Below are 52,290 nucleotides of genomic sequence, written 5' to 3' on the forward strand. Positions count from 1 at the left end.
CGGCCACATCGTCCAAGCCTGACCCGGTGGTGCGTTACGATCGGGCCGGAACTTATTCTGTCAAGCTCACTGTGAGCGACGGCACCGCTCAGTCGGAAACCGTACGTGAGGGGTATGTCATTGTCAGCATGCAGCAGCCGGTAGCTCAGATCGGCCTGCCCGAGGAGGGCTATCTGTCACCTTTCGTTGCCACTTTCGTTCCGACTGATGTTCCGCTGCAGTTCCGCAATCTGTCCACAGGTATGCCTACATCACTGAAATGGCAGTTTGTTGGAGGCTCGCCGGAAACGAGCACAGAGCAGAATCCCGTTGTCACATACACAAAGAAAGGCGTCTACAGCCTCTCGCTCACAGCCTCGAACGATGCCGGCACCGACACCGATGCCATGCTGTATGCCGTGCAGGCCGGTGGAGCGCAGTATGTGTGGAACATCACCCCTGAGGAAAACTCGTCGCTTGCACAGATCAAACTCGGATGGTACGGCAATTACGCCGGCTCGAATTGGCTCGGGCTTTTGGCCTTTGCCGAGCATTATGACAAGCCTTTGGCTCCGGCCACGATAGACAGTGTCGACATTTATTTCTACTCCGGCCACACAGTGTCGCCCGACGCCCCCATCACGTTAAGCATCTGCCGTCCAGACGCTTCGGGCGCTCCGGGATAAGTGCTCGGCTCTGCTACAATAACGGCCAGTGGCATCGCCATCGACAACTCGTCGTTTGTGCCCACGCGTTTTCACCTGTCGTCACCGGTGGAGATAGACAGTGACTTCTTCGTGGTGATAGAAGGCTTCCCCAATGTATCTCAGGATACTGAACCTTACGACTCGGACGATATTGCCATTGCCTGCGTACGCCGCGCTGAGGGAGGAAAGACCACCACATGGCAGCTTGTGGAGGATCAGGATGATTATGGCAATTCGCTCGGTACGAGCCAATGGTTTGAAAACACAGATGATGCCGTGTCGATGGCCGTATGCCCGGTGATTACCTACGACCCACCTGTAATCCCCGACGCCATTGTCCCCGTTGAGGTTTCTTCTGATGCCGGTGACGATGCCATATACACTCTGCAAGGCATACGTGTTACGGGAACGACGTTGCCTGCGGGCATATATATAAAAGGCGGTAAAAAGGTGGCCTTTTAAGGAGCCTCTCTTGGGGCTGTGTCAAAATCCGGTCCATTTTGCTTGTAGGGATATATTCTTGTATTTGTCCGCTAAGTATATGCTGAATATCAACATGTTACTAACGGACAAATACAAGAATATGTCCCTACCTTTTGCGATATCTATATTCTGACACAGCCCCAAGAGAGAAAAAAAACTCACAGCTTTTCCGGCAGCTCGTACAATCTTGTGCTGTGACTGCCTTTTATCAGTATGTATCTTCCTTCAATGTGCTTGCGGTTGATTTCTTCTTTCACCTCGTCCACATTTCTGAATTTGCGGAATCTGCATTCCGTCCTGCCGAACTCCTCTCCTACGAGCCACACCTCGTCAAAGCCGCAGTCGTCGAGCAAAGCCACTATCTTGCTATGCTCGTCTGCGCTCACGTCGCCGAGTTCGCCCATGTCGCCGAGTATGGCCATCTTGGGGCTTGTCTCCATCATCCGGAAGTTGTCGATGGCCGCAGCCATACTCGTCGGGTTGGCATTGTAGGCATCTACAATCAGACGGTTGTGTGCCGTCACGGTCATTTGCGAACGGTTGTTGCTTGGCATATAGTTCTCCAGTGCATGGCATATCCTGTCGGCGTCTACACCGAAGTGGCGTCCTACGGTGATTGCGGCCAGCATGTTGTCGGTGTTGTAGGCACCTATCAAGTGTGTCTGCACCTCGTGCCATTCTCCGGCGGTATGTCCGTCAGCGTGCTCTTCGCGCCATCTGAATCTCAGAAACGGAGCGCAGCCCGTCACTTCACCCCTTACATAGGTGTCGTCAAGCGTCGTGGCGCCGTGTGTTTCCTGACGGGGACTCTTGCCGTATCCCACTACATGGGGCAGACCTGTAGCCATGTTTTCCAGAATATCGTTGTCGGCGTTGACAAAGGTAATGCTGTCGGGCTTTGTGCGAAGAAAATCGTAAAGTTCACCCTTTGTGCGAATCACGCCCTCAAACGAGCCGAAGCCAAGCAGATGGGCACGTCCTACGTTGGTTATCAGTCCGCAGTCGGGTTCGACAATCTCTACCAACGTCTTTATGTCGCCAGGATGGCTTGCACCCATCTCTACCACGGCAATGTCATGTTCCGGTGTGATGCGGAGCAGTGTCTTTGGCACGCCGATGTCGTTGTTGAAGTTTCCCGCTGTGCAAAGCACATGGTATTTCTCGGCCAGTACGGCCGCGGTCAGTTCCTTTGTCGTTGTCTTGCCGTTGGTGCCCGTTATTCCTATCACGGGGTTGCAGAATTGCCGGCGGTGATGGCGTGCGAGCTGTTGCAGCGTCTGAAGGCAGTCGTCTACAAGTATGCACCGTTCGTCCGAGGCATATTCGGCCTCGTCGACCACGGCCCATGAACAACCTTTTTCAAGTGCCGCCGCTGCAAACCGGTTACCGTCGAACGATTCGCCTTTCAAGGCCACGAATATAGAACCTTGCGGGCAGTCGCGGCTGTCGGTAGTGACCACAGGATGTTTTTTGAAAATGCTATAAAGTTCCGATATTTCCATAATCATCAGCTTTATTATTAGAATCAGCTTTATTACCGTAATATGTATTATTCGGCTGCAAAAATACATTAAAATTCCCGAACGGTGTAATATAATGATAAATAAGTAAGTCAATCAACAGAATTAAACTACATAATCTTCCGGACATAGGATGGGGCGCCTTGAAAGAACGTGCTTTGGATGGATGCGCCCCAACGGGGCAACGAGCACATAGCCCGGGGCAGAGCGTAGCGGCACCCCGGGAATAATACGATTCATACATTCGCCCTGAAAGGGCAAAAGCGTTAATTATCAAATACTTACATTTTTTTACATTCCATATGTTTTTATGCTTTTGCCCTTTCAGGGCGCGGGGATTGTCGATGTTTGATTCCCGGGGTGCCGCTACGCTCTGCCCCGGGCTATGTGCTCGTTGCCCCGTTGGGGCGCATCCATCCAGAGTGCGTTCATCCTATATCCGGACGATAATGTAGTTTAATTTTGTTGACTAACTTATTTTGATAATCTTTACAGGCAAATTATAAAGTAATATAACTTATATTACTTATCAATATAACTTATATTACTTATCAATATAACTTATATTACTTATCAATATAACTTATATTACTTATCAATATGACTTATATTATATAATGGTGTTTGCCCAGTTGCCGTTACATCACTTAACATAGACGTTTGTGTCTTTTATATTTTTAGTTGAAGATTTAAATATGCAAAGATTTTTAGTTTTAACACAGGCAAGAGTTCGCCATTCCTCTGTGTTTTTCAGAAACATAAACTTATTTTATCCATTTGCAATTGTTGTTCGGGATTTTTTTCGTATTTTTGTCTCCGCATATGAATAAAAGATAGATATATTTATAAAAGCTATGAACAGAATCATTCTTCTTGTAATAATGTTGATAGGCGTTGTTGCCGGTGTAGCGGCTCAGGACGATGCCGATGCAAAGTATGCCTCCGAATTGTTGAAACCCGGAGTTGAGGCTCCGGACTTTACCATTTCAAACTCAGGTTCCTCTTACGACGGTACGTCGCTCAGTTCGCTGCGTGGTAAGTATGTGGTGGTTGATTTCTGGGCGTCGTGGTGTCCGGACTGCCGTAAGGACATCAGAAAGATAAGGTGGATGAACCGTCGTTTCGCTTCCGACAGTATCGTTTTTGTGGGTGTGTCGTTTGACAAGAGCGAGGAGGCGTGGCGCAAGTGTATCGCCGACAGTTCGATGACATGGATGCAGCATCGCGAGCAGAAGCCGTGGAAGGAGACCAAGATATCAAAGGACTACAACATAAAGTGGATTCCGTCGATTTATCTCATCGGTCCCGACGGCCGCGTTGTGCTCGGCACGGTGATGCCCGACAAGTTGCGCAAGGCTCTCGGAGACATTGCCCCTGAGGCCGCCGCACGGGGGAAGAGGGCGGTGAGCGGAGACATTCCGAAAGTCGCGGGGATATCCGGCATTGCCGACTTTGACAGGTTTCCGGGAGGATGTGATGCGCTGCAGAAATATTTAAAACGAAACATGCAATACCCGGATATGGCCACCAAACTACAGGCTGCCGGCCATGTGGTGATGCACTATACGGTAAATCCGGATGGAAGCATAACGGATATTACGGCCACCGACTGCAAATTGGAATATATCAATACGGCCATGCTCGACAAGTATACCGCAGAGCAGCAGGGCGAGATGCGCAAGGAATGTGTGCGACTGTTTGCAAAAGAGGGATATCGGCTTATCAAGAGTATGCCTAAGTGGAAGGCGGCAAGGAACGGCGGTCCGCTGAAAATAACATTGCCGCTGAATTTCACAGGGGTAGAATTGATTGAAAGATAGTTGTGCGTATTGGCTTGTAGTGAACTGAAAAGCAGAAATCAGAACTTGCAGGGGCATGTCCTTTATCCCGCCGCGGTGAAACAACCATGCAGCTGAATAAAAGACACGGCCCTGCAAGTGTTCCGGCACAGGCTTTCATGTAGTGTCGTCAATTACGGCGGCACCGTGCTATTCGAAATAATAAAGGAATGTGGCCACACCTTCAAGTGCCGGCTTGCGTGCGTCCTTTATCTCAATCTTGAACTTAATCTCAGCCTTGCACACGCCGCGCAGGTCGGCTATCGACTGAAGTGTTGTGACCAGCCGTACGCTCGAGCCGGTCACTACGGCCTGTCCGAACTTCATCTTGTCCATTCCGTAGTTCACCATCATCTTCAGGTTGTTCACTTCGATAATCTGGTTCCACATATGCGGCAGCAGCGACAGTGTGAGATAGCCGTGGGCGATGGTGCTCTTGTACGGGCTCTCCACCTTGGCACGCTCCGTGTCTACATGTATCCACTGATGGTCTAATGTGGCATCGGCAAAGAGGTTGATACGTTCCTGATTCACTTCCACCCAGTCGGACGTGCCGAGCACTTCACCGAGGTGTGATGCAAATTCCTCGTATGAGTTTACTATAAGTTTTTCCATGTTCTTTTATTTATTGGTTGTTTTATAGAGTATGTCATAAGTGTAGTCCGGTAAGGACATGCAAAAGTATCAATAAAATCTCGATAAAGAGTTGTAAACATCCTTGCTTTAACATAAGTTAATTTGCGTTTGGCCCCGTTTTACATATCAAGTCTTTCAGTTTTTATTGAGAGCGAAGTCTTTAAAAATGAGTTATCGCTCATTTTGTCAGTTAAGATTTGTTTGTGACAAAAAGTTTTAAATACGGCTTATTTACGATAATTATATGTAAATTTGCCAAAATATTCCGATACATAATATACTGCAATGACACAACCTGTCAATTATACAATAAACGTACATGGCACTTTGATAGACCTCGGCCGGCCTCAGGTGATGGGCATACTCAACGTTACGCCCGACTCGTTCTATGCCGGCAGCCGCAAACAGACTGAGCGTGAGATAGCCGAAAGAGCATGCCGCATAGTGGAAGAAGGAGGCTCGATTGTTGATGTGGGAGCATTCTCCACACGTCCCGGTGCGCCTGTGGTGAGCGAGGCGGAGGAGATGGAACGTTTGCGCCGCGGGCTTGCCACGGTGCGCCGCGTGTTGCCGGATGCCGTACTCAGTGTCGACACGTTCCGTCCGGATGTTGCCCGTATGGCTGTCGAGGAATATGGCGTGGGGATAATTAACGATGTGTCGGAGGGCAATGTGGGCGGAGCCTTTGGCGGAACGGATGCGTCAGTCTATGAAAATCGTGGTCTTGCGGCGTCGGGTGTGCCCGCTATGTTCGCAATGGTGGCCCGCCTTGGGGTTCCATATATACTGATGTCGTTGAAACCGACATTGCCCGAAATGCTCAAGGCCTTTGCCGCAGAGGTTCAGCAGCTGCGTGATCTTGGTGTGAAAGATATAATACTCGACCCCGGGTTCGGCTTTGGCAAGACTCTTGAACAGAACTATGCCGTCATAGCCGGTCTCGATCGCATGCTATGTCTGGGATTGCCGGTGCTTGTGGGCGTATCGCGAAAGTCTATGGTGTGGAAACTTCTCGGAGGCGGTGCCGATGATGCACTTACAGGCACCACAGTGCTGCACGCCTTGGCTTTGGAGCGCGGTGCCTCGATACTGCGGGTGCACGACGTGCGCCAGGCCGTGGAGGCAGTGGCGGTGGTGGGACAGATGATGAGTGAAGAGTTCTGAGTGATGAGTGAAGAGGTATGATATGCTTTCAACTCCCTTTAACTCCTTAAAAAATAAAATATGTTTTTCGATTTTGGAATAAAGGATGTCATTGACATCTTTCTTGTAGCACTGATGCTCTACTACGTATATCGGCTGATGAAAGAGTCGAGGTCGCTTAATGTGTTCATCGGAATAATGATGTTCGTAGTGTCGTGGCTTTTCGTGTCACAGATACTTGAGATGCGTCTGCTTGGTTCGATTATGGACAAGTTGGTGAGTGTGGGAGTGATAGGTCTGATTATCCTGTTTCAGGAGGACATACGAAAGTTTCTCTATACACTCGGTGCCCATCAGCGCATACGTATGGTGATGAGGCTGTTCTCGTCGGACAAGGATACGACAGCCCGCGAGGACAAGGAGTCGATAATGCCCATAGTGATGGCATGCCTGAGTCTGAGCAAGGGTAAGGTGGGAGCGCTGATTGTGATGGAGCGTTCCACACCGCTTGACGACATTGCCGATACGGGTGAAATAATCGATGCCGGCATCAACCAGCGGCTTATAGAGAATATATTCTTCAAAAATTCACCGTTGCACGACGGAGCGATGATAATATCAAAGAAGCGCATCAAGGCTGCAGGGTGCATACTGCCTGTGTCCCACAGCTACGACATACCTAAGGAGCTGGGGCTGCGACACCGTGCCGCCATGGGCATATCGCAGGAGTGCGATGCCATAGCTATCGTAGTGTCGGAGGAGACCGGCGGCATCTCGGTGGCCATTAAGGGTGCTTTTCAGTTGCGTCTGTCGGCGGAAAAGCTGGAAAGCATACTTACCAATGAGATGGGACAGTGATTTTTTGTCATGGCCGTCAGTTCTTTTCGGATTATTTTTCTTACTTTTGTAGTCAGTTAAGTGAAAAACTCCGCCGGGTACGACAGGCGCGGCATCTGTCGTACGCTTTTGACAGAGCTTGAATCAAAGAAAACACATATTTTGATATATAAAAATTTAAAAACAACTATGGATTTAGTACAACAAATCATTGAACGCGCAAAGAGCAACAAACAGCGCATTGTGCTTCCCGAAGCTACAGAGGAGCGCACATTGAGGGCAGCCGACAGGGTGTTGGCAGAGGGTATAGCCGACCTTATACTGATAGGCAATCCCGACGAGATACACCGTCTGGCGGCAGAATGGGGACTGGATAACATCGACAAGGCCACGATTATAGACCCCGAGAACAATCCGAAGAGTGAGGAATATGCCGAACTGCTCGCCGAATTGCGCAAGAAGAAAGGTATGACTATAGAGAAGGCCCGTGAGCTGGTGAAAAACCCGCTCTATCTGGGATGTATGATTATAAAGACGGAAGGTGCCGACGGACAGATAAGCGGCGCGCTCAGCACCACGGGTGACACGTTGCGCCCTGCGTTGCAGATTATCAAATGTGCTCCTGGTATCAGCTGCGTCAGCGGTGCCATGCTGCTCATTACCAAGCAGCCTCAGTATGGTGAGAATGGTGTGCTCGTAGTAGGTGACGTAGCTGTGACACCAATGCCCGATGCCGGTCAGCTGGCACAGATAGCCGTATGCACGGCACAGACGGCAAAGAGTGTGGCCGGACTTGAAGATCCGCGTGTGGCCATGTTGAGCTTCTCTACAAAGGGCAGTGCAAGCCACGAAGTGGTTGACAAGGTGGTCGAGGCTACACGTCTGGCCAAAGAACTGGCTCCCGAACTGAAAATTGACGGCGAGTTGCAGGCCGATGCCGCCCTCGTGCCGGCTGTTGGCGAGAAGAAGGCTCCCGGCAGCGACATCGCAGGCCATGCCAACGTGCTGGTATTCCCCAACCTTGAGGTGGGCAACATCGGATACAAGCTCGTGCAGCGTCTCGGTGATGCTGTGGCCATAGGCCCCATCCTTCAGGGTATTGCCCGTCCTGTCAATGACTTGAGCCGCGGCTGCTCTGTAGAGGATATCTATTATCTGGTGGCCATAACAGCCTGCCAGGCCATGGATGCGAAGAAGTAATTAACTTATAAGTTTTGGATTTATGAAAATATTAGTATTGAACTGCGGCTCATCGTCTATCAAGTACGCGTTGTACGACATGGACGACCGCTCTGTGATGACATCCGGCGGTGCCGAGCGTGTAGGACTCGACGGCGCTTTCGTGAAAGTGAAAATGGCCAATGGCGAGAAAAAGCAGATTATGCACGATATTCCCGAGCATACGGAGGGTGTGAAGTTTATCTTCAGTCTGCTCACCGACCCGGAGATAGGTGTAATCAAGGATCTTAAGGAGATTGATGCTGTAGGCCACCGTATGGTGCACGGAGGAGAGAAGTTCAACAAGAGCGTGGTGCTTGACGACGAGGTTCTCAAGGTGTTTGAGGAGTGCAGCGATCTGGCTCCACTGCACAATCCTGCCAACCTGAAGGGTGTGAAAGCTGTTTCGGAGCTTATGCCCGGTCTGCCGCAGGTGGGTGTGTTCGACACCGCTTTCCATCAGACCATGCCGAAGAAGGCCTATATGTATGCTATCCCGTACGAACTTTACGAGAAGTATGCCATTCGCCGTTACGGCTTCCACGGCACAAGCCACCGCTATGTGTCGAAACGTGTTTGTGACTATCTCGGTGTGAAGCCAGAAGACAAGAAAGTCATCACCTGCCACATCGGTAACGGCGGTTCGGTCGCTGCCGTAGACTGTGGAAAGTGTGTCGATACATCTATGGGTCTCACTCCGCTTGAGGGCGTTATGATGGGTACCCGTTCAGGCGATATCGACGGTGGTGCAGTATCGTTCATACAGAAGAAATTGGGACTCGATGCCGACGGCATTTCCAACCTGCTCAACAAGAAGAGCGGTGTTCTCGGCATTACAGGCATATCTTCCGACATGCGTGAGATTGACGCAGCATCGGACAATGGTGACGAGAAGGCGCGTCTGGCTCTTGAGATGTACAACTATCGCATCAAGAAGTACGTCGGTGCATATGCTGCTGCCATGGGTGGTGCGGACATCATAGTGTTTACTGCCGGTGTCGGTGAGAATCAGGCCAACATGCGCGAAAGTGTTTGTGAGAACATGGAGTGGATGGGTGTGAAGCTCGATGTAGAGAAGAATAACGCCATACATGGTGAAGAGGCTGTGATATCCGCCCCCGACTCTAAGGTGACGGTGGTTGTAATCCCTACCGATGAGGAACTGATGATTGCTTCCGATACGATGGAACTCTGCGGAAAATAAATTGACAATTGATAATTAAGAGTTGAGAATGGAGAATTATGATTAGCTTTGCTTGTTGGCATTAGTATCATAATTCTCCATTCTCAACTTATTCAATTCTCCATTATGAACTTGTCTTTCAATTCTCGGTTATCAACGCTCAACAAAAACAAAGCTAATCATAATTCTCCATTCTCAACTCTCAATTATCAATTAAAAGAGAGTCACATCCTGCTTTCTCCCTCCACATATTCTCCAAGGTGCATGAACTCACCGTCGAATACGGCATAGGTGAACTGTGTGATCCAGTCGCCGAGTATAATCATGCGTGCACGCTTGGTCAGCTGCAGGTCGAGTTCGATATGCCTGTGGCCGTAGATGAAGAAGTCGATGTCGGGATGTCGTGCAATGTATTCCTTGGTGTAGAGTACCAGATGCTCGCGGTGTTCCCCCATGTATGCGGGCTCCTCGGTGGCGGCATGCTTCATGCGGCTGTGCTTGGCCCATGTCAGTCCGAACCACATTGCCCAGCGGGGATGCAGCATTGAGAACATCCGCTGGCACAGCCGGTTGTGGAATACGGAGCGTATGAACTTGAACTTGCGGTCGGGGTCGCCCATGCCGTCTCCGTGAGCAAGGAAGAACGTGCGGCCGTAGATTTCGGTGGTAAGCGGCTGCTTATGCAAAACCACGCCGCACTCCCGTTCCAGATAGTCGTATGCCCAGATGTCGTGGTTGCCGGTGAAGAAGTGAACTTCCACACCCATGTCGGTCAGTTCCGACAACTTGCCGAGAAAACGAGTGTATCCCCGTGGCACAACGTATCGGTATTCGTACCAGAAGTCGAACATGTCGCCAAGCAGGTAGACTGCGGCGGCTTTGTGCTTGATGCTGTCGAGAAATCGCACAAGACGGCGCTCGTGCATTCTTGAATGGTCGATGGCGAGTGAGCCCAGATGGGCGTCGGAGAGGAAGTATATCGGTTTCATAAAGTATATTCTTAGGTTGGCGTTATAAGTGTTTCACTTCCTGTTCTGACTTTCGGACTAATCGAATCCCAGTTCCACACGGGCTTCTTCTGTCATCATGCTTTGGTCCCATTCTGGTTCGAACACAAGATTTACATTGGCGTTTTTCACTCCGTTTACACTGTCCACCTTTTGGCGCACATCTTCAAGTATAAAGTCGGCGGCCGGGCATGACGGTGCCGTGAAGGTCATGTCAACGTCAACGTCGCCGCTTTCCTTGACGTCGATTTTGTATATCAGTCCGAGGTCGTAGATGTTTACCGGAATTTCCGGGTCGTAAACGGTCTTCAGCACGTCTACGATGTTTTCCTCTATCAGTGTCTTTTCCTGTTGTGTCATTTGCATATTTTCTTCTTAAGTATAATGCAAAAATACGAAAAAAATCCGATTAACAGGCAGGACTGTGTGGATTTTTTACATTCTGCCTTCCTCGCGGTAGCTGTAATAGCGTCCGTCGGTGATGATGACATGGTCGGCCATGTGTATGCGCATGATGTCGGCCGCCGCCTTGAGTTTTTGTGTCAGACGGTCGTCATCGGTGCTTGGTCTTGGATTGTTGCTCGGATGGTTGTGACACAGGGCTATGATTGTGGCGTTGTTGAGCAATGCTTCTTTGATGATTATGCGTACGTCGACAGCAGTTTCGCTCAGTCCTCCGTGACTGATGCGCAAGCGTTTTATCAGTTTGAAGTTGCGGTTCATCAGCAACACCCACGCCTCTTCTACATCAAGGTCCTGCATTATAGGGTGCATGTGGTTGTATATTGCCGTGGCCGAACCGAGGTCTTCGCGCTCTTCGGCTTTTTCAAGTTGTCTGCGTTTGCCCAGTTCGCAGGCGGCAAGTATAGTGATGGCCTTGGCGGGTCCCATGCCGTTGTATGCCGTCAGTTCATGAATTGAGCGTTTGCCGAGCGTGTTCAGATTGTTGTTGCAGTCGCCGAGCACACGTTTCATCAGGTCGACGGCACTTTCGCGTGGCGAGCCGGAGCCTATGAGTATGGCCAGCAGTTCGGCGTTTGACAGTGCCTGTGCTCCGAGACGCTCGAGCTTTTCGCGTGGCCGGTCTTCTTCGGCCCAGTTGCTTATTCTAAGCATAATTGAGAATTGAAAGTTGAGAATGGATAATTATGATTACCTTTGTTTTTATGACGTATCATAGCGACTGTATCATGTAATAGAGCATTCTTTTTTGTGGTCATAATACAGCGTGATGATATATTGTCGTGATTATTGTTGTATTTGCTGTTTCATTATTGTATTGTAATATTGTTTTTCTTTGTTTTTATTATACTTGTCAGTATTTTTATTATTTCTTCGTTATCTGTCATCATGGAGTAAAACTGTTTTTCTGTTATATAATTGCCTGCCTTCAGACTTTTCAACCAAAACATTGTTTCATCAGCCTCTTTCAAAGCGATGTTCAATTTGTTGATGAAATCAGCTGCGCTTTGTGCATTCCTGCTTTCAGCTACATTCGCCCCGATGCTTGTTCCGCTACGCAATATTTGTTTTGACATAACAGTCTCATATTTTATCTTTATTAGATATTGGTACATTCGGATAATTCTCGCGGAATATTTCTCGCTTTTATCTTGTATGATGTTTTCTTTCCTCGGCATTGTCATTATATAAGTTTTTTAGGGGGAGTACATTTGATTACAAGTGCAATATTGGATTCTGAATTGATAATTATGATTACTCTATATGACAGTTTTGGATGAGTGTCCCCATAAAACAAGAGTAATCATAATTATCAATTCTGAATTCTCAACTCTCAATTATAAAAGTTTTTCTCGAACGCGCTGAATTCGTCGTGTCCCATCACGCAGCGTTTCCACCACGCACTGATGAATCCTGAGCCGTAGCCCACCAACTGGGTGAAGGCGGCGGCAATGGCGATGCATCCGATGCGTGCGTTGCGGTACTGTCGGACGGAGTCGGCAAAGATGACCGTGCAATATGTCAGGATGGGTAGCCACGGAGCGGCGCACAGCCAGTACCAGCGGTCTGTGTTGTCGTAGTGCATCAGTACTCGTCCCACGGCAGAAGTGAGCACCAGTGCTGCCACTCCCACTGTGAATACTGCCGGCAGCAGATGTACGGGCTTGAGTGATTCGGGATATTTCTTGTACAGGTTGATGCGTGCTATTCCGCTGTTGTAAACCTGACGGAAAAACTTGCGCAGATCGGTGCGGCGTTTGTGCCATACCCATGCTTCGGGAAAGAGCCGGCAGCTGCAGCCTGCCTTGAATATGCGTATGCTGAAGTCTATGTCCTCACCGAAGCGCATGCGCGAGAATCCGCCAAGGCGCATGTATACATCGCGGCGTATACCCATGTTGAACGAACGTGGATAGAACTTGTCGAGCTTTTTACGGCCGCCGCGTATGCCGCCTGTGGTGAAGAAACTCGTCATCGAGTAGGAGATAGCCTTCTGTGTGTCGGTGAACGAAGGGTGAGCGCAGTCGGGTCCGCCGAAAGCATCGGCCGGCTTGCGTGTAAGTTCGTCGTCAACGGACTGCATATATCCCGGTGGCAATACCACGTCTGAGTCGAGCACGATGAGGTATTCGCCATGCGCCCGTTCGGCACCGTAGTTGCGGCTTTGGCCTGGTCCTGAATTGGGTTTCGTATGATAGTGCACGTCGAGTGTGCCGTTGTATTTCTCCACTATTTCACGGCAGTCGCGTTCGGAGCCGTCCTCCACTATTATCACTTCAAAGTCGCGGCAGGTCTGTCGTGTCATGCTGTCAAGCAGTTCGTCCACCTCGTCGGGGCGGTTGAACACAGGAATGATGATCGAGTATTTCATTTAAATTAAGAGTTAAGAATTAAGAGGTCTTATCGAGGTCAGAACTTGGAGTATTCTCAAGGTCAGAACTTAGAGTGATGAGTGAAGAGGTATGATTACCCTTGTCTATCAAGATTGGAGCTCAGAGCTTGGAGTGATGGGGTATGATTGCTATTTCAGACGTGTAGTGTACGTTGCAATATGGCTTGGCAGACCCATACAGACTGCCCTAAACAAAGAAGAGATATGACAGCTCCCGTATACATATACAAGAGTAATCATACCTCTTCACTTTTCACTCTTCGCTCTTCGTTCAAAGTTCAGACCTTGAGAAAAAAGGTAATCATACCTCTTCACTCATCACTCTGAGCTCTGAACTTTAAAAAGTAGTTATTCTTTCACGCGCTGCAGATAGCTGCCGTCGCGTGTGTCCACCTGGATGAGGTCGCCTTCGTTGATGAACAGCGGCACTCGAACCTCAACGCCGGTCTCCAGTGTTGCGGGCTTTGTGGCGTTTGTTGCCGTGTCACCCTTGATACCCGGCTCGCTGTGTGTGATGCGAAGGTTGGTTTTCACCGGCATTTCGGCGTAGAGGATAGTCTCGGTGTCGGCATCGCTCACCACCTCGACAATATCGCTTTCTTTCATGAAGTCAACACCTGTAATGAGGTCCTTTGCGATAGGAATCTGGTCGTATGTCTCCTGATTCATGAATATATAGTCGTTGCCTTCCATGTAGAGGAACTGGTAGGGACGACGCTCCACGCGTACATCCTCCAAAGCCTCACCGATGTTGAAGCGCTTTTCGAGCACGCGGCCGCTAACCACGTCTTTAAGTGTGGTGCGCATGATGGTGTTGCCCTTGCCCGGCTTCACGTGCAGGAAGTCGATGCAGAAATACAGTTTGCCGTCCATGCGGATGCAAGTACCTTTCTTGATGTCTTGTGACTTAATCATAATGTAACGAATCTAATTATTGTTTTATTTATATGTTTTTTCAGTGTTTCAGGATATTTCCGTCAGCCCCGTTAAAAGCCGTTTCATGCCAGTGTATGCGAGGTACACCGGCGGACACCGGATTGCGGGCAGGTGCCTGATTTTGGCGCAATTACAAACATTTCGGCTGCAAAGGTACTGAAAAAAAGCAAAAAACATAAAACTTTGAACTAAAAATAATATAATCTTTGGCTATTTCGAAATAAATAAGTAATTTTGCACCCCAAAAGTGTATATAATATAACATAAAAAATAATAAAGCAATGAAAAGAACATTTCAGCCGCACAACAGAAGAAGAGTGAACAAGCACGGCTTCCGCGAGAGAATGGCAACAAAGAATGGTCGCCGCGTATTGGCTTCACGTCGTGCAAAAGGACGCAAGAAACTGACTGTTTCTGACGAGCATCACGGAAAATAATCCGTTGCAGCGTCAGAGTGTCGGGCGCCTGATGGAAAACAAGAGACTGTATCGTAACTTGGATGTTACGGCACAGTCTCTTTGTCGTTTGTGCAATATATGTATTTTGACACAACTTCACGGTATGGTTCTGATATGTCAGAGTTGAAATAAGTTTCACTCTGATTATTTGATTTGACAAAAGCGTTTTTTTGTCTTTATGTTTAAAGAATCTTAATGTCTTGATTATTCTGAAAAAAACGCATTTAATTTTTTCTGAAATAGAAAAGCTTTGAGGCCATCCCGACTCCCTTTACACATGTTTTTGGCATGGTTATCCTGCCGTAAGGGCCTCCCGACACTCCCGCGAGGGCCGTTTCACCTTGCAATAAGGCCGTTATTGCATTGCAACGGCGGCCCCGTTGCGAGGCCAAACAGCCCTCTCTGCTTTCTTTACAAAGCCCTGCCTACGTAACGTGCTGATTGTCAGTGCTTCCTGTTTGGACCAAAATTCGCGATTTTCGGGCCGTAGTGTGGAAATTGCAATACGGATGTCGCTTAACATATGTTAAAGTAAAGAAATTTCGGATCGATGCACCAAAATCGGATTCTCAGGACTTGAGGATATCCTAAGCACTTTAATCATACCAAAGTCCCAATATCTGTATATAAGAAATAAGGCAAATCAAAAGTGATGTAGCATCATTTTATGTATTTAGTAGGTTAAATTTTGTTATAATATCTATATACTTCATAAAACATGCGGGGGGGGGAAATTTATACTTAAATTTGTGCACAGGACAGTTTAACCACTGTTACAAATCTGAATAACAATGCCATACAAGCGACGGATGCAATATTTACCAATGAATATATACCTTATACAATATGAAGAATCCGAAAAAAGACCTTATGGTGGTGATGGGCATGTGCAGCCGCACCGGACGACCTTATGGAGTGACTGTTGAAAAACACGGCAGCTACTGCGACCTGCAATGGGCTTTCAAGATAAGCGCCTCGTCGGCCAAGCGTGAGGGCTACGACCGCAACTCGTTTCATGGCGCAGTAAACACCGACAGCAACTTTCCGGGATGCCCCCACTGCGGTTCGCAGGGATGGTACATCTGCGGTCACTGCAAGACAATGATATGCAACGACCAGGAAGAAGGCAAGGTGACATGCCCAAAATGTGGAAAGACAAGCAATCTGGTAATCACTGATGAGTTTGACCTGAAAGGCGGTGGAAACATGTAAGGAGCCAGCCCCACACGGCCTTCCCAAAGGGGAGGAGAAGTGACGTGAACAGAATATCCACCCAGCCTGAAGAAGGACAAGAACAGAATGTCGTACCGAAGTGAAGAGTACAACATTTCATATACACAAAAAAGAATAACAAACAGATTACGGTCGTCACCATTTCCTCTCCCCCTGTGGAGGCCGGGTGGGGCCTCACATCTATCAAACACATTAATATATATGTCTGAACTTAAAAACGGAACACGCGTGCAGCTTACAAACGGCAAGTCGTGCACGGTGAAAAAGGAGCTCGGCCGCGGCGGTCAGGGCATCGTATACCTTGTTGACTACGAAGGCAAGGACTATGCGCTGAAATGGTATATAGTGGACTATCCGGACGCATTCATGAACAATCTGGAGAAGAACTGCAAGGCCGGTGCACCGACGAAGAACTTCCTGTGGCCCATAGCCGTGGCCCGACGGCAGTACGACAGCTTCGGCTATGTGATGCAGCTGCGCCCGCAGGGCTATGAGGAGATGGCCATGTACATACTGGCCAAGGCACGCTTCGCCTCGCTCGACGCCATGTTCAACGCCTGCCTGCAGATATGCACCGGCTTCATGGAGCTGCACAAGCGTGGCCTGTGCTATCAGGATATGAACGACGGCAACTTCTTCATCAACCCCCGCACGGGCGACGTGCTCGTCTGCGACAACGACAACGTGGCTCCCAACGGTGTTGACGTGGGCATACTCGGCAAGTCGGGATATATGGCACCGGAGATAGTGGAGCGCGAGTCGGCACCCAACCGCCACACCGACTATTTCTCGCAGGCCGTGTGCCTGTTCATCCTGATCTATCTGAACAAGCCGTTCGAGGGCGCACGCTACCTTAGCTGTCCGTGCCTGTCGCCCGAAGCCGAGCGCAAACTTTTCGGCAAGGGCGCAGTGTTTATCTGCGACCCGACCGACAACAGCAACCGTCCGGTGAAGGGCATCCACAACAACGTCATCAACCGCTGGCCGCTCTTCCCAAAGTATCTGCAAAAGGCATTTGTGGCAGCGTTCTCGAAAGAGGCGATATGCACGCCGGGCAAGCGCCTGCTCGACAAGAAGTGGCAGGAGGTGATAATCCAGCTGCGCTCGCTGTACATAAAGTGTCCGCAGTGCGGGGAGCACACCTTCTACGATCCGACGACTGCCGACAACCGCTGTCTGGAGTGCGGCCGCACGGTGCCCGCCGTCACGTCGCTCTTCGTAGGCCACTACGCCATCCCGCTGGCCGAGGGACAGAAGATATACTGTTGTCAGGTGAAGAACGAGCCCGACTACGACAAGGTGGCCGCCACGGTGGTGAAGAACGCCGCCGGCAAGCTGGGTCTGAAGAACCAGAGCGACATGCCGTGGACGGTGATGCTGCCCACGGGCGAGGTGCGCGTGGTGAAGCCGGGCGAGGGCATGCCCGCCGCCAAGGGCCTGAAGATAAGGTTCGGACAGAACGAGACCGGCGAGATAAAGTAAGGCCGCACAACGATTACAATAATCATCAAACATAGAATTTATAACGTTTTCGTTAAGCCAAATGAACAATGTCAAACTTGTTTAAGCATTGCCATGGCGAGAAAACGGGTATTAATATAAACCTTTAAACAACATAACATTATGAGCTCATTTGATAAAGTAGAAGCTGCTCCACGCAGAGTGATGACCCTTATATTCCTTGTAGACACATCCGGAAGTATGGAGGGAGAGAAGATGGGACAGGTGAATGATACCATCGAGAACATCCTTCCTGAGATAGGAGAAATATCAAGCACCAATGCTGACGCAGAGATAAAGATTGCCGTACTGGAGTTTTCGAGCGGCATAGAATGGATGTATCCCGAGCCTATATCGGCCGAAGACTTCACATGGCAGAACCTCGAGGCCGGTGGGCTCACCAGTATGGGCGAGGCTTTCAAGGAACTGAACACCAAACTGTCACAAACCACAGGATTTATGAAAGAGGCTGCCGGCTCGTTTGCTCCCGCCATCATCATGCTCTCCGACGGCGAGCCAACCCAGGAATACAAGCATGCACTGGAGAAACTGAAGGCCAACAACTGGTTCAAGGCTGCTATCAAGGTGGCAATATCCATAGGCGATGATGGCAACAAGGACATTCTTGTCGACTTTACCGGCACCAAAGAGGCCGTGTATACGGTACACAACCGCGAACAGCTGAAGAAGATTATCCGCTTTGTCAGCGTGACGGCATCGCAGGTGGCCAGCTCACATTCGTCGGTGGGCAAGGAAGCTCCTACTACCAAGCAGGAGGAATTTGTAGACAAGATGAACGATGCCGACAACACGTCCGACACATTCGACGGTGTGGACATAGGTGACGAGACCACCAACGCCGGCACCGACGACTGGGGCACGTTCTAAAACAGACTGGTAATAGGAAATAACCATAAACCAATCCGTTATGAACGACAACCTGACAGTATTCAACGTTACCCGACTTGGTGCCAGTCACACCAAGTCGGGCAAACCGTGCCAGGACTATTCGCTGTCGTGGCAGAGTGACGACAACAGCGTGCAGGTGGCCATAGTGTGCGACGGCCACGGCGGCGACACCTACGTGCGTAGTGATGTGGGGTCGCGGCTGGCAGCCGAAATCACGCTGAAACATCTGAAAGCCATGAGCGACGACACGACAACCTACGCCGGCATATTCTTCGGCCGTAAGGGAGCCGTGACGGCACGACCCACAGGGCCGCGCAAGCTGCACGACCCGAAAAGCCCGAGCGAGAGCGAGATGCAACTGCTCAAACAAGACGCCCTGTTCAAGAAGCAGATAGCACAGCACGCCGAGCAGGACAAGGTGGTGATGCCGATGTTCAAAAGCATCTACGACGAGTGGGCGGCAGCCATCGAGGCCGACGCCAAAGAAAACCCGTTTACCGACTACGAGGCGGGCATGCTCGGCAAGAACCGCATAGCCAAGGCCTACGGTACCACGCTGATGGCCTTCATGCGCACACCTTATTATTGGTTTGCCTTCCACATCGGCGACGGCAAGATGCTGGCCTGCGACCGCACTCTGACATGGGTAGAGCCGGTGCCATGGGACTGCAACTGCTTCCTCAACGTTACCACGTCGCTCTGCAACAGCAACCCGCTGCCCTCGTTCCGCTATGCCTTCGACGGCACGGGAGCATTTCCAATGGCCGTAATCATGGGCAGCGACGGACTGGACGACTCGTGGGTGACCATGCCCAAGCTGCAGCACTTCTACGCCCAGACACTGGAGATATTCGCCAATCAGGGCCGCGACAAGACCGTGGACGAACTGGGCGACTACCTCACCAAGCTGAGCGCCACGGGCAGCCGCGACGACATGTCGATGGCGGGCATACTCAACATGGATTTGCTCGACAATGCCTTCACAATGTATGCCACAAGGCAGGAGGGCCTGAAACTGAAGGCAGAGTTTACCAACCGCCAGAGCGAGATGGAAAAGCTGAACCACGACCTCGACGAGATGAAGAAGAATCTGGCCGAGGCCGAGAGCAAGCTCGCCACCCTCGAAAAGCAGAAACAGGACGTTGAGACCATGCGCCGCGAACTGCAAGCACGTATGGTTCAGGTGGAAACCAAAGCCGCCGAATATGCCGAGATAGACAAAGAGGCACGCGCCCGCAACGCCGAACTGATAGCTCAATGGAACACCATGAAGGAAAAGGCCAAACGGGCCGAAGACGATTGGCGCGCACAGTGGATGGCTGAAAAAGGGGCCATGCTGTCAGGAACAGCCCAACCGGAAGAAACAGTACAGCCTGAAGAAACAATTCAACCGGAAGAAGCAAAGGCCGAAGATCCGGCTGTAGAAGAAGTGAAGGCTGAAGGGCAGAACACTGAAGAGCAGAACACTGAAGAGCCGAGTTCTGAAGAACCGGCAACCGAAAAGCCGGAGAAAAAAGACCGTACTGCTTGGTGGTCGGCATTGAATCCATGGGCTACTAACGGCAAAGATGAAGACGGAAAAGAGTGAGTTTCATGTCTGTCTGCATCAGATAGTAGACGAGTTTGGTATAGAAGTGATTGCCGAACAAAAGGCCGAGGCCCTGATGGCCGACATGATGGGACATCGGTTTACGATGGGCTCGGTGATGCGCAGTGCCCGCCAGTGCCACGTGACGCAGCGGCTGCTGGCACTGATGGATGACGATGTCGCCGACCGCACGCCGCAGATAGACAACCTCAAGCTGCTGTTGCAGGACAACTTCTTCCTGCGCCCGTCGGTGGCCGCCTACGTGGTGGACAGCTACTGCTACGCCCTGGGCTACACCGACGACATGGCGCCACTCGACGACTACGACCACGATGAGGCCACGGCAGCTGCCACGGGCGAACTTTCGTTTGAAACGGCCGACGACGGCGAGTTCTGCGGATACAAGAACGACGAGTCGCAGCGGTCGGGATTCGGCATACTGAGAAGTTCCAACGGCAACACCTACGCCGGCGAATGGAAGCACGGCATAAAGATGGGTTTCGGACTGGGATTCAACCAAAACCGCGAGCGCTATGCCGGCGAATGGAGTTTCAACCGCCATTCGGGCATCGGCGTGGAGGTGCAGAACGACGGCAAGCGCTATGCCGGCATGTGGAAGAACGGCCGGCGCAACGGCACGGGCATGATTCATCTGCCCAACGGCAACACCGTCTGCGGCACGTTCCGCAATGACAGTCTGACCGACGCCCATGGCACGATGTTCGTGCAGGACGGAAGCATGGTGGTGGGACGCATGACGTCCGACGGGCCTGACGGCCAATGCGAGCATTATTATCCTGACGGCTCACACTGCACGGAGACGTGGCACCACGGCATATTACAATAACCATTTTAATCATATAACACTATGGTATTCAAGAAATTATTCGGACCAAAGGAAGAACCGCAACGGCCCGAGAATGCCCCAAAGGAGCAGACTGTAGAACAGGAACAGACTGCTCGGGAAAGACAGCCCTCCCGGGAAGAACAGACCGTTCAAAGAGAAGAAACCACTCAGTGGAAACATACCGCACAAAGGGAACAAACCCAATATCCCCCGCAAGCGGAGCCGGAACAAGCCTACAACGCATACACCACAGCAAAGCAAGCACAAACAGAACCCGCACAAACAGAGCAGGCTCCGGCCGAAGAAGCGCCTGAAGCTACGCCGCAACCGTGGAACGGCGAACCCGTGGCCGTGACCATCGACAACTCGGAGGTGCTGCACGAGACTGAGCGCATAATCGACGCCCTGCGTAAGAGCATCGCCAACCAAAGGAACATACACGGCATACTGACTCAGCAGATGCAGGACATGCAGGAGCACAACCGTCAGCTGATGGAACAGAACAAGCAGCTGACCGACGTGATACGGAATCAGCATCAGACGATAGCCAAGTTCCAGAACGACGTGTTCTACCGCGCACAAAAGGACGTTATAATGGAAATAATACGCATTGCCGACGAGGTACAGACAATCACCGACGGATGCGCTACAGACAACCCAATGCACAGCGAGCTTGCCGGACTGGCCGACTTCATCGACAAGGGCTTGACGTTCTCGGCCGTGCGCAGTTTCAGGCATGCCGATGGCTGCTCCGACGGGTTCGACCCCAAATGCCAGGAGTTTGACTCCACACCTGTGCACACCGACAACCCTGCCAAGCACGGCCTCATCGTATCGGTGCGCCCGGGATATGTGTGGACAATGCCGTGGCTCGTGGCCAACACCGACGTGCAGCTTCAGAACTTCATGCGCGACAATCACGAGCCCAAGCGTTTCGAATTTGTCATCCGACCCGAGCTCGTGGCAAGGATGGAATATGTGGAAAGTGAAGAGTCTTTTTCTGTTCAGAGCGAAGAGTGATGAGTCTTGAGGTATGATATGCTTTATGCCGTTCCAGCCGAACTGTTCACTCTGAACTATACAGAAGGTAATCATACCTCTGCACTCATCACTCTGAACTCATAACTAAATGAAGCATTTGTTTTTAACTCCTGAGCGACCGCAGGGAGCGATGACTCCCGTTAACTCCTTTAACTTCTAAAAAAACTCCCAAAAGAAAAAAAGAAATGTCACAAGAAATATACGGTATCGACCTTGGCACTACCAACTCGTGCATTGCCACTATCAATCCTGCTGACGGACAGCCGGAGGTTATCATCAATCAAGCAACCCAACAGACCACACCATCGGTGGTATACTACGATGATTTAGACACGCCCATAGTAGGCAACGACGCCAAGAATATGATGAAGATGAACCCGTTGCGCTCTGTGGCGTTCATCAAGCGCGAGATGTCGAACAAGAACTACAAGCGCAGCATAGGCACTGAAGAAATATCTCCGGTGAAGATTTCGGCACTCATACTGAAAAAACTGGTGGACGACGCCAACATAGCCCGTGAATACGAGGGTAAGGCGCCTATACACAAGGCTGTGATAACCGTGCCGGCATATTTCGGCAACGATGAGCACGTTCTTACACGCCAGGCTGGCGAGGTAGCCGGACTTGAGGTGATTGGACTGCTCAACGAGCCCACCGCTGCGGCACTGAGCTACGGCAAGGACACCTTTGAGGGCAAGACCATCATGGTGTACGACCTTGGCGGAGGCACATTCGACGTGAGCATCATTCGCATGCACAACGGCAATCTCGAGACCCTTGCCACCGATGGCGACCACCATCTCGGCGGAGTGGACTGGGACGAGATGATAGTGAACTACACACTGGCCGTGTCGGGCTACGACGTGACCTATGCCGACATAAAGGACAAGAAAGAAGGCGGCGCCATGATACTTGCCGCCGAGCAATGCAAGCAGCAGCTGTCGGTGCAGACCAAAGCCCCTATGCGTTTCCGCTACGGCGGCAGCAAGCTGCAGACGGTGGAGATAAGTCAGGCCACATTCAAGGAGCTGACAGAAGAACTGCTCGACCGCACCATCGACTGCACCCACCACGCCATCGGACTGATGAAGGAGCAGATAACCATTGACGAGATAATCCTTGTGGGCGGCTCATCGCGCATGCCGATGGTAAAGGAACGGCTGATGAGAGAGTTTCCCAACATCAAGATACGCCTCGACCGCTTCGAGCCTGATCTGGCCGTGGCCAAAGGTGCAGCCCTATATGCCGCCAACACCAGCGTCATCGACGACAAGTCGGCACGCTCCTACGGTATACTTACCACCACGGGTATCACCAACGTACTGTTGCGCACCGACCCGATGGTGTTTGAAGGAATTTCCCATTTCATCACCTCAAGCGAGGGACAGAGCAGTGTGTGGATAAAAGTGTACGAGAACTCCAGCGCCGAACCTACCATACACCAGTCGAAAGGCGACCTTATACTCAAGCGCGAACTTTCGTGGGGCAAGCCTGTGCCCAAGGGCACCGAGGTGACGGCTTTTGTGCGCCGCGGCAAAGACGGCATAGTGCATATAGAGGTGAAGTGCGAAAGTTCATCGGTGACACTTGAGATACAGCCCGAGAGACAGTTGTCGGCCACAGAAGTAAAGAAACTGAAAGACGAATTCAAGGATATAGAACTCTGACAATGTCACCGATACGATGGCCGGGCAGCCTAACATGCTTGATGTGCGGCAAGCCGATCCGTGGGTCCTACCTGTCCGACTGGAATGGCAATGCCGTGTGTGCCGACCACACGGCCGACACCATACCGCGCTGCGTGAGCTGCCACAGGTTTTGCGACCCGCGGCAGTCCACGCCGTTATCGCACGGTGCATACCTGTGCCCCATCTGCTGCAGCGACGTGGTAAACAGACAGACGGCTGCCGCCATCGTATCGTACATTCGTCGCGCATACATTAAGGCCGGACTTGGCGAGATAAAGAACTGGCGACTGAAGGTGACCGACCTTGACACCATGTACAACCGCCACGGCAACATCAACGTGCGCGGTTATGCCAGCAACTTCTGCGGCAACTACGAGGTGTACGTGCTGCGCCACCTTTCGCGCGTGGCCTTTGCCAACGTGCTGGCCCACGAGCTGCTGCATATATGGCAGTTCAACCATCACCTGGACCCCATCCCGCCACTGTGCGAGGGCTTCTGCAACATGGGCAGCTATTACGTGCTCCAGCACATAGGCAACGACGAGGCACACGCCTTCATGGCCATGCACGAAAACAACACCGACCCCGTATATGGCAATGGATTCAGGATAGTAAAGGCCGCCTACGACCATGGAGGATGGGATGAGGCACGAACACTGCTCACAAACAAATAACATAACAACGGCAGACACGCCGCCTTCAAAAAAAACAATAATGGCAGACCCATTACTTAAAATCAAAGCGAACGACTGGATAAAGAGCGTTATCACCATTCGCGACAACATAAAGCGATTTGAGAAAAAGGAGGCCGAAGCCTTCATCTGTGCCGTACGCGCCGTACTCGAGATTGACACGGTCGGCAAGCAGATGGCCGAGGCCGACCTGAATGAGCTCGGCAACTATATTCATGAGGCCATGCAGGATGATTTCTGCACAGCCGTGCAGAAGTTTGTGACCTCGTCCCGCAAGTTCAACACAAGCGTAGGTACACTCAAAGAACTGCGCCTGCTCATAGGCAAAGACATCAGCCATCTCATTTTTGCTAAGACACCAGAACCGTCAACCCCCATACACTATAAAACAGCCACGGTAGACACGCCACCTTCAGAACAAACGACAAAAGCAGACACATTATTTAAACTTAAAGCTGACGGATGGATAAAGAACGTTATCATCGTTCGCGACAACATAAAAAATTTTGAAAAACATGAAGCCGAAGCCTTCGTCAATGCCGTGCGTGCCGTGTTTGAGATAGACACGGCTGGCAAACTGATAGTCGATACCGACCTGAGCAAGCTTGAAAATTATATAAATAATGCCAAACCTGGCCCATTCTACACTGCCGTACAGCAATTTATCGTATATACCCGCAAGTTTAACAAGAGCGTAGATACGCTCAAAGAACTGCGCCTTTACATTTCCAAAAACATCACCGAGTTCGCCTTTGCCAAGACCCCCGAACCTCCCAAACCCATACAGCGGAAAGTGACCATGCCCAACGGTGCTGTATGGGAAGGCACGTTCCTCGGCGACGAACCGGTACAGTCGGGCAAGATATTCTACAAGAGCGGCTTCAGATATGAAGGACAATGGAACAAGTATGGCCCCCACGGATACGGAAAAGACTACGATGATAAGGGTGTTGTACTTGGCGAAGGTCATTATTACAACGGCAGGCAAGCTGGTAGAGGCGTGTATTATGACGGTAACGGCAAAAAATTCTACGAAGGTGAATGGGACGAAGGTGACAACGGAATGCCCAAGGACGGATGCCGCGGATACATAATCAACGACGATGGCAGCAAGACAGAGGCGGAGTGGCAAAACGGCGATATAAAGGAAGGAAAAACAATACCGTCACCTAACAAACCCGCTTCTAAACCTACTCCCAAACCTGCATCACAGACGCAAAAACCGAAAACATCGTCTTATTCTTCATCCTCGTCTTCTACATCGACTTATCGGCCTCAACCGGCCAAGCCGAAGAAGAAAGACGGTTGCAAGACATCGTGTCTGATATGGATTTTCATTCTTCTGTTTGGAAGCGGGCCGATATATTTCGGCAGCCAATGGCTGTTGGAAAAGTTCGCCGAGCAACCCGTAGCCTACGAAGAGCTGTTGCAAGGCCCGTGGAACGGCACAGTGGGCGAAACACCTGCCACACTGCTCTTTACCGAGATGCGGGGTGACTCTGTCTTTGCACGCCTCACTGCAAAATACCGCAAGAAGGTGACACACAGGCTCGAAGGCTTTGTAAACCGTAAGGAAAACTACATATATTTCACTGATATGGATACGGACAAATATATGAACGGTGACTTCAGGATATCCATGACCGACAGTCATGATTCGCTCACCGGCCATTTCATTGCCACAACCAGCAGAAGAACAGTACCGGTAAGTTTCGGCAAGTCGGACAGCATATATGTGGAGGAAAAGACAAAAAGCACCACCACAACAAGCAAGCAGACGAAGAAGAAACGAAACACCGGGACTGCTGCCACTGAAAAGCAGCCAAGCGAAGAGGCATACGAAAGGGTAATGTCCAAAGCACAAGCCATGGCCGATGCTGATGCTGCAAAGGGGAAGCCCGACAAAGCCGTACAATCGGAATCGGCCGTACGGAACGAAACGCCGGCCCACACGGCCCCGGTCGAAGATAATGAGAAGGCCGACAACACTCCCGTAGTGTCGGCTGATATGATGCCGTCGTTCCCCGGCGGAGACGCTGCGCTTATGAGGTGGTTGGGCCAGAACATCAGATACCCGGCAGATGCAATGGAGAACGGAATACAGGGGCGTGTTTTCGTCAGGTTTACCGTTGACAAGAACGGTACCATCCACGACCCGAAAGTGATCAGAGGTGTAGACCCGTCACTCGACAGGGAAGCGCTCCGCGTAATCAAGGCCATGCCTCGTTGGATTCCCGGCAAGAATAACGGCAGAGCTGTTGCCGTATACCTGACTCTGCCCGTAACATTCAAGCTGCGCTGAAATACGCCAGCAAGTGTAAATATGGTGTCTCAGAACCCGACAATACGATTACTGGAGTTCTGTGACACCATATTTTTATTGATGACGATACACGTCACAGATATTCTACACATTTTCCGTGTCAGTGGATTTTTGTGATAACAGTCTTGTCTGCAACCAACTCTTGAATATGATTGCTCCACGGCTCCTTTTTCGTATTATTTACACAAAATACTTGCACAACAGGAAATAAAGCGCTATTTTTGCGGATATATACGAACGTATCATGCAGTGCGGTCCGTGTCCTTACATCATATCCGACATAATCGTCAGAATCCGGCATGTGCCGGTATTGTCACGGCAGACGGCATTGTCCTGCAGTAGCAACAATCAGAAACTGAACATAAACATATACCAATGACAGAGACATTCAAGAAAGCCAAGTCGGCCGGCCGGAAACTCGCACTGCTGACCGATGAAAAGCGTAACGGGATATTGCGTGATGTGGCCGATGCGATAATAGCCGGTAAGAGCTACATATTGCAGGCCAACGTTGCAGACCTGAAAAAGATGGAACCGTCGGATCCGCTTTACGACCGGCTGATGCTTACGGAAAGCCGGTTGGAGTCTATAGCCGCAGACATGCGCAATGTGAGCCGGCTGCCGTCGCCGTTGGGCCGCACCTTGACAGAGCGTACGCTTGACAACGGTTTGAGACTGAGGCGCGTGAGTGTGCCGTTCGGTGTGATCGGCATGATATATGAGGCACGGCCAAACGTAACATTCGACGTTTTCGCGCTTTGTTTCAAAAGCGGCAATGCATGTGTGTTGAAAGGCGGACGCGATGCCGACTGTTCCAACCGTGCCGCGGTCGATGTGATACATAAGGTGCTTGCCGGTCATGGAATAGACACGGCGGCGGTCACGCTTCTTCCTGCCACTCACGAAGCCACGGCATCCATGCTGTCGGCCGTAGGATATATCGACCTTTGCATACCGCGCGGCGGACGCAAGCTGATAGACTTTGTACGCGACACGGCCCGCGTGCCGGTAATAGAGACGGGCGCCGGTGTTGTGAACACCTACTTCGACGCGGCGGGAGATACGGAAAAAGGACAACGCATCATCTGCAATGCCAAGACAAGGCGCGTCAGCGTGTGCAATGCTCTCGACTGTCTGCTTGTACACCGTGCTCGCCTGACCGATCTTCCGGCCTTGTGCGCTCCGCTGGCCGAAAAGCAGGTGACCGTCTTCGCCGATGTTTCTGCAATGAATATGCTGCGCGGCTCTTATCCCGACAGACTGCTTGCCGACGCCACGGCCGACAGCTACGGCACGGAATACATGGACTACAAGATGGCCGTCAGAACGGTATCGTCGGCCGCCGAGGCAATAGACCATATCAACCGCTACGGCTCGGGACACAGCGAGTGTATCATAACGGAAGATGCAGATACGGCGCGACAGTTCCAGACAAGGGTAGACGCAGCCTGTGTATATGTCAACGCCCCCACGAGTTTCACCGACGGGGCACAGTTCGGGCTTGGGGCCGAAATAGGAATAAGTACTCAGAAACTGGGGCCGAGAGGACCGATGGGTCTTGAGGAGATTACCACGTACAAGTGGCTCATCGAGGGTGACGGACAGATAAGGGAATAAGAAGCCCCACCCGACCTCCCCAAGTGGAGGAGAAGTGAAGAAACGGGGATGGGTTCGAAGTGATGAAGCACAGTCACCACAAGTAGGGATTGGGATGGCGGCAGTGCAGAAGAAATACGATTATACAATTTAAAGGACAAGACAATATGAGAACATTCATCAACGTAGAAGACATCGGTGACCTCAACCTTGCGCTCGCCGAAGCACAGGAGATAAAAAACGACAGATTCAAATATCAGCATCTCGGCAAGAACAAGACACTGCTGATGATATTTTTCAACAACTCTCTGCGCACACGCCTGAGCACACAGAAAGCCGCGATGAACCTCGGCATGAACGTCATCGTGCTCGATGTGAACGCCGGTGCATGGAAACTGGAAACCGAACGCGGCGTGATAATGGACGGAGACAAGAGCGAGCATCTTCTCGAGGCTATACCTGTGATGGCCTCCTACTGCGACATTATCGGAGTACGCTCGTTTGCAGGACTTACCGACCGTGAGTACGATTATGCCGAGACGGTGCTCAATCAATTCATCCGTTACAGCGGCAAGCCGGTTTTCGCTATGGAGACGGCCACGGTACATCCGCTCCAGGCTTTCGCCGACCTTATTACCATAAATGAGGAATGGAGAATGAAGAATGAAGAATGTGGAATGATGGATGAAGAATCCACCGCGGCAGCAAATTCTTCATCCATCATTCCACATTCTTCATTTAAAAAACGTCCCAAGGTGGTACTGACATGGGCGCCCCACTGCCGCGCATTGCCGCAGGCTGTACCTAACTCGTTCGCACAATGGATGAACGCGGCCGACGTCGATTTCGTAATAACGCATCCCGAGGGCTATGAGCTCGACCCGAAGTTTGCGGGCGGGGCCCGGGTGGAGTACAATCAGATGAAAGCATTGGAGAATGCTGATTTCGTATATGCCAAAAACTGGAGTTGTCCGGGTGTGACATGCCCCGACGACTATGGCAAGATACTGTCTAAGGACATGAGCTGGACGATAGATTCTGCCCACATGGCCGTAACCGACAAAGGCAAGTTCATGCACTGTCTGCCCGTACGCCGTGGTCTCATCGTTACCGACGATGTTATCGAAGGTCCCGATTCGCTCGTAATCCCTGAGGCTGCCAACCGTGAGATTTCATGTTCGGTGGTGCTTAAAAGGATGCTTGAAAGCAACTTATAATTGAGAATTGAGAGTTGAGAATGGAGAATTATGATTAGCTTTATATCAAGAAACTGTTGAAAGTCTTGAAGGTAATCATAATTCTCCATTCTCAACTCTCAATTCTCAATTATAAAATTTCCAGTTTTTTCGTCACCGGTCCGTCGTATGTATTTATTGTTATATATACAGAGTCACCATCGATTTCTCCACACGGCACACTGACATAATACCGCGATGAATAATACTCGGGCACACCGCCCTGGTCGTGATACATCTGCAACATTACGGTACGTGTTCCGTCATCGTTTGTAACAATCCGTCGTTGCACCATACCGATAGTATGCAGTATGTTATCATCTCCGGTACTGCCGTTTTTCAGATAAAAGCCGATGTTGACATAGCGTCCGCCGGCACTCAGCCACATGCTTTCAAACTTCACCGGGTCGGTGCGTACCCCATCCTTGAAACTGTCTTCGGCCTTGGGACTGAGCACCGGCACCATCGACAGTGCGACGGGTTCGGCCACTGCCGCAGCGTCGTTTGTATTGTCCGTGATTTCCGTATCAGCGGATACATTGTAATACAGCACCGCGCGATACAGCGTGTCGGGCCGGTTGAGCCATCCGGCTGTAAGGCGGCTGCTCAGGTTGATTTTCCTGCCGTCGTCCGTGAGCACATAGTCCACGGCACAGTCATTGCCGGTGTGGGCCTCGACAAAGTCGGCGCGGGTGAGCGACAATGGTCCGGTACCGCTGTCATAGGCATCGTTCTTGCAGGCTGTCATCGTAGTGATAGCCGCCACAGCCATGACAGCCGCTTTGAGCAGCGTGCTTCTTTTCATTTCAGAGCCTCCAGATGGTTTATCGCCGGATTGGCATACATCGTCAGCATACGCTCGCGCAGGAAGTCCTCGTCCTTGTTGTCGAGTTCTATTTTTGCCATCTGTCCCGTCAGATACTGCTCGAACGCAGCCTTTTCCTCCACCGTATAGTGAGCCTTGAAACGGTCGTTGCCGGCCAGCATGTCGGCCGCCGCATAATTACAAGGATATAGCCGGTAGTTGGAATGTATCTCGCGGTCGATGTGCTTTGCCACAGTCTCGAACAGTTCGCCCTTCGGTATGTCCGGATCGAGCGAGAGCAGCCATCTGTCAATACATGGCGCGCAGTGATAATGTATGTGTCCTTTGTACCCCATGATACCGGTCTTCATGCTCAGCACATCATCGGCTTTGGTCTTTTTCCATCCCTCGACGTCACGTTTGAGCTGGAACTCGCGAGCTTTCAGCCAGTCGCACGGGTCATACTCATACGATATGGCCAACGGCACGATGTGCAATTGCAACAGGCGTTCTGTCACCGAACCCTCGCCGCCCATGGCCATCATCTTGATGATAGACTGCTGCGTGCGGTCGTCACTGTCCTTGGCCCGTCCTTCACGCTGCGCTATCCATATGTTGTCGTGCTTGGTGCTGATGACAAAGTGCATGTATTCCGACAGCCTCCGGCTGTTGGCAAGCATCTCACGTATACCGGCACTACGTTGCACGATGAATGCCTTTGTCACCTTGACGAGGTCCTTTATCCATGGCGCGGCCAGCAGGTTGTCACCGATGGCAATCTCGGTGGTGGTTCCGCATCCAGTATCGAAAAGCATGACATCGAGCAATGCCGAATCGAGCACAATGTCCCTGTGGTTGCTGACAAAGGTATAGCGTCCGTTCAGATCAACAGCGCCGGCATTCATGTCGCAACCCTTTGCGGCTTTGGCCACAAGATTCTTCAGGAACGGATAGCAAAGCGCATGCTGGAACTCTATGTTGGTCTTGCAGGCTCTTATCTTCTGTGCGACAGCCTCGAAAGGCACGCTGCTGAAAATATGTCCGATGACAGTACGGAACTGCGGGTCGGCAATGAGCCGTTCGTATGCCTCGGGCAATTCTTCCGGCTCGAAAGGCCGTATCGGGTCAAATTGTGATGGGATGTTCATATGTCTTTCTTTATTTCAGTCATTGAAACTGATTCTCTACAATATCCGTCAGCACGTCCTTCATTTCCAGTCCTGCGGCGCGCACCTGTTGCGGAATGAAGCTCGTGGGCGTCATTCCCGGCGTGGTGTTCACCTCGAGCATGTATATCTTGTCTGTATCCCGGCCGTCTCTGCCCTTGCCCTTGGCTATGATGTAGTCTATACGTATGATGCCGTTGCATCCCAATATGTCGTAGATGTGGCTCGTTATCTCACGCACACGCCGTGTGGTGTCGTCGCTTAGGCGCGCGGGCGTAATCTCTTTCACTTGTCCGTTGTATTTGGCGTCGTAATCGAAGAATTCGTTGCTTGTGACCACTTCTGTAGCCGGCAGCACTACCGTCTTCTCCTTCGTCTTGTACACACCGATTGAAATCTCCGTTCCCTCGATATACTGCTCCACCATCACCTCGGGACTTTCCATTATAGCCTTGCGGATGGCGGGGGCGAGCTGGTCCTTGTTTTTCACTTTCGACACGCCGAAACTACTGCCGTCGGCAGCAGGCTTTACGAAACAAGGCATGCCTATACGCCGCTCCACTTCGTCGTCGCTCACCATTTCCTCGTAGCCTTTGCGTATCAGCAGCGAGTCGGCCACGAGCACGCCATATCCTCTAAGATACTGGTTGAGTACGAACTTGTCGAACGTGATGGCCTCGACGAGTACGCCGCTTGTGGAATAGGGCAGGCCGATAAGGTCGAAATATCCCTGCAGCAGCCCGTTTTCGCCAGGTGTGCCGTGAATGGTGATGTAGGCATAATCGAACTGTACGGCAACTCCGTTCTCGACAAACGAGAAGTCGTTGCGGTCGATGGGTGCGGTGGTGCCGTCGGTCAGTTCGACGTGCCAGTCCTGTCCTTTTATATCGACGATGCGTATGTTGTAGCGTTCCTTGTCGAAGAACGAGTAAAGACCGCGTGCCGAGCGCAGCGAAACGTCGTGCTCGGACGAGTCTCCGCCGCATACGATGGCTATATTTTTTTTCTGATTTTCCATATTATTGTTTTTTGATGTCTTTTTATATGTATAGATGTCTTCTCACACGAACTTGTTTTCCCGTCTTTCCGGGTTCTCCCGAGGCATCCGGTGCCATTGAAGTCGGTGACGGTCCGGATGTTGGTGCCGGCTTTAGCCGCGTGCCTGCGGCAGGTCTTCCTTAGGCATGCGTGCCGACACGTACCTACGCCACTTTTCTATCAGTGCCCACAGGTCGGCGGGCAGGTCGGACGTGAAGTCCATCTGCTCTTTTGTCGTGGGGTGGACAAAGCCCAGCGTGCGTGCGTGCAGGGCCTGCCGCGGGCAGTATGCGAAGCAGTTCAGCACAAACTGACGGTAGCTGCCGGTGCGTTCTCCGCGCAGTATCTCCGTTCCGCCGTAGCGCTGGTCGGAGAACAGCGGATGTCCGATGTGGCGCATGTGGGCACGTATCTGATGGGTACGTCCGGTCTCGAGAATGCACTCGACGAGGGTTACATATCCGAAACGCTCGATTACGCGGTAGTGTGTCACGGCGCTTTTTCCTATATCCGAGTCCGGGGGAAACACCGTCATTCGCATGCGGTCCTTGGGATCGCGTGCTATATTGCCCTCGATGGTGCCGCTGTCTTCGGTAAAGTTGCCCCACACCAGAGCCACGTAGCTGCGGTGGGTGGTCTTGTTGAAAAACTGTACTCCAAGCCCCATCTTCGCCTCGGGGGTCTTTGCCACCACGAGCAGCCCGCTGGTGTCCTTGTCAATGCGGTGCACCAGTCCCACCTGCGGGTCGTTGGGGTCGTATGTGGGCAGGGTACGCAGATGCCATGCCACAGCGTTGACCAGTGTTCCGCTGAAGTTGCCGCATCCCGGATGCACCACCAGTCCTGCCGGTTTGTTGACCACCATCAGGTCGTCGTCTTCGTAGACGATGTTGAGCGGAATGTCTTCCGGCTCTATGCGTGTGTTGTAGTGCGGCCTGTCGAGCATCAGTGTGACCACGTCGCCCGGGCGTACCTTGCAGTTGCTCTTCACGGGAGAGTCGTTCACAAACACGAATCCGGCGTCGGCGGCTTTCTGTATGCGGTTGCGGCTTGAGTGCTGCAACTTTTCGCACATATATTTGTCTATGCGCACAGGGTCCTGTCCACGGTCCACCTCAAACCGGTAGTGCTCAAACAGCTGCCGGTCCTGAAGTTGCTGGCTGTCGTCGCTTTCGACAATTCCGAACTCGTCTGTCAGTTCTTCTTCCATTATATTATCCAAATCCATTCTGTTAGATTTCACAATCCTTGTCGTTCATATTCATTGCGTGTCTTCTCCGCCACGGCAGAGTAGTGACAAGTATCACCCTGCCAGTCTGGCCTGAGGGGAACGCCCTTTTTATTCTGTCTTCATGCCTGTGGGAGGCTCGGTCACTTCCTCAAATTCGTCGAATTCGCTTTCGCCCGTGTCGTATTCCGGATCGGTATATCTGATGTCTTCCGGGTCGTCCTCCATCATCCCGCTGCCCACCACGAGCGTCAGCGGGTCTTCGATGGATACGCGGTCGCCGGTGCCGATACGCCGTCCGCGACATACGATGCCGTATACCCAGTCCTTTTCTCCGGGCACTTGTTGTGGTTCGAGCAGACGGAATCCTATTGCCGTCAGTTTGGCTTCGGCCTCGCGTACGCTGCTGTTGTCGACAATGTCTGGGATGGCAAACGATGGCGACGACGGTGAATTGATTGTGACATATACCGTATGTCCCGACTTCACTTTCACGCCTGCGCCCGGAGTCTGTACGAGTATACATTCGGCCGGCAGCGCCTTGTTGTATCCCGAGTCGCTCACTACGATGTTCAGTCCGTTTTGGCTGAGCAGTGCACTTGCCTTGTCGTAGCTCATATTTTGCAGGTTGGGAACGGGTATTCCCTCGCCATGGCGGGTGTACGACTTGAGGCCGTAATTGACGCCCACGCACAGCAACAGCACCACGACAGCCATTGCGAGCAGGTTCCCCCACAGGTATGCACCGGCAAATTTGCCGAAAAATTCTTTTAGCTTCATTTTTAGTCGTTTATCAATCAGCCTCTGCTTTAACACCACAAAGATAGTGCAAAGTAGCCGAAACACCAAATGAATGGTCGTCTTTCTTTTAAAACTAAGTCAGTCAACAGAATTAAACTGCATTATCCTCCGGACATAGGATGTGTGCGTGTCACAATCAATTCGCCGTCCCTTGGATGGATGCGCCCCGACGGGGCAACGAGCACATAGCCCGGGGCAGAGCGAAGCGGCACCCCGGGAATCAAACATCGCCAATCCCCGCGCCCTGAAAGGGCAAAAGCATAAAAACATATGGGACGTAAAGATATAAGTGTTTGATAATTAACGCTTTTGCCCTTTCAGGGCGAATGTATGAATCGTATTATTCCCGGGGTGCCGCTTCGCTCTGCCCCGGGCTATGAGCTTGCTGCCCCATTCGGGGCGCACACGTAGAAACGTCTTTGTCAAGCCAAACAAGAAGCCCGCTCTGTGTGTACGTACCATCATGTCTGAAGAAAGAAGGTAGCGGGCTGAACGGTCGATGAAACATGATAATACGGACACACATAACGAACAATCTGATGATAATTAATTTGGAGTACCTACTCATTAAAAAAACTTTACTTTAACATGTGTTAAGCGACATCCGTCTCGCGATTTTCGCACTATGGCCCGAAAATCGCGATTTTTGCTTCAAATGGGGAGCGCTGATTATCAGTATGTTACGGCAATGGGGCTTTGTAAAGAAAGCAGAGAGGGCCGTTTCACCTTGCAATAACGGCCTTATTGCATTGCGACGGCGGCCTCGTTGCACTCCAATAAGGCCGTTATGGCGATGCCGGGAGGCCCTTACGGCAAGTTGACCCCTCGGAAAACACATAAAAAGAAGGCCCGAAGAGTATCCAGGCCTTTCTGGTTTGAGAAAAAGTAAATGCGTTTTTTTCAGAATAAATCTGACATGCGGGCGTCGTGGCCGTCATGATGTGCGGGTTGCTCCACAGTAGGGCACCAATGCCGGTCATTCCATATAGAGATAGTCGTAGTGCACTATCGGACGCACGTCGTGTCTGCCTGCGAGGCGGGCAGCCTCGTCCTTGGAGTAGTTGCTGCGGCCTATGCCGACGGGCCGGCCGTCGTGGTCGGTGATGGAGACGATGTCGCCTTCTTCGAATTCGCCTTCAACGGCCGTCACACCCACCATCAGCAGACTTACGGCACGGCCGGAGCGCAGGGCCTCGGCGGCGCGGGCGTTTATGCGAACGGTGCCTTTGGCGAAGCTCGCGCTGTGGGCTATCCACTTCTTCACATTGGACACTTCGCCCGTGCGCGGCACAAACTCGGTGTGCAGGGTGGTGCCGGGTGACGTCACGAGGTCGGCCAATATGTTGTCGCGCCGGCCGTTGGCAATGACAACACGTATGCCCTCGTCGGCCACACGGCGCGCTATGTTGCATTTGGCGGTCATTCCGCCGCGGCCGAATCCGCTCTTCTCCTGTTGTATATAGTCGCTGAGGTCGCGGCCCGGCTCCACGCGCGGTATCACGCTTGACGAGGGATTGTCGGGTGCGCCGTCGAATATGCCGTCGATGTTGCTCAGTATGATAAGCACGTCGGCGTCCATCATCGAAGCTATCAGGCCCGACAGTTCGTCATTGTCGGTGAACATCAGTTCGGTCACGCTGACGGTGTCGTTCTCGTTGACTATGGGGATGACTCCGTTGTCGAGCATGACGGTCATGCAGGCACGTTGGTTGAGATATTCGCGGCGTGTGGCAAAACTCTCTTTCATGGTGAGCACCTGGCCTACGTGGATGCCATATTCGCGGAAGAGGTTGTAGTAGAGGTTTATCAGTTTGGCCTGGCCGAGGGCGGAGAACAGCTGGCGCTGGGATACACTGTCGAGGCGCCGTCCGCCGGTCTTCATTTCACCTCGTCCGCTGGCTACGGCTCCGCTCGACACGAGTATCACCTCGTGACCTTTGCCGCGCAGCCATGCTATCTGGTCCACGATGGCCGACATGCGCGTGACGTCGAGTTTGCCGTTTTCTCTGGTCAGTACGTTGCTGCCCACTTTTATCACTATTCTCATCGGTCTGTCGTTGTTATTCCTTGTTCTTGTCTTTCTCTCTTATCTCCACCCTGCGTATCTTGCCGCTGATGGTCTTTGGCAGTTCGTCGACAAACTCGATGATCCGGGGATATTTGTAAGGGGCGGTCTCGCGCTTGACATGTGCCTGGAGTTCCTTTACGAGCTCGTCGCCGGCCTGGTGCTTCCATTCGGCGTGCAGCACTACGGTGGCCTTGACCACCATGCCGCGTATGTCGTCGGGCACGCCGGTGATGGCGCATTCCACCACGGCGGGATGGGTCATCAGCGCGCTCTCCACCTCGAACGGGCCGATGCGGTAGCCGCTGCTCTTGATTACGTCGTCTATGCGGCCCACAAACCAGTAGTAGCCGTCTTCGTCGCGCCATGCCACGTCGCCGGTGTGATACATTCCGTCGTGCCACACGCGGCGTGTCTGCTCCTCGTCGCGGTAGTACTCCTTGAACAGTCCGACAGGCTTTTTCAGTTCAGAATGCAGAGTATAGAGTGAAGAGGTATGATTACTCTCAGGATTTGGGCATTGTGCATCGTCATGACCTCCGTTCGTTACGGATCCCGACTTGTCTACAATATTCAAATCTTGAGAGTAATCATACCTCTGTACTCTGCACTCTTCACTCTGAACTGAAAAAGTATTCTGAACTTTTATCACTATTTCGCCTTTCTCGCCGTCTTCGCACGGTGTGCCGTCGGGTTTGACCAGACCGATGTTGTACTGAGGATTGGGCAGCCCCATAGATCCGGGCTTGGGCTTGTTCCACGGCATGGTGCCGAGCGTCATTGTGGTTTCGGTCTGCCCGAAGCCCTCCATCAGGCTGATGCCCGTCAGTCTGCGGAACTTATCGTATACGGCGGGATTGAGTGCTTCGCCGGCGGTGGTGCAGTAGCGCAGTGACGACAGGTCGTAGCGCGAGAAGTCTTCGTGTATCATGAAGCGGTAGACCGTGGGCGGGGCGCAGAACGATGTGATGCGGTATTTCTCTATCTGCCGCAGCAGTTTGTCGGCTGTAAACTTCTCGTGGTCGAACACGAACACCGTCGCTCCGGCAAACCACTGTCCGTAGAGCTTTCCCCAAACAGCCTTGCCCCATCCTGTGTCGGCCACGGTGAGGTGGATGCTGTCGGGTGTGAGGTTGTGCCAGAACACTCCGGTTGTCAGATGGCCCAAAGCATACAGGTAGTCGTGGGCCACCATCTTCGGTTCGCCGCTCGTGCCGCTGGTGAAGTACATCAGCATGGTGTCGTCGTTGTCGTTGACGTTTGCGGGGCGTGCGAATGCGGGTGCTTCCGGCCATTCGCGCTGCCAGTCGTGGAAGCCGTCGGCCTGTTGCGGGCCCACGCTCACGAGTATCTCTACGGTGGGGCTGTCGGCCATGGCGTCGCTCACCTGCTTCATCGCATATTCCTCGCCCACGCATACTATGGCCTTGATGCCGGCCCGAGTGTTGCGGTACACAATGTCGTGGCGGGTGAGCATATGGGTGGCGGGTATGGCTATGGCACCAATCTTGTGCAGGGCCAGCATGGAGAGCCAGAACTCGTAGCGGCGCTTGAGTATCAGCATCACCTTGTCGCCGCGGCCTATGCCCAGTTGGGTGAACCATGCGGCGGTTCGGTCGGTGAGTGTCTTCAGTTCGGCAAACGAGAAACGTCGGCACGCGCCTTCGTCGTTTGTCCATAGCAGTGCCGTCTTGTCGGGCTGTTCGTCGGCCCATACGTCCATGACGTCGTATGCGAAATTAAAGTGTTCGGGTATCTTGAAGTGCAGATTGCGTATGAAGTCGTCCTGCGACTCGAAGTGTGTCTGTGTGAGGAAGCGGGAGAGAATGGAAGCCCCCTGTTGCTCCCCAAGGGGGGACGCTGCGTGTGTGTAGTCGGTTGGTGTCATATTGTTAAAAGAAAGCCCGGCCTCCGAAGATGGATGCGGAGTGTTTCGTTATCAGAATACTTGTTTATGATATATAAATTAATGTGTACATGCCGGTCGGCTTTTTTCCGGTGGTTGTTTCTTCCGGTTTTCCCAATGTCCCCCTTTGGGGGACCATAGGGGGCTATTCCACTACAACGAGAAATTTCACCGGCCGGCCGTCGAGCGCGCGCATGCAGTGGGGCTGCGAGGCATCGAAGAAGATGCTGTCGCCCGGGCCCAGTTCCATAACCTTGTTGCCTATGGTTATTTCCATGCGGCCCTCGACGATGTAGTCAAACTCTTGTCCGTCGTGCGAGTTCTTGCTGAATCGGGCATCGTCGGGCAGCGGGTCGACCTGTGTCATGAACGGGTCGAACTTGCGGCCGCGGAATCCGCTTGCCAGACTCTGGTACTTGTAGCTCTTGCGGCGTTCCACGGCCATGCCCTGTCCGTTGCGCGTGAGGAAGTAGCTGCTCATGCGCGGCTCCTCGCCGAACATTAGTACGTCGAGGGCTATGCCGTAGCGCTTGGCTATCTTCGAAAGGCGGTATACCGACGGGTCGGCCTCGCCCGATTCTATCTTCATGTAGTGCTCGGGTGTGATGTCGCAGAGTTCGGCCACTTCTTCGGCCGGTATGTCGAGCACTTCGCGCAGGCCGCGCAGGCGCTCGCCTATTTGTCTTATCTGTTCGTCCATAGATGTCTTTTTGTTGTTTTATCCTGCAAAAGTACGAATAAATGACTTAAAAGCAGATGCAAATGATGATAAAAAGAGTAACTCCGTCGCACTTTCATTGTTTCACCCCTGCTTTCAGTCCGCGGATTACGGCACTGGTGAATCCGGCGTGTTCCATCTCGTTGAGACCGCGGATGGTGAGGCCGCCGGGAGTGGTCACCTTGTCTATCTCGGCTTCGGGATGGTTGCCGTTGGCCAGCAGCAGGTCGACGGCGCCTTTTACTGTCTGTAGCACTATGTTTTTGGCATCGGTGGCACGGAATCCCAGTTCCACTCCGCCCTCGGTGGCCGCCCGTATGTAGCGCATGGCATAGGCAATGCCGCAGGAGGCGAGGGTGGTGGCGGCTCCGAGCAGACGTTCTTCCGTTATCATGGCGTTGCCGGTATCGTCGAAGATGTTTTTCATTGTGGCTGTCTGTGCGTCGCTTGCTCCTACGGGCACGATGAATGTCATCGAACTGCGTTCGGCAATTGCTATGTTGGGCATGACGAGGAATGTCGGCGGCACGCTGCCGTCGTCTTTGCGCATCCATTCCGTTATTGTCGTCGAAGGCAGACCGGCCACCACCACTGCGAGTGTCTGTCGGCTGTAGTCCATAACGGGCTTTATCTCGCGCAGTACTGTCTCGGCTATCCATGGCTTCACGGCCACGCACACGATGTCGGCATTGGCTGCCGCCACGCGGTTGTCGGTGGTGAGACTCACGCCGGTGTCTGCAAAACAGTCGAGTGCACCCTGCGAGCGGTTGGATATGGTGATGTCCGAGGGTTTGAATATGCTGCCTTTGAGGAATCCTCTTGCCATTGCGCCGCCCATTGCGCCGGCGCCGATAATTGATATTGTCATGGTTCTTGTTCTTTTAGGATTATTGCGGCTGCGCCGCTTGATGGGGAGTTAAAGGAGTTAAAAGGAGTTATCGCTCCCTGCGGTCGCTCCGGAGTTAAAGACAATACTAACAATATCATTCTTTTCGAGTTTTCTCTTTTTGTTGATGTCACTCTATAAGTCCGTTATGAATGTGCTTTATATTGGTATTGTCTTTAACTCCGGAGCGACCGCAGGGAGCGATAACTCCTTTAACTCCTATGAAGAAATCAAAGTACATTGGTCAGCTTTTCTATAAACTCATCCGCCATATCTTCGGTGAAACACAGTGGCGGCAGCAGGCGCAACAGGTTGGTGCCTGTGCATCCGGTGAACACGTGCTGTTCGTAGACGAGGCGTTCGCGTATGGGCTTTTGCGGTATGTCGAGTTCGATTCCTATCATCAGTCCGCGGCCGCGCACGTCGGTGATGTGGGGCTGCGACTGCTGCAAGTCCTTGAGGCGTGTCATGAGATACTCACCCGTATGGCGGGCGTTCTCCACAAGGTCGCTGCTCTCCATGACGTCAAGCACGGCCAGTGCCGCGGCGCAGGCGAGATGGTTGCCGCCGAAGGTGGTGCCGAGTTGTCCGTATTTTGGAGTGAACTCGGGGGATATCAGTACGGCGCCCACCGGGAAACCGTTGGCAATGCCCTTTGCCACGGTGATGATGTCGGGGCGTATGCCGAGCCACTGGTGGGCGAAGAACTTGCCTGAACGGCCGTAGCCGCATTGTATCTCGTCGCAGATGAGCACTGTGCCGTTGCGGCGGCAGGCCGCTTGCAGCCCTTGGGCAAATTCCTCGGTGGCAAGTTTGATGCCGCCAACGCCCTGTATGCACTCGATTATGCAGGCGCAGACATCGCCCTTCTGCAATTCAGCCTCCCATGCGGCAAGATCGTTGAGCGGCAGATATGTCACGTGGCCGTTGGCATTGACGGGTGCGATGATGTTGGGGTTGGCTGTGGCCTCTACAGCCAGCGACGTGCGGCCATGGAAAGCCTTCTCTGCTGACAGGATGCGGGTGCGGCCGTTGGAGAACGACGCCAGCTTCAGGGCGTTCTCGTTGGCCTCGGCACCGCTGTTGATTAGAAACAGCTGGTAGTCATCGTAACCGCTTATGCGGCCCAGGCGCCCGGCCAGTTCTGCCTGCAACTTGTTTATCACGGAGTTGGAGTAGAAGCCGAGTCGGCCCATCTGTTCGCCGACCTTATTTATATAATGTGGGTGACAGTGGCCTATGCTTATCACGGCATGGCCGCCGTAAAGGTCGAGATACTCCTGTCCGCGGTCGTCCCACACGCGGCAGCCCTCACCTTTGACGATGTTTACGTCGAATAATGGATATACGTCGAATAGTTTCATGATTAAAACGCGCTTGCTTTTAAGTTCAAACCTGTCTTTTCGTCAATGCCGGACATGATGTTCATGTTCTGTACGGCCTGGCCCACGGCGCCTTTCAGCAGATTGTCGATGCATGATGTGACGAGCAGTTTGTTGCCGTATTTCTCGCAGTGCACCAGTGCCTTGTTCGTGTTTACCACCTGTTTCATGTCTATCTGCCTGTCGCTGTAGTGTGTGAATGCGGCATCGCGGTAGAACTCTTTGTATGCTGCCACGATATCTTCTGTCGGCGCTTCGGTCTTTACCACACAGGTGGCGAAGATGCCACGGGCGAAGTCGCCGCGATAAGGGATGAAGTCGATGGCGACGTCGAGAGTGCCCTGCACTTGTGTAAGGCTCTGGCGTATCTCAGGCACATGCTGGTGGGTAAATGCCTTGTATATGCTCATGTTGCCTGTGCGCCACGAGAAATGGGTGGTGGCCGAAGGTTTCTGTCCTGCACCGGTCGAACCCGTTATGGCGTTCACCGCCACATCTTCGGTCAGGATTCCCATCTTCGCTGCCGGCAGCAGGCCAAGTTGTATGCATGTGGCGAAGCATCCGGGATTGGCCACGTGTTGTGCTGTGGCAATGTGGTTGCGGTTGATTTCCGGCAGACCGTATATGTAGTCGTTGCCCGGAGCTGACAGACGGAAGTCCTGGGCGAGGTCGATAATCTTTACACTTTCCGGTATGCTGTGCTCTTTCAGAAAAGCCGCGCTCTTGCCGTGGCCGAAGCAGAAGAAGACAATGTCGACCTTGTCGAAAGGCATATCGTCGGTGAATACGAGGTCGGTATCGCCTATGAGGCCTTCATGCACGTCGGCAACGGGGTTGCCTGCATTACTCTCGCTGTTGGCAAAGACAATCTCAGCCTCGGGGTGGTTGACGAGCAACCGTATCAGTTCGCCGCCGGTGTATCCAGCGGCACCGAGTATTCCGACGTGTAGGCCCCTCTTAGTCCCCCCGAGGGGGGAATTGGTGTCTCCTTTGATTATTCCAGAGGAAGGATTTAGACTTCCGTTATATGATGGATTAATGTTGTTACACATATTCTTTTTTCTTTGATGCTATTGCTTCAAGTATTCTTTTATTTTGTTTATTACATATCCAGTGTTGCATATAGCTTCCTCATTGCTGAACCGTAACACTGTAAATCCTTGCTTGTTAAGCCATCGGGTTCTCTCTTCGTCACTTGTCTTCTGTTGAGGCAACTGATGATATCCGCCGTCAAGTTCTATTATAAGCCTGGATTTCAGACATACAAAATCTGCAATAAATTCGCCAATGATGTGTTGGCGTCTGAAATTGGCTCCCAATTTTCCGCTACACAGATATTCCCAAAGGGTGGATTCCGCCACAGTAGGATATTTCCTGTTGTGTCTGGCATATTCTTTCAGTATCCCATATACAATGGGATTGGCCGTACAATAATGGAATGTTTTGGTTGGCTTGTTGTCCATATACTGATAGAATATCCGGATTTCAATTTCTCTTTTCTTGATTTTTCCCGTTTTTGGGGTATCTCATGGTTTTCCCCATTATCCCCCCCCCCCTTTGGGGGATTATAGGGGGCACTTGTGGATTCCGTAATAAGCCCTCAGAGCTGTGCTTGACACCTTGATGAAGCCTTTTGCCTCGTCGGCGGTCCATCCTGTCTGTGTTTCGCCATACTCTCCGAGTTTCGATTTCGTCAGATCGTCGTCAGAGTCCACGCCTACCGTTTCGAAACCATACGGGCGGAGTTTCAATATTGCTGTGCCGTTCACGTTGCGTTGAGATGATGTAAGCATGGCCTCGATGTCCGGCATGACCGGTTCAAGATACTGGCTTTCGTGGAGGAACATGCCGTACCAGTTGGCCACCTGGTCTTTCCAGTACTGCTGCCACTTGCTCAGTGTCGATTTCTCCAGAAGGCGGTGGGCCTCGATGATGAGTTTCGGAGCGGCTGCCTCAAATCCGACGCGGCCCTTGATGCCTATGATGGTGTCGCCAACGTTGCAGTCGCGGCCGATGGCATATGATGCACCTATCTCTTCTATCTTCTTTATGGCTTTCACTTTGTCGTCAAACTTCTCGCCGTTTACAGCTGCTATCTCTCCTTTTTCGAAAGTTATCTTCAGCTCCGTTTCCTGTTCTTTTGCCGTTACATGCTTCAGATAAGCCTCTTCTGGCAGTCCCTGGCGAGGGTCGAGCAGTTCGCCGCCGCAGATGCTCGTACCCCATATTCCCACATTGTATGAATACTTCAGTCTGGTGAAGTCGGCCGAGAATCCGTTGGCGTTGAGATAGTCCACTTCTTCCTTGCGTGTAAGGTTGCGGTCGCGTGTCAGTGTGATAATCTCAACGCCCGGCGCCATCACGAGGAATGTCATGTCGAAGCGTATCTGGTCGTTGCCGGCACCGGTTGAGCCGTGGGCGATGGCGTCGGCGCCTATCTCGTTGGCATAGCGTGCGATGGCGATGGCCTGGAATATGCGCTCGGATGATACAGAGATGGGGTAGCAGTTGTTGCGCAGCACGTTGCCGTATATCATGTATTTCAGCGATTTTGCGTAGTACTCCTGTGTCACGTCGAGCGTGACATATTTCACTGCGCCCAGCTTGTAGGCGTTCTCCTCATTCTTTTTCAGCTGTTCGGCGCTGAATCCGCCGGTGTTTGCGCATGCCGCATAAACCTCATATCCCATCTCTTTGGTGAGATACATCACGTTGTAGCTCGTGTCGAGTCCGCCACTGAATGCTACCACTACTTTCTTTTTTGCCATATACTTATTATGTTTTTTTGTTTTTGTCGTTGCTATGCCGGGACTGTTTCCGTTCTTTTGTTTTTCAATGATTGCCGGCTGCATCTTGTTGAATCGGGTTGTCTATTTTTCTTATCCTTTCCAGCACCTCTGCGGGTATCTTTGCCGGCAGATGCTCCTCCGGATCGAAAAGCATTCCCGTGCATATACAGTATTTGCGGCCGGTGCGTTTGAGTACGTCCACGTTGATGCAGCCTTCGCATCCGCGCCAGAAGGCCTCGTCGTCGGTGAGGTCGGCAAAGGTGACAGGCTTATATCCAAGTTGCGTGTTCATCTGCATCACGGCGGCTCCGCTCGTCAGCGAGAATATCTTTGCTTTGGGCCAGCGTATCCGGGCCAGTGTGAAAGTCATGTCCTTGATTCGTTTGGCCAGTCCTATGCCGCGGAAGTCGGGATGCACTATCAGCCCTGACGTGGTGACGTACTGTCTGTTGCCCCATGTCTCTATGTAGCTGAAGCCTGCAAACTTGTCTCCTTGCAGTGCTATCACGGCCTTGGCCTCTCTCATCTTTGTCGTTACATATTCGTGTGAGCGCTTTGCTATACCTGTTCCACGCACGGCCGCAGCTGCGGCTATCGTGTCCAGGATGGTGTCAACGTATTTCTCGTGCTCCACGTTGGCCACCATTACTTCAACTTCTTTTTCCACCTTGTTTGTCGTATTTGAAAAAGCCACTCCCGACCTCACTCCCCTTAGGGGAGGAAAGATAGTGCGGCTGTTTTTATCGTTTATTCCTCAATAGGACTTTTAAAATAGGAACATATTTAAATTTAAATAGTAATTTCCTTGAAGAGGTACATTCCTGAAGAAGTAACGAAGCATTTGTCTTTAACTCTTCAAATCATTTACATCCTTATTTTATATTCGGCACAACATCGTTAAGTGCCTCTATCACTTCGTTGTCCGTTACGCCCTGGCGTATCACGATGAAGATGGTGTCGTCGCCGGCGATCGTGCCTATGATTTGCGGTATGTCGTTGTTGTCTATGTTATAGGCTATGCTGCTTGCGTAGCCGGGCCGCGTCTTTATCACTCCCATATTGCCTGAGAAATTTATCGACAGGAATCCCGGCACCTGCATCATTTCCCTTATCTGTTGGGGCGTGCTCACACGTTTATACATCGTGACATTGGGCAGCACATACACATAGTTGCCGTTCATCGTGGCGGCTTTGGCCACTTTCAGCTGTTTCAGGTCACGGCTAAGTGTGGCCTGTGTCAGTTTGAAACCTTCTTTCTGAAGTGCCTCAAGCAGTTCGTCCTGGCTGCCTAACTCCTGACTCGATATTATCATGCGGAGCGTCTCAAGTCTGTTCTTTTTTATTTTCATGACGTATAATTATACAAATAACGCTGCAAAGTTATACATATTTATACGAATATACAAATAAAAACGAATATTTTTGCAAAATAAGAGCGGCACCCCGCATAGTGTGGGATGCCGCTCCATATAAAAAGGATTGTCTTTATCTCAATGAGCTGACATGGTTATTTGATAACAACCTTCTTGCCACCGATGATGTACATGCCCTTGGCCAGACCCTCGAGAGATTCGCCGGCATTGCGCACCTTGACACCATTGATTGTGTAAACATTGTTGTTGATCACCTTGACCTCTGCCTTGACATCGCTGATGCCGTCCACAACGCCTGTTGCATCTACGTTGATGTAGTAGATGTGGCAACCGTTGGTGTTGGTGATAACAACATCAGACAATACATTGTCTGTCAGTTCACCGGGAACGGTGATTTCGAATACATCATAAGTTGTGGGAACAGCACGTCCTATTTCCGTTCCGTCGATGGTCAGTGTCACGCCGCGTGCGTCGGTTGTCTTGTGAGACTCTACACCCATTGTGATCTTAGAACCGGACTTGACGTTAGGTATGGTGAACGAATTGTTCTTGCCGCCAATCCAGAGGTAGGCAGGACCTTCGTATGTGCCGAGAGTTGTCTCCGGGTAGTTTATAGCTGCGGCCAGTGCGCCTGCGGCCATTGTGTTGAACAACAGACCCTTGGTCTCTGCTATAACAGTGCCGTTGGCAGTGAGTTCCTCAGCGCCTGAGATGGCTGTACCATACCAGTAGGCATTGCCCTCACGGTCGGGATCAGCTTCTGTAGGACCATTGACCTTCTCGTAGCTGCGCCACGGAGTCACTGTCGGGTATGTTAATGTACCGTCGCCATTGTCTGTCGGAACAACGGTAGCAGCGTCGGCAGCCATGTTGGCCTTTGTCTCTTCGCTCCATGCCGTGAAGTCCCACTTGCGGAGGTTGGCCACCTCGTTGGGGTTACCGGCCTTGACCTCGAGGCTGTAGAAGCGGAGGTCTGCGTTGTCACCCTTCAGTATGATAGAACCGGCCTCGCACATAACGAATGTACAGATGTGCTTGGATGTCACAGCCTCAAAGCCTTCGATGATGTTGGCTACAGAGGTGGCGGGAGCTTCCAGAGTGGCTGCGGTCTTGCTTGATGTGCAAACCTCAACACGTACAGTGTCACCTACTGCGAGGTCTGTCACTCTGAACGAAGAGCCCTTCTGAACCTGCATGAAGTGGTTGCTGCCGTTTATGCCCGAACCGAGCAACAGTTTGTTGGCCTCGGCTGTGAAGAGCAGACCCTTGGTCACTTCAAGCTCAACGTCGTTGACCTTGATAACCTCGTCGTTGAATGCAACGCCACTGTTCTGGAAGCGGTTCTTGCTTACTGACCAGTGCTCGGTGTCGGCAGCGAGCAGAGCCTCGTCGGCCTCGCCCATTGCGTCGAAGTGCCATTGGCGTCCGTCGGCAACGGCAGCCTCCTCGAATCCTTCGCCTGTCGGGATGAAGTAGTCCTCAGCGCCGATTACTTCTGTCCAGTTTGCGTCGTATACAGGCATGCTCATGATGATACCGCTGACGTTGTACTTGCCGGTTGCAATAGCGTCGCCGTTCTCGTCGTATGTCTTGCTGAACATATCTTGAAGTTTCATCTCCTTCTCGCCGTCTGTCAGCACGTAGATGTCGTAGCTGTAAGCGTCGTCGCCTTCACCTTCGGTGATTGTCTTGGTTGCCAGTTCAGTGTTCATCACCTTTATGAGCTTCTGGTTGTAGTTGGCGCTTGTAGCGTCTGCCAATGCTACTTCCTTGGCGACTACGTCCTTAACCTCGGCTGTGTACTCGGACTTGGCTGTATGGCTTGTTGTCTCGAGGTTCTGCACACCGTTCTCGTCCACATACTTCAGATAGATGTATCCGTTGAATGTCTTTCCGAATTCGTTGAAGATTGTGCCGTCGTTGTCATTTATCTGTATACCGGCAGTCTCGTCCTCGATGTATATCGATACGCCTCTGCGGGCCTGTTCGTATACTGTAACCTGGGTGTTGTTCAGGGCAAGTTTGATGTCGGTGCCGTTCTCAACGTTCTTCAGGTCAGCGATGTTTGCCACTTCCTTGAACTCTATCTGCTTCTCTACAGCCTTGAACTCTCCGTAGGGAACAAACTCCAGTCCGTAGTATCCGTACATCACGGTACCGTTGATGCTTTCAAACTTCTCAATGGTGGTCAGGTCGGGCAGTGTCCACATAACGTCGTTGATGGCAAGTTCCTTGTCACCGTCTACCAGGAAAGTACTCCAACCATCGGCGTCTGCCTTTATGTTGACGTTCTCCAGGCGATAGTACTTCGATGTAACATCTGCCGGCATGCCGTCGACGATAGCGGCTATGGTCGTTGTGGTGGGCTCGATGGTGGTCTCTTCTGTTGTTATCTCGGAAGAAGCGGTATTCTCGGTGCTCTCGAACTTGAATACTCCGCCCATGCGCTGATCCTTTGTCACCTTACCGATGATGAATCCTTTCAGGGCTACGCCATCCTTGCCGAGCAGTTTGCCGATATTCATGTCAACCATGATGGCGCCGGTCTCGTCCTCGATGAACGATTCGGCCAAGTTGTTGCCACCGAACAGTGTCACTTTCGCACCGTCGACGTTCAGCTTGATTTCCTTGTCTCTCAACTCGGCATCCTTGGCGGCTGCGATGTTGGCTGCCTCGGGAGTGCTCACCTCAGCGGCAACGATGCTGTCGGGGCTTACGGGATGGAATGTGTTGGTACCGTTTGCAGTGTTGATGATACCCACGATGCTCTTGGCAACGGCGGGATATACATAGTCGCCCATTACCTTGAACTTGTCGTAGAATGCAATCTCGTCCTCACCCTGAGTGATGGTCTGATAGTCGGCGTTGATGTTCACGTTCTCCAGCTTAACCAGCTTCGATACGTTCTCGACAGTATTTGCCTCGGCCACAGTCACTACTGTTGCGGTAATTTCTGTATCGGCCTCTGTAAATTCAGAAGCGGGAGTAACGTCGATGGCTGTCAGTTCGGCCAGACCGTTATAGTCTGTGTATGCACCGTTGATGAATCCGGTGATGGCCTTGCCGGCTGTCATTGTCAGTCCGGTCTTGTAGAGCAGCAGTGCACCTGTCTCGTCCTCGATGTAGATATTGTCGTCCTTGGCAAATGTAACCTTCGCACCGTTAACGGCTAATTTGGCGCGTGTACCGGCCTCAAGAGCCTTGAAAGCTGCGATGTTGGCAACATCGGTAACGGGCTCGGCGGGAGCGACATATTCACCTACGGTGATTGAGTTGATAAACGATTTTGCCATAGTGAACACTACTTTTGTAGCTTCGCCAGTCCAAACATCTTTTTCCAGCATACCGCAATCAGCATTTGATATGCTGAATGTTTTTGAGTCATGATTGAATACAATCTTGTTGAGAGTCTTTCCAGCAACGGCTTCTACTGTTACAGTACCACCGTATATGCGGAGCTGTGAACCTTTCTTGCCGTCCACTGTTGCACTCCAAAATCTGTTGGGTGTGTTTGTTGTAGACGGAGATATTATTACGGAGAAGTCATCAGCATTGAATGTCTTGTTTTCTGTGATGTCACCGTCTGTTACTGCTGTAGCGCCGCTACCGCTTGAAACAGGAAGATTCATTGCGATGAAATCCATCTTGCCTGCTGCTGCAACCGGGGCTGCCAGTTCGGCGTCACCGGTCTTGACAACATATATAAAGTCGAGACCTTTGTTGTCCGAACCACCTGCATTAAGTATGAGGTTGGTGGATGCATTGTTTAGTTCGAACTCTTCTATATCAATTTCCTGCCAGTTTACAGTGTTTGTGTGGAGATCGAATTTCTTGTCTCCTGCGCTGATATTAAGAGTCCAGTCTGGTTCTTTGCTTGCGTCAAAAAGTACTGCGTGTATCTTGTACTTGCCGTTAGGTAAGGTTGTCATTACCAAATCGGTATCAGCGGCATAACCTGAACCGGAGAAACTGCTACGGATTGTAGTGTTGTTGGCAGTACATTTTGTAGTGCCTTCAATCTGTTCGCCTTCAGCAAGGTAAACAACGTTTGTTATATCTGTGGCGGTATAATCCAAATTTATCGTCTGCTCGTTTTCGGTGAGTGTGAACCTATGGTTGTATTCCTTGTTTGTCGGGTCTTTTTTGTAAAGAGTTCCATTCACGTTTACATACAATTTGTATGGCGCTGTAACTTCGTCAGCCTCAAATGCATTGCCTTTGACGAGTGTTTCGATTATATCCCCATTTTCATTTACGGCGTTTACTGTATAAGCCATTGCGGTAGCCTCATGGAACTTAACTGTTACAACCGTAGAGCCATCTTCTGCAACGGTCAGATTCTCGCTGTCATCGCTGTCGTATACAAATTTCTTTGTTCCGTCTTCACTGATAATTGGAGCTTTGTCCGAGTCAATGAGTGTAGGTTTTGTGCCTACTGTTGCTTCTGATATGCGGTTTGCTTTGTTGAGAGCGTTTCCGTTCATGTCTACATATTTCACCGTATAATTAGCAAACTTCATGTCTGCCGGCGGAGCATAGATGGTAAGCGTTGTGATGGCACTCTTGCCGTTATTACCCATGAAACCGATTTGTCCGTCTTCGGTCATGGTGCAGTAGAATTTCTTCCCGTCCTCGCTCTTGACGTATGTGAACGGACCGTCAGGCTCTCCGCTTCCATTGGTGAGCGACATGACGTTAGAAGCATCTTGGCTACATTCGAAAACCACTACCTGGTTTTTCTGAAGATTGATTATAGCGGCACATCTTCCTGCTTTATATGAATATAAGCCGACACCGTCGCGCAGCCACCAGCCCTTGCCGGAACCGTTGCCGATAGCTTGTACAGCCAGAACTCCGGCCAATTCTTCAGGGGTTGTTACGTTGTAGAGGTCTTGATCTTTTTTATTACCGGTGTCATAGGATTTTGTTCCTGTGGCGTCACCCTGTGTCAGAGTTGTATTGTCCGTGAAGCCGTTCTTGAAATCAAAAGTCTTGATTACCGTGTAATTACTCAAGTCCGGATCGGCAGCAAATATGTTCTGCGGAAGCAGAAAAGCAAAAGCCACCAATAACAATTGGGTAAGTAATCTTTTCATTGTTGAATTGATTTGTTTTTCTGCGCATTCCGTTCCGTTTGCGCTTTTTTAAATTTAGATTTAATTTTCCGTTCGCCGTTGCGGAACGTTCAACCCTCCCAGTCTGAGTGGTAAGGGCAACGGCGACAAATCTCTTTCTTTGGTTAAAGGGATTCTTCTGATGATTTTCTTCTCGTTTTCTTTATTTAGTAGTTCTTTTTTTGATTGTTAATTTAAATATAGAGAAATTTTTGGCTAAGTTACACATTGTTTAATAATAATAAAGTAAAAACCTCGTGTTTTTATATATTTTTTGCAAAATAATATGGAAATATTGTAGAATGCCACTATTCTGCGAATGTACTCAGCCATATTTATGTATATTTTCAACGTATACATGGTGGTGTGCTTGTTTGATATTTCAGTGTTGTCACCGTTGTGTGTTGTTACTCGTCGGTTCGGCATTCTGTTTTCGTTAAGGGACTACTAAAAATATTTACTTTAACGTATGTTAAGCGACATCTGTATTGCTGTTTTCGGGCAAGGCTCCGAAAATCGCGATTTTTGTGTCAAATGGGAAGTGTTGATTATCAGCATGTTACAATCATAGGGCTTTGTCAAGAAAGCAGAGAGACCCTTTCGGCCTTGCAACGGGGCCGTTGTTGCATTGCGACGGCGGCCTTATTGCAAGGCGAAACGGCCCTCGCGGGAGTGCCGGGAGGGTCTTATTGCAAATTAACCCTCCCTCAAACACGTGTAAAATAAGCAGAGAGGGCCTTTTCGCTGTTCTATTTCGCGAAAAATAAAACACGTTTTTTTCGGAATAATCAAGACACCGGCATTCTGCCCATCTGTCTTGGCGGGAATACTGTGTTCCATCCTGTGCTTTGCTCTGTCCCGGGATGGATTCACACATTGTTATATCCTGACCTGTCGAATCCATTCCGATGTCCATATTCCGGCAGTTCTATTCAAGAGTATGCTTCTACGAATCGTTCAGTCTTTCACAAAGTTGTCCTCTGAATAAAGAATGAGGTAACAATATAAGTGTTACTTGGTAGATTGTAGACTATTCTTAATAAGTTACTAGTCTTATAAGTTGGTCAACAGAATCAAGCTACATTATCCTCCGGACGTTGTACGGATGTGTCTTGAATGTATGCGCCCCACCGGGGCAACGAGCACACAGCCCGGGGCAGAGCGAAGCGGCACCCCGGGTGTCCATGTGTTAGAATCCCCGCGCCCTGCAGGGGCAAAAGCGTAAAACATTTGCAAAACAAGAAACGGTAAATATCTGATTATTAATGCTTTTGCCCTTACAGGGCGCGGGGATTGTCGGTATCTGACACCCGGGGTGCCGCTTCGCTCTGCCCCGGGCTGTGTGCTCGTTGCCCCGGTGGGGCGCATACATTCAGAGCGCGTTCATCCTATGTCCGGAGGATAATGCAGCTTGATTTTGTTGACAGACTTATCCTTGTTATATTGATGTATCCCTTTATAATGTATCTCTTTATAATGTATCTCTTTATAATGTATCTCTTTATAATGTATCTCTTTATAATGTATCTCTTTATAATGTATCTCTTTATAATGTATCTCTTTATAAT

At 51.3% G+C, this 52,290-nt stretch carries 44 protein-coding genes (1 of these 44 cut by a window edge); 19 read left to right on the top strand and 25 right to left on the bottom strand.

Features of this window, described 5'->3' with window-relative positions:
- Both HPS55_RS07865 and HPS55_RS07870 read left to right on the top strand, forming a co-directional pair.
- Positions 1–665, top strand: partial view of a PKD domain-containing protein gene (locus HPS55_RS07865; protein ID WP_172324892.1) — the end only. 703 nt of this gene lie to the left of the window's left edge; the window shows 665 of its 1,368 coding nt (coding positions 704–1,368); its start codon lies beyond the left edge, outside the window; its stop codon occupies positions 663–665.
- Positions 666–1,148: a hypothetical protein gene (locus tag HPS55_RS07870; RefSeq protein ID WP_172324894.1), complete on the top strand. Its 483-nt coding sequence runs from the start codon at positions 666–668 to the stop codon at positions 1,146–1,148. It begins immediately after the preceding gene.
- 179 nt (positions 1,149–1,327) lie between these two features.
- On the opposite strand, the gene HPS55_RS07875 is transcribed toward HPS55_RS07870, so the two are convergent.
- Complete coding sequence (locus tag HPS55_RS07875; RefSeq protein ID WP_172177520.1) at positions 1,328–2,671, bottom strand: UDP-N-acetylmuramoyl-tripeptide--D-alanyl-D-alanine ligase; 1,344 nt, start codon at positions 2,669–2,671, stop codon at positions 1,328–1,330.
- Between the two features lie 872 nt (positions 2,672–3,543).
- On the opposite strand from HPS55_RS07875, the gene HPS55_RS07880 reads away from it, so the two are divergent.
- A complete protein-coding gene (locus HPS55_RS07880; RefSeq protein ID WP_172177522.1) occupies positions 3,544–4,509 on the top strand; it encodes a thioredoxin-like domain-containing protein in 966 nt (321 codons plus the stop codon).
- Between the two features lie 168 nt (positions 4,510–4,677).
- Here HPS55_RS07880 and HPS55_RS07885 read toward each other — a convergent pair whose 3' ends face one another.
- Positions 4,678–5,142, bottom strand: coding sequence for a MaoC family dehydratase (locus HPS55_RS07885; protein WP_172177524.1), 465 nt, complete (start codon positions 5,140–5,142; stop codon positions 4,678–4,680).
- A gap of 306 nt (positions 5,143–5,448) precedes the next feature.
- Here HPS55_RS07885 and folP point away from each other — a divergent pair, with 306 nt between their 5' ends.
- The 4 genes from folP to HPS55_RS07905 all read left to right on the top strand — a co-directional run bounded on the left by folP (position 5,449) and on the right by HPS55_RS07905 (position 9,565).
- Positions 5,449–6,327 carry a dihydropteroate synthase gene (gene folP / locus HPS55_RS07890; protein ID WP_172177526.1) on the top strand — a complete coding sequence of 293 codons (879 nt, stop codon included), beginning with the start codon at positions 5,449–5,451 and terminating at the stop codon, positions 6,325–6,327.
- A 60-nt stretch (positions 6,328–6,387) separates the two neighbouring features.
- Positions 6,388–7,164 carry a diadenylate cyclase CdaA gene (cdaA, locus tag HPS55_RS07895; RefSeq protein WP_172177528.1) on the top strand — a complete coding sequence of 259 codons (777 nt, stop codon included), beginning with the start codon at positions 6,388–6,390 and terminating at the stop codon, positions 7,162–7,164.
- A 168-nt stretch (positions 7,165–7,332) separates the two neighbouring features.
- Positions 7,333–8,343 (top strand): phosphate acetyltransferase, encoded by a 1,011-nt coding sequence (gene pta, locus HPS55_RS07900; RefSeq protein WP_172177530.1) that lies wholly within the window; start codon positions 7,333–7,335, stop codon positions 8,341–8,343.
- Positions 8,344–8,365: 22 nt separating this feature from the next.
- Positions 8,366–9,565, top strand: a complete 1,200-nt coding sequence (locus tag HPS55_RS07905; RefSeq protein ID WP_172177532.1) for an acetate kinase — start codon at positions 8,366–8,368, stop codon at positions 9,563–9,565.
- Between the two features lie 203 nt (positions 9,566–9,768).
- Here HPS55_RS07905 and HPS55_RS07910 read toward each other — a convergent pair whose 3' ends face one another.
- From HPS55_RS07910 to efp, 6 genes are all read right to left on the bottom strand, one after another.
- The gene (locus tag HPS55_RS07910; protein WP_172177534.1) at positions 9,769–10,533 is read right to left on the bottom strand and encodes a UDP-2,3-diacylglucosamine diphosphatase; all 765 of its coding nucleotides are present in this window, start codon (positions 10,531–10,533) and stop codon (positions 9,769–9,771) included.
- A gap of 57 nt (positions 10,534–10,590) precedes the next feature.
- The gene (locus tag HPS55_RS07915) at positions 10,591–10,911 is read right to left on the bottom strand and encodes a metal-sulfur cluster assembly factor (protein WP_172177536.1); all 321 of its coding nucleotides are present in this window, start codon (positions 10,909–10,911) and stop codon (positions 10,591–10,593) included.
- A gap of 75 nt (positions 10,912–10,986) precedes the next feature.
- Positions 10,987–11,667, bottom strand: coding sequence for a RadC family protein (radC, locus tag HPS55_RS07920; protein WP_172177538.1), 681 nt, complete (start codon positions 11,665–11,667; stop codon positions 10,987–10,989).
- Positions 11,668–11,822: 155 nt separating this feature from the next.
- A complete protein-coding gene (locus HPS55_RS07925) occupies positions 11,823–12,197 on the bottom strand; it encodes a four helix bundle protein (RefSeq protein WP_172177540.1) in 375 nt (124 codons plus the stop codon).
- 149 nt (positions 12,198–12,346) lie between these two features.
- Positions 12,347–13,384 carry a glycosyltransferase family 2 protein gene (locus tag HPS55_RS07930; RefSeq protein WP_172177542.1) on the bottom strand — a complete coding sequence of 346 codons (1,038 nt, stop codon included), beginning with the start codon at positions 13,382–13,384 and terminating at the stop codon, positions 12,347–12,349.
- Between the two features lie 369 nt (positions 13,385–13,753).
- Positions 13,754–14,320, bottom strand: coding sequence for an elongation factor P (gene efp, locus HPS55_RS07935; protein ID WP_172177544.1), 567 nt, complete (start codon positions 14,318–14,320; stop codon positions 13,754–13,756).
- Positions 14,321–14,622: 302 nt separating this feature from the next.
- Here efp and rpmH point away from each other — a divergent pair, with 302 nt between their 5' ends.
- The 12 genes from rpmH (at position 14,623) to HPS55_RS07995 (ending at position 29,433) form a co-directional block, all read left to right on the top strand.
- Positions 14,623–14,778 (top strand): 50S ribosomal protein L34, encoded by a 156-nt coding sequence (gene rpmH / locus HPS55_RS07940; RefSeq protein WP_004336902.1) that lies wholly within the window; start codon positions 14,623–14,625, stop codon positions 14,776–14,778.
- 867 nt (positions 14,779–15,645) lie between these two features.
- A complete protein-coding gene (locus HPS55_RS07945) occupies positions 15,646–16,011 on the top strand; it encodes a TerY-C metal binding domain-containing protein (protein WP_172177546.1) in 366 nt (121 codons plus the stop codon).
- A 222-nt stretch (positions 16,012–16,233) separates the two neighbouring features.
- Entirely contained in the window at positions 16,234–17,514 is a 1,281-nt protein-coding gene (locus tag HPS55_RS07950) for a serine/threonine protein kinase (protein WP_172177548.1), read from the top strand.
- A 141-nt stretch (positions 17,515–17,655) separates the two neighbouring features.
- The gene (locus HPS55_RS07955) at positions 17,656–18,420 is read left to right on the top strand and encodes a vWA domain-containing protein (RefSeq protein ID WP_172177550.1); all 765 of its coding nucleotides are present in this window, start codon (positions 17,656–17,658) and stop codon (positions 18,418–18,420) included.
- Between the two features lie 40 nt (positions 18,421–18,460).
- Positions 18,461–20,029: a protein phosphatase 2C domain-containing protein gene (locus HPS55_RS07960; protein WP_172177552.1), complete on the top strand. Its 1,569-nt coding sequence runs from the start codon at positions 18,461–18,463 to the stop codon at positions 20,027–20,029.
- Positions 20,010–20,876 carry an MORN repeat-containing protein gene (locus HPS55_RS07965; RefSeq protein WP_172177554.1) on the top strand — a complete coding sequence of 289 codons (867 nt, stop codon included), beginning with the start codon at positions 20,010–20,012 and terminating at the stop codon, positions 20,874–20,876. Before HPS55_RS07960 ends, HPS55_RS07965 begins: the two co-directional genes overlap by 20 nt.
- A 21-nt stretch (positions 20,877–20,897) precedes the next feature.
- Positions 20,898–21,896: a hypothetical protein gene (locus HPS55_RS07970; protein WP_172177556.1), complete on the top strand. Its 999-nt coding sequence runs from the start codon at positions 20,898–20,900 to the stop codon at positions 21,894–21,896.
- A 206-nt stretch (positions 21,897–22,102) separates the two neighbouring features.
- Positions 22,103–23,584: an Hsp70 family protein gene (locus HPS55_RS07975; protein ID WP_172177558.1), complete on the top strand. Its 1,482-nt coding sequence runs from the start codon at positions 22,103–22,105 to the stop codon at positions 23,582–23,584.
- A 2-nt stretch (positions 23,585–23,586) separates the two neighbouring features.
- Positions 23,587–24,279: a hypothetical protein gene (locus HPS55_RS07980; protein WP_172177560.1), complete on the top strand. Its 693-nt coding sequence runs from the start codon at positions 23,587–23,589 to the stop codon at positions 24,277–24,279.
- Between the two features lie 40 nt (positions 24,280–24,319).
- The gene (locus tag HPS55_RS14220; RefSeq protein ID WP_253945856.1) at positions 24,320–26,599 is read left to right on the top strand and encodes a TonB family protein; all 2,280 of its coding nucleotides are present in this window, start codon (positions 24,320–24,322) and stop codon (positions 26,597–26,599) included.
- 390 nt (positions 26,600–26,989) lie between these two features.
- Positions 26,990–28,237, top strand: coding sequence for a glutamate-5-semialdehyde dehydrogenase (locus HPS55_RS07990; protein ID WP_172177649.1), 1,248 nt, complete (start codon positions 26,990–26,992; stop codon positions 28,235–28,237).
- 146 nt (positions 28,238–28,383) lie between these two features.
- Positions 28,384–29,433, top strand: coding sequence for a Rossmann-fold NAD(P)-binding domain-containing protein (locus tag HPS55_RS07995; RefSeq protein ID WP_172177562.1), 1,050 nt, complete (start codon positions 28,384–28,386; stop codon positions 29,431–29,433).
- A 109-nt stretch (positions 29,434–29,542) separates the two neighbouring features.
- Here the strand turns inward: HPS55_RS07995 and HPS55_RS08000 are convergent, their stop codons facing one another.
- The 17 genes from HPS55_RS08000 to HPS55_RS14225 form a co-directional block, all read right to left on the bottom strand.
- A complete protein-coding gene (locus HPS55_RS08000) occupies positions 29,543–30,256 on the bottom strand; it encodes a NigD1/NigD2 family lipoprotein (RefSeq protein ID WP_172177564.1) in 714 nt (237 codons plus the stop codon).
- Entirely contained in the window at positions 30,253–31,404 is a 1,152-nt protein-coding gene (locus HPS55_RS08005) for a 1-acyl-sn-glycerol-3-phosphate acyltransferase (RefSeq protein WP_172177566.1), read from the bottom strand. Before HPS55_RS08005 ends, HPS55_RS08000 begins: the two co-directional genes overlap by 4 nt.
- A 19-nt stretch (positions 31,405–31,423) precedes the next feature.
- On the bottom strand, positions 31,424–32,440 hold the full coding sequence (locus tag HPS55_RS08010) for a D-alanine--D-alanine ligase (RefSeq protein WP_172177568.1): 1,017 nt from the start codon (positions 32,438–32,440) through the stop codon (positions 31,424–31,426).
- A gap of 132 nt (positions 32,441–32,572) precedes the next feature.
- The gene (locus tag HPS55_RS08015) at positions 32,573–33,688 is read right to left on the bottom strand and encodes an RluA family pseudouridine synthase (RefSeq protein WP_172177651.1); all 1,116 of its coding nucleotides are present in this window, start codon (positions 33,686–33,688) and stop codon (positions 32,573–32,575) included.
- Between the two features lie 111 nt (positions 33,689–33,799).
- Positions 33,800–34,468 carry a PASTA domain-containing protein gene (locus HPS55_RS08020; RefSeq protein WP_172177570.1) on the bottom strand — a complete coding sequence of 223 codons (669 nt, stop codon included), beginning with the start codon at positions 34,466–34,468 and terminating at the stop codon, positions 33,800–33,802.
- A 997-nt stretch (positions 34,469–35,465) separates the two neighbouring features.
- Positions 35,466–36,536, bottom strand: coding sequence for a glutamate 5-kinase (proB, locus tag HPS55_RS08025; RefSeq protein WP_172177572.1), 1,071 nt, complete (start codon positions 36,534–36,536; stop codon positions 35,466–35,468).
- A gap of 13 nt (positions 36,537–36,549) precedes the next feature.
- Entirely contained in the window at positions 36,550–38,382 is a 1,833-nt protein-coding gene (locus HPS55_RS08035; protein ID WP_256408519.1) for an AMP-binding protein, read from the bottom strand.
- Positions 38,383–38,605: 223 nt separating this feature from the next.
- A complete protein-coding gene (locus tag HPS55_RS08040; protein ID WP_172177574.1) occupies positions 38,606–39,160 on the bottom strand; it encodes a helix-turn-helix domain-containing protein in 555 nt (184 codons plus the stop codon).
- A 94-nt stretch (positions 39,161–39,254) separates the two neighbouring features.
- Positions 39,255–40,046, bottom strand: a complete 792-nt coding sequence (locus tag HPS55_RS08045) for a pyrroline-5-carboxylate reductase family protein (RefSeq protein WP_172177575.1) — start codon at positions 40,044–40,046, stop codon at positions 39,255–39,257.
- 248 nt (positions 40,047–40,294) lie between these two features.
- Positions 40,295–41,428: an aspartate aminotransferase family protein gene (locus tag HPS55_RS08050; RefSeq protein WP_172177576.1), complete on the bottom strand. Its 1,134-nt coding sequence runs from the start codon at positions 41,426–41,428 to the stop codon at positions 40,295–40,297.
- Between the two features lie 2 nt (positions 41,429–41,430).
- Complete coding sequence (gene argC / locus HPS55_RS08055; protein WP_172177577.1) at positions 41,431–42,498, bottom strand: N-acetyl-gamma-glutamyl-phosphate reductase; 1,068 nt, start codon at positions 42,496–42,498, stop codon at positions 41,431–41,433.
- Between the two features lie 18 nt (positions 42,499–42,516).
- Positions 42,517–42,909, bottom strand: coding sequence for an endonuclease domain-containing protein (locus tag HPS55_RS08060; protein WP_172177578.1), 393 nt, complete (start codon positions 42,907–42,909; stop codon positions 42,517–42,519).
- Between the two features lie 102 nt (positions 42,910–43,011).
- Positions 43,012–44,214, bottom strand: a complete 1,203-nt coding sequence (locus tag HPS55_RS08065; RefSeq protein ID WP_172177579.1) for an argininosuccinate synthase — start codon at positions 44,212–44,214, stop codon at positions 43,012–43,014.
- Between the two features lie 64 nt (positions 44,215–44,278).
- On the bottom strand, positions 44,279–44,881 hold the full coding sequence (locus HPS55_RS08070; protein WP_172177653.1) for a GNAT family N-acetyltransferase: 603 nt from the start codon (positions 44,879–44,881) through the stop codon (positions 44,279–44,281).
- Positions 44,882–45,107: 226 nt separating this feature from the next.
- Positions 45,108–45,584, bottom strand: a complete 477-nt coding sequence (gene argR / locus HPS55_RS08075) for an arginine repressor (protein ID WP_172177580.1) — start codon at positions 45,582–45,584, stop codon at positions 45,108–45,110.
- A gap of 158 nt (positions 45,585–45,742) precedes the next feature.
- On the bottom strand, positions 45,743–50,704 hold the full coding sequence (locus HPS55_RS08080; RefSeq protein ID WP_172324896.1) for a hypothetical protein: 4,962 nt from the start codon (positions 50,702–50,704) through the stop codon (positions 45,743–45,745).
- 1,401 nt (positions 50,705–52,105) lie between these two features.
- Positions 52,106–52,290: hypothetical protein (locus tag HPS55_RS14225; RefSeq protein ID WP_253947656.1), on the bottom strand; the 185-nt coding region annotated here is incomplete at its 5' end.

Source organism: Xylanibacter rodentium, assembly GCF_013166575.1.
GTDB classification, from domain to species: Bacteria; Bacteroidota; Bacteroidia; order Bacteroidales; family Bacteroidaceae; genus Prevotella; species Prevotella rodentium.

Bases quoted from the DNA above. Each gene is read 5' to 3' on its own strand.
- HPS55_RS07960 (WP_172177552.1), top strand. From the start codon at position 18,461: ATGAACGACAACCTGACAGTATTCAACGTTACCCGACTTGGTGCCAGT.
- HPS55_RS08015 (WP_172177651.1), bottom strand. From the start codon at position 33,688: ATGGATTTGGATAATATAATGGAAGAAGAACTGACAGACGAGTTCGGA.
- HPS55_RS14220 (WP_253945856.1), top strand. From the start codon at position 24,320: ATGGCAGACCCATTACTTAAAATCAAAGCGAACGACTGGATAAAGAGC.
- HPS55_RS08005 (WP_172177566.1), bottom strand. From the start codon at position 31,404: ATGAACATCCCATCACAATTTGACCCGATACGGCCTTTCGAGCCGGAA.
- HPS55_RS08000 (WP_172177564.1), bottom strand. From the start codon at position 30,256: ATGAAAAGAAGCACGCTGCTCAAAGCGGCTGTCATGGCTGTGGCGGCT.
- HPS55_RS07925 (WP_172177540.1), bottom strand. From the start codon at position 12,197: ATGACAATGCCGAGGAAAGAAAACATCATACAAGATAAAAGCGAGAAA.
- HPS55_RS08020 (WP_172177570.1), bottom strand. From the start codon at position 34,468: ATGAAGCTAAAAGAATTTTTCGGCAAATTTGCCGGTGCATACCTGTGG.
- HPS55_RS07905 (WP_172177532.1), top strand. From the start codon at position 8,366: ATGAAAATATTAGTATTGAACTGCGGCTCATCGTCTATCAAGTACGCG.
- efp (WP_172177544.1), bottom strand. From the start codon at position 14,320: ATGATTAAGTCACAAGACATCAAGAAAGGTACTTGCATCCGCATGGAC.
- HPS55_RS08080 (WP_172324896.1), bottom strand. From the start codon at position 50,704: ATGAAAAGATTACTTACCCAATTGTTATTGGTGGCTTTTGCTTTTCTG.
- HPS55_RS07875 (WP_172177520.1), bottom strand. From the start codon at position 2,671: ATGGAAATATCGGAACTTTATAGCATTTTCAAAAAACATCCTGTGGTC.
- HPS55_RS08070 (WP_172177653.1), bottom strand. From the start codon at position 44,881: ATGGTGGCCAACGTGGAGCACGAGAAATACGTTGACACCATCCTGGAC.
- argR (WP_172177580.1), bottom strand. From the start codon at position 45,584: ATGAAAATAAAAAAGAACAGACTTGAGACGCTCCGCATGATAATATCG.
- argC (WP_172177577.1), bottom strand. From the start codon at position 42,498: ATGTGTAACAACATTAATCCATCATATAACGGAAGTCTAAATCCTTCC.
- HPS55_RS07975 (WP_172177558.1), top strand. From the start codon at position 22,103: ATGTCACAAGAAATATACGGTATCGACCTTGGCACTACCAACTCGTGC.
- HPS55_RS07980 (WP_172177560.1), top strand. From the start codon at position 23,587: ATGTCACCGATACGATGGCCGGGCAGCCTAACATGCTTGATGTGCGGC.
- HPS55_RS07995 (WP_172177562.1), top strand. From the start codon at position 28,384: ATGAGAACATTCATCAACGTAGAAGACATCGGTGACCTCAACCTTGCG.
- HPS55_RS08050 (WP_172177576.1), bottom strand. From the start codon at position 41,428: ATGAAACTATTCGACGTATATCCATTATTCGACGTAAACATCGTCAAA.
- HPS55_RS07880 (WP_172177522.1), top strand. From the start codon at position 3,544: ATGAACAGAATCATTCTTCTTGTAATAATGTTGATAGGCGTTGTTGCC.
- HPS55_RS07950 (WP_172177548.1), top strand. From the start codon at position 16,234: ATGTCTGAACTTAAAAACGGAACACGCGTGCAGCTTACAAACGGCAAG.
- HPS55_RS08065 (WP_172177579.1), bottom strand. From the start codon at position 44,214: ATGGCAAAAAAGAAAGTAGTGGTAGCATTCAGTGGCGGACTCGACACG.
- folP (WP_172177526.1), top strand. From the start codon at position 5,449: ATGACACAACCTGTCAATTATACAATAAACGTACATGGCACTTTGATA.
- HPS55_RS08010 (WP_172177568.1), bottom strand. From the start codon at position 32,440: ATGGAAAATCAGAAAAAAAATATAGCCATCGTATGCGGCGGAGACTCG.
- rpmH (WP_004336902.1), top strand. From the start codon at position 14,623: ATGAAAAGAACATTTCAGCCGCACAACAGAAGAAGAGTGAACAAGCAC.
- proB (WP_172177572.1), bottom strand. From the start codon at position 36,536: ATGAGAATAGTGATAAAAGTGGGCAGCAACGTACTGACCAGAGAAAAC.
- HPS55_RS08045 (WP_172177575.1), bottom strand. From the start codon at position 40,046: ATGACAATATCAATTATCGGCGCCGGCGCAATGGGCGGCGCAATGGCA.
- pta (WP_172177530.1), top strand. From the start codon at position 7,333: ATGGATTTAGTACAACAAATCATTGAACGCGCAAAGAGCAACAAACAG.
- cdaA (WP_172177528.1), top strand. From the start codon at position 6,388: ATGTTTTTCGATTTTGGAATAAAGGATGTCATTGACATCTTTCTTGTA.
- HPS55_RS07885 (WP_172177524.1), bottom strand. From the start codon at position 5,142: ATGGAAAAACTTATAGTAAACTCATACGAGGAATTTGCATCACACCTC.
- HPS55_RS07945 (WP_172177546.1), top strand. From the start codon at position 15,646: ATGAAGAATCCGAAAAAAGACCTTATGGTGGTGATGGGCATGTGCAGC.
- HPS55_RS07930 (WP_172177542.1), bottom strand. From the start codon at position 13,384: ATGAAATACTCGATCATCATTCCTGTGTTCAACCGCCCCGACGAGGTG.
- radC (WP_172177538.1), bottom strand. From the start codon at position 11,667: ATGCTTAGAATAAGCAACTGGGCCGAAGAAGACCGGCCACGCGAAAAG.
- HPS55_RS07915 (WP_172177536.1), bottom strand. From the start codon at position 10,911: ATGACACAACAGGAAAAGACACTGATAGAGGAAAACATCGTAGACGTG.
- HPS55_RS07965 (WP_172177554.1), top strand. From the start codon at position 20,010: ATGAAGACGGAAAAGAGTGAGTTTCATGTCTGTCTGCATCAGATAGTA.
- HPS55_RS07955 (WP_172177550.1), top strand. From the start codon at position 17,656: ATGAGCTCATTTGATAAAGTAGAAGCTGCTCCACGCAGAGTGATGACC.
- HPS55_RS07910 (WP_172177534.1), bottom strand. From the start codon at position 10,533: ATGAAACCGATATACTTCCTCTCCGACGCCCATCTGGGCTCACTCGCC.
- HPS55_RS08060 (WP_172177578.1), bottom strand. From the start codon at position 42,909: ATGGACAACAAGCCAACCAAAACATTCCATTATTGTACGGCCAATCCC.
- HPS55_RS07970 (WP_172177556.1), top strand. From the start codon at position 20,898: ATGGTATTCAAGAAATTATTCGGACCAAAGGAAGAACCGCAACGGCCC.
- HPS55_RS08040 (WP_172177574.1), bottom strand. From the start codon at position 39,160: ATGGACGAACAGATAAGACAAATAGGCGAGCGCCTGCGCGGCCTGCGC.